Origin of the sequence: Streptomyces sp. NPDC093089, from assembly GCF_044754405.1 — a bacterium.
Classification (GTDB): Bacteria; Actinomycetota; Actinomycetes; order Streptomycetales; family Streptomycetaceae; genus Streptomyces.
Genome location: NZ_JBIVPA010000014.1, coordinates 1 through 56,444, shown reverse-complemented (window position 1 = coordinate 56,444; position 56,444 = coordinate 1). Strand labels below are relative to the sequence as shown.

Annotated in this window: 51 protein-coding genes and 1 pseudogene (1 of these 52 running past the window's edge); 18 read left to right on the top strand and 34 right to left on the bottom strand. The window is 72.9% G+C overall.

Annotated elements, in window-relative coordinates:
• A protein-coding gene (locus ACIQFX_RS29495) for a class F sortase (protein WP_402469482.1) crosses the window boundary here: on the top strand, positions 1-142 show its final stretch. 521 nt of this gene lie to the left of the window's left edge; the window shows 142 of its 663 coding nt (coding positions 522-663); its start codon lies beyond the left edge, outside the window; the stop codon is at positions 140-142.
• A gap of 80 nt (positions 143-222) precedes the next feature.
• Here ACIQFX_RS29495 and ACIQFX_RS29490 read toward each other — a convergent pair whose 3' ends face one another.
• On the bottom strand, positions 223-1,092 hold the full coding sequence (locus tag ACIQFX_RS29490) for a polysaccharide deacetylase family protein (RefSeq protein ID WP_402469480.1): 870 nt from the start codon (positions 1,090-1,092) through the stop codon (positions 223-225).
• 129 nt (positions 1,093-1,221) lie between these two features.
• A complete protein-coding gene (locus ACIQFX_RS29485) occupies positions 1,222-2,436 on the bottom strand; it encodes a CapA family protein (protein WP_402469478.1) in 1,215 nt (404 codons plus the stop codon).
• A gap of 260 nt (positions 2,437-2,696) precedes the next feature.
• Between ACIQFX_RS29485 and ACIQFX_RS29480 the strand changes: the two genes are divergently transcribed.
• The 3 genes from ACIQFX_RS29480 to ACIQFX_RS29470 all read left to right on the top strand — a co-directional run bounded on the left by ACIQFX_RS29480 (position 2,697) and on the right by ACIQFX_RS29470 (position 4,405).
• Positions 2,697-3,254, top strand: a complete 558-nt coding sequence (locus ACIQFX_RS29480; protein WP_402469476.1) for a sigma-70 family RNA polymerase sigma factor — start codon at positions 2,697-2,699, stop codon at positions 3,252-3,254.
• 4 nt (positions 3,255-3,258) lie between these two features.
• On the top strand, positions 3,259-3,678 hold the full coding sequence (locus tag ACIQFX_RS29475; protein WP_402469474.1) for a PaaI family thioesterase: 420 nt from the start codon (positions 3,259-3,261) through the stop codon (positions 3,676-3,678).
• A gap of 223 nt (positions 3,679-3,901) precedes the next feature.
• Positions 3,902-4,405 carry a hypothetical protein gene (locus ACIQFX_RS29470; RefSeq protein ID WP_402469472.1) on the top strand — a complete coding sequence of 168 codons (504 nt, stop codon included), beginning with the start codon at positions 3,902-3,904 and terminating at the stop codon, positions 4,403-4,405.
• A gap of 16 nt (positions 4,406-4,421) precedes the next feature.
• On the opposite strand, the gene ACIQFX_RS29465 is transcribed toward ACIQFX_RS29470, so the two are convergent.
• The 7 genes from ACIQFX_RS29465 to ACIQFX_RS29435 all read right to left on the bottom strand — a co-directional run bounded on the left by ACIQFX_RS29465 (position 4,422) and on the right by ACIQFX_RS29435 (position 13,992).
• Positions 4,422-5,630, bottom strand: a complete 1,209-nt coding sequence (locus tag ACIQFX_RS29465) for a histidine kinase (protein ID WP_402469469.1) — start codon at positions 5,628-5,630, stop codon at positions 4,422-4,424.
• Between the two features lie 31 nt (positions 5,631-5,661).
• Positions 5,662-7,413, bottom strand: coding sequence for a cation acetate symporter (locus ACIQFX_RS29460; protein ID WP_402469467.1), 1,752 nt, complete (start codon positions 7,411-7,413; stop codon positions 5,662-5,664).
• A 46-nt stretch (positions 7,414-7,459) separates the two neighbouring features.
• Positions 7,460-7,846, bottom strand: coding sequence for a hypothetical protein (locus ACIQFX_RS29455; RefSeq protein WP_402469464.1), 387 nt, complete (start codon positions 7,844-7,846; stop codon positions 7,460-7,462).
• Positions 7,847-7,964: 118 nt separating this feature from the next.
• A complete protein-coding gene (locus ACIQFX_RS29450; RefSeq protein ID WP_402469461.1) occupies positions 7,965-8,720 on the bottom strand; it encodes a LytR/AlgR family response regulator transcription factor in 756 nt (251 codons plus the stop codon).
• 204 nt (positions 8,721-8,924) lie between these two features.
• On the bottom strand, positions 8,925-10,334 hold the full coding sequence (locus ACIQFX_RS29445; RefSeq protein ID WP_402469966.1) for a wax ester/triacylglycerol synthase family O-acyltransferase: 1,410 nt from the start codon (positions 10,332-10,334) through the stop codon (positions 8,925-8,927).
• Positions 10,335-10,451: 117 nt separating this feature from the next.
• Positions 10,452-12,428 (bottom strand): SpoIIE family protein phosphatase, encoded by a 1,977-nt coding sequence (locus tag ACIQFX_RS29440; RefSeq protein ID WP_402469964.1) that lies wholly within the window; start codon positions 12,426-12,428, stop codon positions 10,452-10,454.
• A 157-nt stretch (positions 12,429-12,585) separates the two neighbouring features.
• On the bottom strand, positions 12,586-13,992 hold the full coding sequence (locus ACIQFX_RS29435; RefSeq protein WP_402469458.1) for a DUF6777 domain-containing protein: 1,407 nt from the start codon (positions 13,990-13,992) through the stop codon (positions 12,586-12,588).
• 327 nt (positions 13,993-14,319) lie between these two features.
• On the opposite strand from ACIQFX_RS29435, the gene ACIQFX_RS29430 reads away from it, so the two are divergent.
• From ACIQFX_RS29430 to ACIQFX_RS29420, 3 genes are read left to right on the top strand one after another with little or no spacing between them, the layout of a single operon-like run.
• Positions 14,320-15,240, top strand: coding sequence for a YndJ family protein (locus ACIQFX_RS29430; protein WP_402469961.1), 921 nt, complete (start codon positions 14,320-14,322; stop codon positions 15,238-15,240).
• A complete protein-coding gene (locus ACIQFX_RS29425) occupies positions 15,237-15,788 on the top strand; it encodes a DUF1990 family protein (RefSeq protein ID WP_402469456.1) in 552 nt (183 codons plus the stop codon). Before ACIQFX_RS29430 ends, ACIQFX_RS29425 begins: the two co-directional genes overlap by 4 nt.
• 22 nt (positions 15,789-15,810) lie before the next feature.
• The gene (locus ACIQFX_RS29420) at positions 15,811-17,235 is read left to right on the top strand and encodes a lipase maturation factor family protein (protein ID WP_402469453.1); all 1,425 of its coding nucleotides are present in this window, start codon (positions 15,811-15,813) and stop codon (positions 17,233-17,235) included.
• Between the two features lie 94 nt (positions 17,236-17,329).
• Here ACIQFX_RS29420 and ACIQFX_RS29415 read toward each other — a convergent pair whose 3' ends face one another.
• The 3 genes from ACIQFX_RS29415 to ACIQFX_RS29405 form a co-directional block, all read right to left on the bottom strand.
• Positions 17,330-17,500, bottom strand: a complete 171-nt coding sequence (locus tag ACIQFX_RS29415) for a hypothetical protein (RefSeq protein WP_384891649.1) — start codon at positions 17,498-17,500, stop codon at positions 17,330-17,332.
• Between the two features lie 285 nt (positions 17,501-17,785).
• Positions 17,786-19,270, bottom strand: a complete 1,485-nt coding sequence (locus ACIQFX_RS29410) for an SDR family NAD(P)-dependent oxidoreductase (RefSeq protein WP_402469450.1) — start codon at positions 19,268-19,270, stop codon at positions 17,786-17,788.
• Positions 19,271-19,331: 61 nt separating this feature from the next.
• On the bottom strand, positions 19,332-20,045 hold the full coding sequence (locus ACIQFX_RS29405) for an IucA/IucC family C-terminal-domain containing protein (RefSeq protein ID WP_402469447.1): 714 nt from the start codon (positions 20,043-20,045) through the stop codon (positions 19,332-19,334).
• A 287-nt stretch (positions 20,046-20,332) separates the two neighbouring features.
• Here ACIQFX_RS29405 and ACIQFX_RS29400 point away from each other — a divergent pair, with 287 nt between their 5' ends.
• Positions 20,333-21,394, top strand: a complete 1,062-nt coding sequence (locus tag ACIQFX_RS29400; RefSeq protein ID WP_402469444.1) for a DMT family transporter — start codon at positions 20,333-20,335, stop codon at positions 21,392-21,394.
• On the opposite strand, the gene ACIQFX_RS29395 is transcribed toward ACIQFX_RS29400, so the two are convergent.
• From ACIQFX_RS29395 to ACIQFX_RS29380, 4 genes and pseudogenes are all read right to left on the bottom strand, one after another.
• Positions 21,275-22,759, bottom strand: a complete 1,485-nt coding sequence (locus tag ACIQFX_RS29395) for a transglycosylase family protein (RefSeq protein WP_402469441.1) — start codon at positions 22,757-22,759, stop codon at positions 21,275-21,277. The two genes, ACIQFX_RS29400 and ACIQFX_RS29395, sit on opposite strands and share 120 nt — an antisense overlap.
• Before the next feature lie 607 nt (positions 22,760-23,366).
• Entirely contained in the window at positions 23,367-23,714 is a 348-nt protein-coding gene (locus ACIQFX_RS29390; protein WP_402469439.1) for a GNAT family N-acetyltransferase, read from the bottom strand.
• Positions 23,715-23,732: 18 nt separating this feature from the next.
• Positions 23,733-24,188, bottom strand: coding sequence for an aspartate 1-decarboxylase (gene panD, locus ACIQFX_RS29385; RefSeq protein ID WP_402469437.1), 456 nt, complete (start codon positions 24,186-24,188; stop codon positions 23,733-23,735).
• A 671-nt stretch (positions 24,189-24,859) separates the two neighbouring features.
• Positions 24,860-25,608: pseudogene (locus ACIQFX_RS29380) on the bottom strand (citrate/2-methylcitrate synthase); the annotation flags it as partial.
• 98 nt (positions 25,609-25,706) lie between these two features.
• Between ACIQFX_RS29380 and ACIQFX_RS29375 the strand changes: the two are divergent.
• Positions 25,707-26,735, top strand: coding sequence for an NAD-dependent epimerase/dehydratase family protein (locus ACIQFX_RS29375; RefSeq protein ID WP_402469435.1), 1,029 nt, complete (start codon positions 25,707-25,709; stop codon positions 26,733-26,735).
• A 31-nt stretch (positions 26,736-26,766) separates the two neighbouring features.
• On the opposite strand, the gene ACIQFX_RS29370 is transcribed toward ACIQFX_RS29375, so the two are convergent.
• Positions 26,767-27,879 carry a sensor histidine kinase gene (locus tag ACIQFX_RS29370; RefSeq protein ID WP_402469433.1) on the bottom strand — a complete coding sequence of 371 codons (1,113 nt, stop codon included), beginning with the start codon at positions 27,877-27,879 and terminating at the stop codon, positions 26,767-26,769.
• Positions 27,872-28,672 (bottom strand): response regulator transcription factor, encoded by an 801-nt coding sequence (locus tag ACIQFX_RS29365; protein ID WP_402469431.1) that lies wholly within the window; start codon positions 28,670-28,672, stop codon positions 27,872-27,874. The genes ACIQFX_RS29370 and ACIQFX_RS29365 overlap by 8 nt, the downstream gene beginning before the upstream one ends.
• A gap of 124 nt (positions 28,673-28,796) precedes the next feature.
• Here ACIQFX_RS29365 and ACIQFX_RS29360 point away from each other — a divergent pair, with 124 nt between their 5' ends.
• The 3 genes from ACIQFX_RS29360 to ACIQFX_RS29350 are packed head-to-tail and all read left to right on the top strand — an operon-like array spanning position 28,797 to position 30,786.
• Positions 28,797-29,516, top strand: a complete 720-nt coding sequence (locus ACIQFX_RS29360; RefSeq protein ID WP_402469429.1) for a glycosyltransferase family 2 protein — start codon at positions 28,797-28,799, stop codon at positions 29,514-29,516.
• Positions 29,513-30,133: a DUF2064 domain-containing protein gene (locus tag ACIQFX_RS29355; RefSeq protein ID WP_402469426.1), complete on the top strand. Its 621-nt coding sequence runs from the start codon at positions 29,513-29,515 to the stop codon at positions 30,131-30,133. The genes ACIQFX_RS29360 and ACIQFX_RS29355 overlap by 4 nt, the downstream gene beginning before the upstream one ends.
• Positions 30,130-30,786 carry a class I SAM-dependent methyltransferase gene (locus ACIQFX_RS29350; protein ID WP_402469424.1) on the top strand — a complete coding sequence of 219 codons (657 nt, stop codon included), beginning with the start codon at positions 30,130-30,132 and terminating at the stop codon, positions 30,784-30,786. The genes ACIQFX_RS29355 and ACIQFX_RS29350 overlap by 4 nt, the downstream gene beginning before the upstream one ends.
• Positions 30,787-30,850: 64 nt before the next feature.
• On the opposite strand, the gene ACIQFX_RS29345 is transcribed toward ACIQFX_RS29350, so the two are convergent.
• On the bottom strand, positions 30,851-31,255 hold the full coding sequence (locus ACIQFX_RS29345; protein WP_402469422.1) for a hypothetical protein: 405 nt from the start codon (positions 31,253-31,255) through the stop codon (positions 30,851-30,853).
• On the bottom strand, positions 31,255-32,397 hold the full coding sequence (locus ACIQFX_RS29340) for a molybdopterin-dependent oxidoreductase (protein WP_402469419.1): 1,143 nt from the start codon (positions 32,395-32,397) through the stop codon (positions 31,255-31,257). The genes ACIQFX_RS29345 and ACIQFX_RS29340 overlap by 1 nt, the downstream gene beginning before the upstream one ends.
• 112 nt (positions 32,398-32,509) lie before the next feature.
• On the opposite strand from ACIQFX_RS29340, the gene ACIQFX_RS29335 reads away from it, so the two are divergent.
• Entirely contained in the window at positions 32,510-33,958 is a 1,449-nt protein-coding gene (locus ACIQFX_RS29335; RefSeq protein ID WP_402469416.1) for a glycosyltransferase 87 family protein, read from the top strand.
• 248 nt (positions 33,959-34,206) lie between these two features.
• Here ACIQFX_RS29335 and ACIQFX_RS29330 read toward each other — a convergent pair whose 3' ends face one another.
• From ACIQFX_RS29330 to ACIQFX_RS29265, 14 genes are all read right to left on the bottom strand, one after another.
• A complete protein-coding gene (locus ACIQFX_RS29330) occupies positions 34,207-34,515 on the bottom strand; it encodes a TfoX/Sxy family protein (protein ID WP_402469413.1) in 309 nt (102 codons plus the stop codon).
• Positions 34,516-34,623: 108 nt separating this feature from the next.
• Positions 34,624-35,103, bottom strand: coding sequence for a hypothetical protein (locus ACIQFX_RS29325; RefSeq protein WP_402469958.1), 480 nt, complete (start codon positions 35,101-35,103; stop codon positions 34,624-34,626).
• 5 nt (positions 35,104-35,108) lie between these two features.
• Complete coding sequence (locus ACIQFX_RS29320) at positions 35,109-36,293, bottom strand: molybdopterin-dependent oxidoreductase (RefSeq protein WP_402469411.1); 1,185 nt, start codon at positions 36,291-36,293, stop codon at positions 35,109-35,111.
• A 648-nt stretch (positions 36,294-36,941) separates the two neighbouring features.
• Positions 36,942-38,240: a Na+/H+ antiporter NhaA gene (gene nhaA, locus ACIQFX_RS29315; RefSeq protein WP_402469409.1), complete on the bottom strand. Its 1,299-nt coding sequence runs from the start codon at positions 38,238-38,240 to the stop codon at positions 36,942-36,944.
• A 227-nt stretch (positions 38,241-38,467) separates the two neighbouring features.
• Positions 38,468-40,012 carry an alanine/glycine:cation symporter family protein gene (locus tag ACIQFX_RS29310; protein WP_402469407.1) on the bottom strand — a complete coding sequence of 515 codons (1,545 nt, stop codon included), beginning with the start codon at positions 40,010-40,012 and terminating at the stop codon, positions 38,468-38,470.
• Positions 40,013-40,406: 394 nt separating this feature from the next.
• The gene (locus tag ACIQFX_RS29305) at positions 40,407-40,586 is read right to left on the bottom strand and encodes a hypothetical protein (RefSeq protein ID WP_402469405.1); all 180 of its coding nucleotides are present in this window, start codon (positions 40,584-40,586) and stop codon (positions 40,407-40,409) included.
• Positions 40,587-40,657: 71 nt separating this feature from the next.
• On the bottom strand, positions 40,658-45,502 hold the full coding sequence (locus ACIQFX_RS29300; RefSeq protein WP_402469403.1) for a DNA repair ATPase: 4,845 nt from the start codon (positions 45,500-45,502) through the stop codon (positions 40,658-40,660).
• An 89-nt stretch (positions 45,503-45,591) separates the two neighbouring features.
• Positions 45,592-47,604: a flotillin family protein gene (locus tag ACIQFX_RS29295; protein ID WP_402469400.1), complete on the bottom strand. Its 2,013-nt coding sequence runs from the start codon at positions 47,602-47,604 to the stop codon at positions 45,592-45,594.
• 42 nt (positions 47,605-47,646) lie between these two features.
• A complete protein-coding gene (locus ACIQFX_RS29290) occupies positions 47,647-48,069 on the bottom strand; it encodes a hypothetical protein (protein ID WP_402469397.1) in 423 nt (140 codons plus the stop codon).
• Positions 48,070-48,247: 178 nt separating this feature from the next.
• Positions 48,248-49,300 carry a PucR family transcriptional regulator gene (locus ACIQFX_RS29285; protein ID WP_402469394.1) on the bottom strand — a complete coding sequence of 351 codons (1,053 nt, stop codon included), beginning with the start codon at positions 49,298-49,300 and terminating at the stop codon, positions 48,248-48,250.
• Positions 49,297-49,629, bottom strand: coding sequence for a hypothetical protein (locus tag ACIQFX_RS29280; RefSeq protein ID WP_402469391.1), 333 nt, complete (start codon positions 49,627-49,629; stop codon positions 49,297-49,299). Before ACIQFX_RS29280 ends, ACIQFX_RS29285 begins: the two co-directional genes overlap by 4 nt.
• Complete coding sequence (locus ACIQFX_RS29275) at positions 49,626-49,925, bottom strand: hypothetical protein (protein WP_402469388.1); 300 nt, start codon at positions 49,923-49,925, stop codon at positions 49,626-49,628. Before ACIQFX_RS29275 ends, ACIQFX_RS29280 begins: the two co-directional genes overlap by 4 nt.
• Before the next feature lie 74 nt (positions 49,926-49,999).
• Positions 50,000-50,722 carry a potassium channel family protein gene (locus tag ACIQFX_RS29270; RefSeq protein ID WP_402469385.1) on the bottom strand — a complete coding sequence of 241 codons (723 nt, stop codon included), beginning with the start codon at positions 50,720-50,722 and terminating at the stop codon, positions 50,000-50,002.
• Positions 50,715-52,106 carry a TrkH family potassium uptake protein gene (locus tag ACIQFX_RS29265; RefSeq protein WP_402469383.1) on the bottom strand — a complete coding sequence of 464 codons (1,392 nt, stop codon included), beginning with the start codon at positions 52,104-52,106 and terminating at the stop codon, positions 50,715-50,717. Before ACIQFX_RS29265 ends, ACIQFX_RS29270 begins: the two co-directional genes overlap by 8 nt.
• Positions 52,107-52,215: 109 nt before the next feature.
• On the opposite strand from ACIQFX_RS29265, the gene ACIQFX_RS29260 reads away from it, so the two are divergent.
• The 5 genes from ACIQFX_RS29260 (at position 52,216) to ACIQFX_RS29240 (ending at position 56,340) form a co-directional block, all read left to right on the top strand.
• Positions 52,216-53,109 carry an alpha/beta fold hydrolase gene (locus ACIQFX_RS29260; RefSeq protein WP_402469380.1) on the top strand — a complete coding sequence of 298 codons (894 nt, stop codon included), beginning with the start codon at positions 52,216-52,218 and terminating at the stop codon, positions 53,107-53,109.
• A gap of 93 nt (positions 53,110-53,202) precedes the next feature.
• Positions 53,203-53,709, top strand: coding sequence for a hypothetical protein (locus ACIQFX_RS29255; protein WP_402469376.1), 507 nt, complete (start codon positions 53,203-53,205; stop codon positions 53,707-53,709).
• Between the two features lie 54 nt (positions 53,710-53,763).
• Positions 53,764-55,194, top strand: a complete 1,431-nt coding sequence (locus tag ACIQFX_RS29250) for a flotillin family protein (RefSeq protein ID WP_402469374.1) — start codon at positions 53,764-53,766, stop codon at positions 55,192-55,194.
• 28 nt (positions 55,195-55,222) lie between these two features.
• Positions 55,223-55,486, top strand: a complete 264-nt coding sequence (locus tag ACIQFX_RS29245) for a hypothetical protein (protein ID WP_402469370.1) — start codon at positions 55,223-55,225, stop codon at positions 55,484-55,486.
• Between the two features lie 45 nt (positions 55,487-55,531).
• Positions 55,532-56,340, top strand: a protein-coding gene (locus ACIQFX_RS29240) for an IS5 family transposase (RefSeq protein WP_402469368.1) whose coding sequence is annotated in 2 segments (ribosomal slippage) — positions 55,532-55,871 and positions 55,871-56,340 — 810 coding nt in all. Because the reading frame shifts where the segments join, the coding sequence is not laid out codon by codon here.
• Positions 56,341-56,444: the final 104 nt, after the last annotated feature.

Genomic DNA, 56,444 nt, shown 5'->3' with positions numbered 1-56,444 from the left:
GGACAACTTCCCCGGCGTGCAGGTCTACGCCGACAACGGGGAGCCGGAACTCCGGGTGATCACCTGCGGCGGCGGCTACACGCGCGCGCGTGGCTACGACGGGAACGTCGTCGTGTACGCCCGCATGGTCGGCTCCCGCTGACCGACCGTCACACGAAGGGTCCCGCACGTGAAAGGGCCCCGGCGCCAGGAGGCTCCGGGGCCCTTTCACGTGACGGCCGGTCAGCGCTGCGGCACGGTGATCCGGTAGCCGGCGTCGAGGAGTTCGGGCAGGTAGCGCCGGAGCGCGGCGACGCTCTGGGAGCGGTCGCCGCCGGCGTCGTGGGAGAGCACGACGGCGCCGGGCGCGGCGCCGTCGAGGACGCGGCGGACGATGGGACCGGTGCCGGGTTCCTTCCAGTCGAGGGTGTCGACGGTCCAGGCGAGCGGCTCCATGCCGAGTTCGGCGCCGATCTCGAAGGAGTGCCGGTTCCAGGCCCCGTAGGGGGCCCGGTACCAGAGCGGCGCCGTGCCGAGCGTCCGCTCGACGACCTCGCTGGTGGAGCCGAGTTCGTCGCGGATGCGGGAGGGCCGGAGCTTGGGGATGAGGGGGTGGGACCAGGAGTGGTTGCCGACGACGTGTCCGTCCTCGGCCATCTCCCGCAGCAGGTCCGGGTTGTCGACGGCCATCTCGCCGCAGACGAAGAACATCGCCCGGCACGCGTGGCGGCGCAGGATCTCCAGGATGGCCGGGGTGTAGCGGGGGTCGGGTCCGTCGTCGAAGGTCAGCACCATCGAGCGGCCGACCCCCGACATGCTCAGGAACGGCCGCTGCCGCACCGGCGGCAGCGCGCGCCGGAACGCCGGCGGTGCGTAGGCGGTCATCGGCTGGAGCCGGTACGCCGTGGGGCTCAGCCTGGCGGCGGCCTGCGGTCCGGGGGCCGGCGCCGGGCTCGCTCCGCCGTGTCCCGCGCCGGGGGCGCCCTGGGGTGCGGGGGCGGCTCCGGGGGCCGGTTCGGGCGTGCCGAACCGGTCCGCCGCGAGGACGCCGACGGTGGCGGTGGCGCCGAAGGCGGCGGCGAGGCGCAGCACCGCCCGGCGCCCGCTATTCATCTCATCCTTTTTCATGACTAATGGTTCGTACGAGGGAGGCCCCGCGCACCCCATCGACACCGGCCACCCGTCCGAAAACACCCGTTGAGCGCATCGCCCCGGAGCGGGGGCGGGGCGGGCGCGGGCGGTCTACCTCCCCATCACCAGGCCGTCCTCGGCGGCGCCGCGGCCCAGCACCACCTGCCGGATCGTGTCGCGGATCTCGGCGTGCCGGGCGTTGCCGGGGTCGGCGGCGCCGAGGTTGACCACGCGCCCGCGTGCGGTGTCGAACCACTGGGGGACGAACTCGGCCTTGGTGACCTCCCACCGCGCGCCGGGGGTCCGGGGCGGGGCGAAGGTGAAGCGGCCGAGGGTGCCCTGGTTGCCGCGCGGGTCGTAGGCGCCCTCGTGGTTGATCATGTCGCCGGCGATCTGGTCGCCCATCCCGTAGACGATCCAGGTGCCGTTGACCTTCTCGTAGGCCTGGGGAACGTGGGCGTGCGTTCCGACCAGGAGATCGATGTCCGGGCGGCCGCCGGTCCGCGAGGCGGTGAGCGCGCGGCCGAGCGAGAGCTGCCGCTCGTCGGGCTCGGTCTGCCATTCGGTGCCCCAGTGCACGCTGACCACGACGACGTCCGCGCCGGCCGCCCGGGCGGCGCGCGCGTCGGCGACGACCTTCTTCTCGTCGAGCAGCTGGACCGCCCAGGGCTGCCCCTCGGGCAGCGGGTAGCCGTTGGTGTCGTAGGTGTAGGCGAGTTGGGCGACGGTGGCGCCGCCGGCCTTGAGCAGGGCGGGCCGTCCGGCCTCCGCGGCGGTGCGGGCCGAACCGGCGTGCCGGACGCCCGCCTCGTCGAGCGCGTCGAGGGTGCGGCCGAGGCCCGCGGCGCCGTCGTCGAGGGTGTGGTTGGAGGCCGTGGAGCAGGAGTCGTAGCCGGTGGCCTTCAGCGCCGCGGCGACCTCGGGCGGCGACTTGAAGGCGGGGTAGCCGGTGTAGGGCCCGCCCTCCTTCCCGTACACGGTCTCCATGTGGCAGAGGGCGATGTCGGCACGGGAGACGACGGGCTTCACGCCGGAGAGCATGGGGCCGAAGTCGTACCCCGCGCCGCCGGCGTCCTCGGCCGCGCGCCGGATGATCGAGTCGTGCGGGAGGACGTCACCGGAGGCCACGAGGGTGAATCCGGCGGACGCGGAGGCTCCGCCCGGTGCCGCGGACGGGGCCGCCGGGGAGCGGCCCGCGCCCGCCGAGGCCGCGGGCGCACGCCCGCCGGGGCCTTCGCCGCCGGTCCCGTCGGTGCAGCCGGTCGCCGCCGCGAGCAGGGCGGCGGCGAGCGCCACCGCTCCCGCGGGTCTGGTGCGTGAGGTCATGTGCGGCACTCCACCCAACTCATCTGATGAACATTTGTTCTGATGACTTGAGCGCGCGCAAAAGCCTCAGTCAAGGGTCAAGGCCGCGGAGCACCAGGAACCACACTGAAACGGACGCAACGACTCCGCCTGACCGTTCGCCGTACCATTCGTCGCTCGGTGCGACCGTTCGGCGCAGACCGCTGTCCGTTCCCTGTCCCCCGCCTTCCGCATGCGCTCGTATACGCCCCGGACGACGAGCCGCGGGAGAGGTGGGCGGGATGACGACGGCGACGACCGACGAACGGACCCTGGAGGAGTTGCAGCGGGACCACGGCCCCGCGCTGCTCTCCTTCCTGCTCGGGCTGACCTACGGGGACCGCCAGCGGGCCGAGGACCTCGCCCAGGAGACCCTGGTGCGCGCCTGGCTCCACCCCGAGGCCTTCGACGGCGCCTACGCCTCGATCCGGCCCTGGCTCTTCACCGTGGCCCGCCGCCTCGCCATCGACGCCCGGAGGTCCCGGCTCGCCCGGCCCGCCGAGATCGGCGACGGCGTCCTGGCCGTGACACCCGACCCGGCCGACGCCACCGCCTCCGCCGAGGCCGCGCTCGATGTCCGCGCGGCCGTACGGGAGTTGAGCCCGGAGCACCGCGCGGTGCTCGTACGGCTCTACTTCCACGGCCTCACCGTCAACGAGGCCGCCGTGGACCTCGGCATCCCCGCCGGGACCGTCAAGTCCCGCTCGCACTACGCGCTGCGCCAGCTCGGCCGGTCGCTGCCCGGGTACCGGCCGCGCCGCGCGGGCGTTGCCCGCCCCCGGGCCGGGGCCCCACAATGACGCCGTGACGCTGACACTCGCCGCCGCCGAAAAGGTCCTCGCCGACAACTTCGCCCCCTGGGTGCTCGACCTGGGGCTCACCGTCGAGTCGGTCTCCGCCGACGGTGCCGGGGCCGTGCTCCGGCTCCCCTGGTCCGACCGGCTCGCCCGGGAGGGCGGCGGTCTGTCCGGGCAGGCCCTGATGGCCGCCGCCGACACCGCGACGGTCATCGCGGTCGCCGCGGCCCGCGGCGGGTTCGTGCCGATGACCACCGTCCAGCAGTCCATCAGCTTCCAGCGCGCGGTCGTCGGCGCCGACGTCCTCGTGCACGCCCGGCTCACCAAGGCGGGCAAGCGGATGGCCTTCGCCGACATCGCCATGACGGCCGACGGCACGGAGGAGACCGCCGCCCACGCGACCGCGGTGTACGCGCTCCTCGGCTGAGCCCCGGCCCGACCCCGGCCGGACCTTCACCACACCCGCCTCTCCCACCCCTCGCGACCCGCCTGACACCAGGAACCCCACCGGCACCGATCCGGCCGGGAAACGTATCCGAAACCACACGGGCGAGTTGAGCAAAGCGGGACCCGCGGGCGCCCTTCTCGGAGGAGGCTCTCCCCCAGGCCCTGACGTCCGGGTCCCCGACGTCCGGGAGAAGGTGGGAGCGTTGCTGCCCGAGAGCACGAACGGCACCGGCGGCAGAGGAGGCGGCGACCTCGCCGTCCCGATGGCCTGGCTGTGCGCCGAGTACGTGGCCGGCGAGGTGCTGCGGGCCGCCGCCCTCGTCGCGCCCGGCTCACTGGAGTACCGGGCGGGCCTCCAGGCCCTGGCCCTCACCGTCCACCTCTCCGGGGAGCCGGACGGACCCGCGGTCGGGTGGGCCGCCGGCCCCGCCGACGCCTGGCTGCACCACACGGCGCACGACCGGCCCTGGCCGCCCTGGGTCGAGGAGCGGCTCGCCGCACGCCGCGCGGCCGGCGGCGACGGCCCCGACCTGGCGCTCGCGCACACCGCCTGGCGACGGCTGCGCGACACGTGGGTGCGCGCCACCGACCTCGACGGCCGCACAGCCGGGGACCCGGCCGTCCCGATCGACGAGGACGACCAGGTCTGGCTCCCCGCCTGGAAGCTCGGCCTGCCGCTCGCCCATCTCTCCCTGCACCTGCGCTGACGGTGCCGGCGCGCCTCTACGGCGCCGAACGGTGCACCCCGGGGCGGTACTTGGGGACCCGCACCGTCACCTTCATCCCCGCCCCGAGCCCGGTCTCGATGACGAGGCCGTACTCCGTCCCGTACACCTGGCGCAGCCGCTCGTCCACGTTGGAGAGGCCTATGCCGGAGCCGGCCGGGTGCTCGCCGCGCAGGACGGCGCGCAGCACCTCCGGGTCCATGCCGATGCCGTCGTCCTCGACCGTCACCACGGCCTCGGCGCCCGCGTCCCGGGCGGCGATGGTGACGCGGCAGCCCCGCTCGCGGTCCTGGAGCCCGTGCTTGACCGCGTTCTCCACCAGCGGCTGGAGGCACAGGAAGGGGAGGGTCACCGGCAGCACCTCGGGGGCGATCTGGAGCGTCACCTTGAGGCGGTCGCCGAAGCGCGCTCCGGCCAGCGCCAAATACTGCTCGACGGAACGCAGTTCGTCGGCCAGTTGGGCGAACTCGCCGTGCCTGCGGAACGAGTAGCGGGTGAAGTCGGCGAACTCCAGGAGGAGTTCCCTGGCCCTCTCGGGGTCGGTGCGGACGAAGGAGGCGATCGCTGCGAGGGAGTTGAAGATGAAGTGCGGTGAGATCTGGGCGCGCAGGGCCCTGATCTCGGCCTCCACGATCCGGGTGCGCGACCGGTCGAGCTCGGCCAGTTCCAGCTGTACGGAGGCCCAGCGGGCCACCTCCGTCGCGGCCCGCACCAGGACCGCCGACTCCCGCGAGCCGTAGGCGACGAGCGCGCCGAGGACCCCCTCCTCGCCCGTCAGCGGGGCGATCACCGCCCAGCGCAGCGGGCAGGCGGGATCGGCGCACCCGGTGGGCGCCGAGCGGCTGCGGCCGGAGTCCAGGGTCTCGGCCGCCTGCGCCGGCACGTGCGCGCGGTGGTGGTCCTCGCCGGGTCCGTCCCAGGCGAGGACCGCACCCCGGTCGGTGAGGCACAGCGCCTCGGTGCCGAGCAGCGAGCGGAGCGTGCCCGCCGCCTTGCGCGCGGTCTCCTCGGTGAGTCCGGCGCGGAGCGGGGGCGCGGCGAGGGAGGCGGTGTGCAGGGTGTGGAAGGTCGCCCGCTCGACCGGTGTGCCGAGGCCCGGGTCGGCCGCGCGGCCGCCGCGCCGGGCGGCGAACCGCCCGAGGACGAAACCCGCGGCGAGCAGCACGGCCCCGGCGGCGGCCGCGGCGGCGAGGGCGACGCCGCTCACCGGCGCGCCTCCCGGCGGTGCGGGGATCCGGTCATCGGCGGGCCTCCTGGGCGGGGACGGGTCCGGTGGCCTCCGGGCGGCCGGTGAACTCCTCGGGGAGGTGGAGCCGGGCGAGGATCGCCGGGGTGCCGGGCGGGACGCGGCGGGGCGTGGCGAGCGAGACGAGCACCATGCTGAGGAAGCCGAGGGGGACCGACCAGACGGCGGGCCAGGCCATCAGGGTGTGCGGCCAGCCCGCGGGGGCGAGTCCGGCCCGGGTCGCCATCACGGCGGCGAGGGCGGAGCCGCCGCCGAGCAGCAGTCCCGCCACGGCACCCGGCGGGGTGAGCCGCCGCCACCAGATGCCGAGGACGAGCAGCGGGCAGAAGGAGGAGGCGGACACCGCGAAGGCGAGACCGACGGCGTCGGCGACCGGCACCTTGGACGCGACCACCCCGACGGCCAGCGGGACGGCGGTGGCGAGCAGGGCCGCGAGCCGGAAGTGCCGTACGCCCCGGGAGGGCAGCACGTCCTGGGTGAGGACCCCGGCGACGGACATGGTGAGTCCGGAGGCGGTGGAGAGGAAGGCGGCGAACGCGCCGCCGGCGAGGAGCGCCCCCAGGAGGTCGCCGAGGAGTCCGCCGAGGATCCGGTCGGGCAGCACGAGGACGGCGGCGTCCGCGGAGCCGGTGAGCGCGAGTTCGGGGGCGTAGATCCGGCCCAGGGCGCCGTAGAGCGGGGGCAGCAGGTAGAAGGCGCCGACAAGGCCGAGCACGACGAGGGTGGTGCGGCGGGCGGCGCGCCCGTGCGGGCTGGTGTAGAAGCGGACGGCGACGTGGGGCAGGCCCATGGTGCCGAGGAAGGTCGCCAGGATCAGTCCGTACGTGGCGTAGAGCTGGTGCCCGTCGCGGCCGCCCGCCAGCGGCTGGGACCAGCCGAGCGGGTCGGATCCGGTGGCCGCCCGCTCGGGCAGCGGTGTGCCCGGGGCGAACGACAGGGTGGTGCCGCCGAGGACGTGGTGGGTGCCGGGGGCCAGGGTGACGGTCCGGTCGGCGTACGGGACGGAGTCGACGCGGCCGGTGACGGTGACCGTCAGCGGGTCGTCGAGCCCGATCCGTACGGTGTCGGCGACCCGGACGACGGTGTGGCCGCGCAGGACGGCCGGCGCGTCGAACCGGGCCCGGGGCGCCCCGTCCCCGTACCAGGCGGCGAGCAGGAAGAGCGCGGGGACGAGCAGGGCGGTGAGCTTGAGCCAGTACTGGAAGGCCTGGACGAAGGTGATGCTGCGCATGCCGCCCGCGGCGACGGTGCCGGTGACGACCAGGGCGACGAGCAGCCCGCCGACCCAGTCGGGGGCTCCGGTCAGGATCTCCAGGGTGAGTCCGGCGCCCTGGAGCTGGGGCAGCAGGTAGAGCCACCCGATGCCGACGACGAAGAGGCTGGCCAGCCTGCGGACCTGCGGGGATTCGAGCCGCGCCTCGGCGAAGTCGGACAGGGTGTACGCCCCTGAGCGGCGCAGCGGGGCGGCCACGAGGACGAGCAGCACGAGGTATCCGGCGGTGTAGCCGACCGGGTACCAGAGCATGGCCGGCCCCTGGACGAGGACGAGGCCGGCGATGCCGAGGAAGGAGGCGGCGGACAGGTACTCGCCGCTGATGGCGGCGGCGTTGAGCCCCGGCCCGACGGTCCGCGAGGCGACGTAGAAGTCGGAGGTGGTGCGGGAGATCCGCAGGCCGAGAGCGCCGATGAGGACGGTGGCGAGGACCACGGCGGTGACGGCGACGACGGCGTGGGTCTGGTTCACGCGGGCACCTCGCGCGTCCCGCCGGCGCGGGGGCGTCCGACCGTGCTCACCGTTCGACGAGGCCCGTGAAGTCGCGTTCGTTGCGCTCGGCCCGGCGCACGTACCAGTGGGCGATGGCCCAGACGACCGGGTACACGCCGACGCCCAGGGCGGCCCAGACGAGCGCCTCGGGCGCGGGCAGCGCGAGCAGCAGCGGCAGGGAGCCGACGAGCAGGGCGAGCGCGCCGAGGGCGGTGAGCGCGGCGCGCAGCTGGCTGCGCATCAGGGAGCGGACGTAGGTGTGGCCGAGGGTGGTCTGCTCGTCGATCTCGGAGCGGGCCGGCGGGTGGACGGGGCGCCGCCCCGCGGGCCCCGGAACGGGCCCGGCGCCGTGGGCGGAGGCGTAGGTGACGGTCTCGCGCCGGGGCCTGCGCGGGGGGTGGTGCTCGGACATGGGGGTCCGCTCCCGCCTCTCTCGACGACTTCCGACGGCTCGCGCGGGCGGCGGCACCGGCCCGGCGGACGCGTGGAGTCTACGCAGCGGGCTCCGGCCGCGGTAGACGTGCGGCCGGTCAGCCGCCGGCCCGGCGCATCAGGAGGTCCCGCAGGTGGCGGGCGTGCCGGCGGCTGACGGCGAGGTCGGTCGCGCCGACCCGGACGGAGGTGGCGCCGCCGTCGAGCCGGAGTTCGTCGATCCGGGCGAGGGCCACGAGGTGGCTGCGGTGGATGCGGACGAAGCCCCGGGCCGCCCACCGCTCCTCCAGGGTGGAGAGCGGGATGCGGACGAGGTGGCTGCCGTGGTCCGTGTGCAGGCGGGCGTAGTCGCCGTGGGCCTCGACGTAGGCGATGTCGTCGACGGCGAGGAAGCGGGTGACGCCGCCGAGTTCGACGGGGATCTGCTCGGGGGCCGCCGTGGCGGGGGCGGGGGCCGCGGTGGCGTGCACCAGGTCGTGGACGCGGCGGACGGCCTCGGCGAGGCGCTCGCGGCGGACCGGCTTCAGGACGTAGTCGACGGCCTTCAGGTCGAAGGCCTGGAGCGCGAAGCCCTCGTGGGCGGTGACGAAGACGACGAGCGGCGGGCGGGCGAAGCCGGCGAGCAGCCGGGCGACGTCGAGGCCGGTGAGGCCCGGCATGTGGATGTCGAGGAAGACGACGTCGATGCCCTCGTCCCCGTCGGGGCCCGTCTCCAGGGCCCGTCCGATGCGGCGCAGGGCCGCGGTCGCGTCGCCCGCGCCCTCGGCGGTCCGCACCCGCGGGTCGGCGCGCAGCAGGTAGAGCAGCTCCCCGAGGGCGGGTTCCTCGTCGTCGACGGCCAGTACGCGCAGCATGCGGCGGAGTGTAACGGCCGGTACCGAGGGGAGCGGGTCCTGCCGGCGGAGCCGGCCCGCGCGGGCGAGGTGGACGAGCAGGTGGAGTTCGCCCGCCGGCCCCGAAGTGCCGAGGTGCCGAGGTCGAGGAACTCGCGCAGCGCTTCCGCCTCGGGGAGTTCGGGCATGGTTCCACCCCTGCCGCACGGGTGACAGGGGCACGCGTCAGGCGTCGGCCGGGCCGCCCTCCGGAGGGTCGAGCAGGTCGAGTTCGGCGCCGAGCGCGGCGGCGAGCCCGTCGAGGTCGGGGACGGCCTCGCCGTCGGCGACGAGACCGACGTGGACCCGGCCGCCGTACGGGGACATGGCGACGGCGAGGGACTGGCCGCGGGCGAGCGGGGCCATCGGGAAGAGCGCGCGCAGCGGGGCGCCGCCGAGGGAGAGCGCGGCACGGGGCAGGGGTACCTGGGTGATCAGCACGTCGAAGAGGAGCCGGGCGGCGCCGGCGGCGAGCGGGGCGCCGAAGCGGTGGGCGAGCGGGTGCAGTTGGTCGGCGAGGAGGGCGACGGCGCCCGCTCCCCTGAAGGGGCCCGCGGCCTTGTTGCGGTCCATCGCCCGCCGGACGGCGGCGAGTCGGGCGGCCGGGTCGGCTTCGGTGACGGGCAGGTCGAGGAGGTAGCCGGAGAGGCTGTTGCCGGGGCCGGGCGGGGCGCCGGGGCGGCGGCGGGAGACGGGGACGAGGGCCCGGGGGTCGACGCCGGGGAGCGGCAGGCCGCGCCCGTCGAACCAGCGGCGCAGGGCTCCGGCGGTGACGGCGAGGAGGACGTCGTTGGAGGTGCCGCCGGTGGTGCGGCGGATCCGCTGGACGCGGTCGAGGTCGAGGGTGGCGGTGGCGATCCTGCGGGTGCCGCTGGAGTCGGCGGCGAACGCCTCGGCGGGGCGGGCGGCGCGGGCGACGGAGGAGCCGACGACCGAGGCGCCGACCTCGACGGCCCGGCCGAGGTCGCCGAGGCGGTCCCGGGCGATGCCGAGGAGGCGTCCGGGGCCGGGGAGCCAGGAGCGCGGGGGCACGGGCCGCCGGGGGCGGCCGGCGGGGCGGCGGGCGGCGGCGATCTCGTCGAAGATGCCGGCGCCGATGGCGACGGCCCGCATGCCGTCGGCGAGGGCGTGGTGGAGCTTGACGAGGACGGCGAACGAGCCGTCGGGGGCGCCGGTGAGGAGGTACATCTCCCACGGCGGCAGGCCGCGCTCGACGGGGCGTTCCATGAGTTCCGCGGCGAGCCGGGCGGTCTCGGCGGGGAAGTCGGCGCCGGGCAGGGCGATCTCGCGGACGTGGCGGTGGACGTCGAAGCCGGGGTCGGCGCTCCAGGCGGCGCCGCCGACGGGGATGAGGACGTCGCGGACGCGCATCCGGAGCCGGGGGACGGCGGCGGCGCGGCGGGCGAGCAGGTCCAGGACGTCGGGCGGCTCCTGGCCGGCGGGGACGGGCGGGGGGCCGAAGTGGGCGAGGGCGCCGAGGTGCAGGGGGTGGTCGGTGGATTCCAGGTGCCAGAAGGCCAGGTCGAGCGGGGCCAGGAGTTCGGGGGCGGTCGGTTCGGGGGCGGTAGGCCGGTCGGCCGGTCGCTCGGGGGCCAGTAGCTCACTGCTGCTCACGGGTGTCCTCACGTCCTGCGCGGAGGGGCGGGAGGAAGAAGTCAATCGCGTACCGACAGTTACGGTCAAGTACGATTGCTTCACGCTCAGTTAACAAACTCAACGCTCCAAGGTGAACTCGCACCACACGCACTTGCCGCCGCCCCGCGGTTCCACGCCCCACACGTCGGAGATCCGGTCGACGAGGAGCAGTCCGCGGCCGGACACCCCCGCCTCCCCCGCCTCCCGTCGCCGGGGCAGGGCGCTGGACCGGTCCTCCACCTCCACCCGCAGCCGCCGCACCGGACCGGCCAGGATCCGCAGCGTCACGATCGCCCCGCCGTCGGTGTGCATCAGCGCGTTGGTCATCAGCTCGTCGGCGACCAGCTCGATCTCGTCCGCGCGCTCCTCCGCGCCCCAGGCCCGCACCGCCGCCCTGACCATGTGCCGGGCCGAGCTCAGCGCCTCCGGGTCGCTCTGGGCCACGTGCTGCCGGAACCGTCCGGCCGGCACCGCGTACCCGCCGTCCCGGCGCAGCAGCAGGATCGCCACGTCGTCCTCGCCGCCGCGGTCGGCGACCACGTCGCACAGGTGGTCGGCGAGCTGCTGGAGGTCGGCGGGGCCGCGCTTGACCAGGGAGCCGAGCCACTGGAAGCCCTCGTCGAGGTCGGCGCCCGGCTTCTCCACCAGACCGTCGGTGTAGAGCATCAGGGTCTGCCCCGGGTCCAGCTCCAGGGTCGTCACGGGGTAGTCGAGGCGGCCGAACTCCGCCGAGAGCCCGAGCGGCAGCCCGCCCTCGACCGGGATCCTGCGGCAGCCGCCGTCGACCTCCCGCACCAGCGGGTCGACGTGACCGGCCCTGACCACCTGGACGACCCCGGTGGCGAGGTCGACCTCGGCGTACGTGCAGGTGGCGAAGCGCTCGGTGTCCAGCTCGTGCAGGAAGACGGAGGCCCGGGCCATCACCGTGGCCGGCGGGTGCCCTTCGGCGGCGTAGGCGCGCAGCACGATCCGCAGCTGGCCCATGACGGCCGCCGCGTGGGTGTCGTGGCCCTGCACGTCGCCGATGACGGCGCCGACCCGGCCGCCGGGCAGCGGGATGATGTCGTACCAGTCGCCGCCGATGTCCCGGCCGAGCCGGGCCGAGCGGTAGCGGACGGCGGTCTGGGCGCCGGACACCTCGGGGATCCGGCGCGGCAGCATCGCCTGCTGGAGCCCCTCGGCGAGGTCGTGCTCCTGCTCGTACAGCATGGCCCGCTGGAGGCTCTGGGCGATGCTGCTGCCGAGGGCGACGAGCAGGGTCCGCTCGTCCTCGCTGAAACCGGTCTTGTCGCTGTAGAGCAGCCCGAGCGCGCCGATGGGCCTCGCCTGGGCGATGAGCGGCAGATAGGCGGCGGCGGTGATGCCGAGCCCGCTGATGTGCGGCCAGAGCACCGGGAAGGAGTCGGCGAAGTCCCGGGGCGATTCGATGAACCGGGGCCGCAGGGTGCGGATCACCTCGCTCATCGGGTACGGCTCGTCCACCCGGGTGAACCGGGTGCCCGGCACGAAGGCGCCGGCGGGTCCCTCGGCGACGAGGTGGATGCGGCCCGCCTCCAGGAGGCCCATGACGAGGCTCGCGGCACCGAAGTGCTCCAGGGCGTGCGAGTCGTTGAGCAGGTCGATGACGTCCTGCACGGTCCGGGCGTAGGCGAGGGCCGCCGTGGTCCCCTCGACGACGCCGGCCCGCTGCCTGCGCCCCTCGTCGAGGCCGAGCCGGGCGGCGGACTCGGTGAGCTCGTGGGTGGCGTCGCGCAGGACGCCGACGATCCGCACCGGCCGCCCCGAGTCGTCGCGGTGGACGAGGCCCTGGGTGTGGGTCCACTGGTGGCTGCCGTCCCGGCGACGGATCCTGAAGTACGCCCCGTACTGGTCGGCGCCCTCCTTGAGGGCCTGCGCCACCATCGTGTCGAGGCGGCGGCCCTCGTCCGGCAGCACCCGCGAGCCGAGCGACTCGGGACGGTCGTCGTACTCCGCCCGGTCCATGTCGAAGACGTCGAGCGCCGCGTCATCCATGATCATCATGCCGCTGACCAGGTCCCAGTCGAACCCGCCCATCCGGAAGGCGGAGCCGAACTCGTACAGGATCCCGGCACCGCCGACCGACTCCTCCGGCGCACGGCGAAGCCGCTCGACCGCCTCCCCGCCCCCTCTGCCCGCGTTCATGGGGCCACGCTAGGCGCAGCTCCGCCCGTGCGCACCAGGAAGATCGGTTTCACCCCTCGAAGGTCTCGGGCCGGTCCGGCACCGCCCCCGCCGGGAAGACGTCCTCCTGCGGCATCTCCCCGTCCGGCACCGGCGCGGTGGGCGGTTCGAGGGGCGGGTCGGCGTGCGGCGCGTCCTGCGGGTCGGGGTAGGGGTCCGTGCGGGGATCGGCGTACGGGTCGGGGGAGGACTCCGTGCCGGGGTCGGTGTACGGATCGGGGTACGGCTCCGAGGGCGGGACCGGCGGCTCGCTGCCGGTGCCCGTGCCGCCGGTCCCCGAGGGGTCGGGGGCCGGGGTGGACGGGACGGGGCGGGGCGGGACGGGGGCCGGGGAGGCCGGGTCGGGCGAGGTGCGGCCGTCCGGGGAGCTCGGGTCGGGGGTGGCCGGGTCGGCCAGGGCGCAGGCGTCCGGGTCGCAGGCCGGTTCGACGTCGGGCTTGCGGTCCTCGGCCCCGTCGCTGCCGGTCAGCCGCTCGATCCAGCTGCTGTCGGCGGCGTTCACGATGACGAGGCTGGTGACGACGGTCGAGGTCGGCCGCACGACGATGACGCGGTCGGGGTCGAAGCCGTCCCAGGGGTCGCCCTGGTGGACGCCCTCCTTGACCGCGACCGGGCTGCGCAGCGGGTTGCCGCAGGCACAGCGGACGCGCGGGGAGCCGTACTGGTCGACGAGGACCGCCGTGCCGGTCTGCAGAACCGACTGGAACGCGGTCGCCCGGCCCTCGCGGTACCCGTGGTTCGTGACCCGGGCGTCGGCCCGCAGGACGACCGGGGTCAGCCCGCGCAGCCAGTCCCCGACGTTCGCCTCGGGGATGCCGGCGGCCTCGGCGAACGCACGGGTCTTGCCCTGGTCCGCGGCGAGGAACGCCGCCTGCTGCTCGACGTCGCAGCTGGCCTCCGCGCGCGTGCCGCCGTACAAGCCGGGCGTGGAGCCGGCGACCTCGCGGAGCCGCCCGGACCCGTCACCCGGTCCGCGGTCCGGTGCGGTCGCGAGCCGGGTGATCCGCGCGGTGGAGGCGGTGAACGGGTCGGGCCCGCCGGCCCCGACCGGCTGGAGCACGATGTCCTGCGAGAGGGCGGCCCGCGCCTGCTCGCCGGCCTCCCCCGCGTCCTCCGCGGCGGACGAGCAGCCCGCGAGCAGCAGCGCCGAGGCGAGCGCCGCGGCCGCGGAGCGCGCGGCGGCGGGCGGGGCCGCGCGACGGGCACGGACGACCGGGGCCGCACCGGGGGCGGGGGCGGTCGAGGCCGCGCCACTGGCGGCGGTGACCCGGTTCGCGTGGTCGGTGGCGGCCGGGGCCGTCCGGTCGGCGGCGGTCGGGTTCACGCAGTTGGTGGCGGTCGGGTTCGCACGGTCGGCGGAGGGCAGGGCCGTCCGGTCGGCGGCGGTGCGCCGCGTCCGGTGCAAGGGGGTGCGCACCTGGTTCTCCCGCTTTCTCTCCCCGAGGCCTGGCGGCCCGGTTCCGGCCAGTCCTCCATGTGTGGCCCAGCGCGCGGGGCCCCGCAAGCGGGGGGCGGCCGACCGGGTCCGCCGACACCCGGTCGGCCCGCACCGCCCGTCCCGCACCGCCGCTTCCCGCCCCCCCTTCCCACCCCTTCGCGTTCCTTCCCTTCCGCCACGACTTCCCCTCCGTCCCCGCGCGACCGGCCCACCACCCCACCTCCACTTGAACACGTTCAAGAAAAGTCCTACTCTCAACTCGCCAGTTGAACGCGTTCAAGTGGGGGGTGGTGACGCATGACCGCGCTGTCGGTCCTCGTGGCACCGGTCGTGATGCTCGGGATGTTCTGGGTCGTCCCGACGGGGCTGGGACTCCTCGACGGCCCCAGGCCGCCGGGGTGGGACGCGCTCCGCAGGGCCTGGCCGCTCCTGGCGGCGCCGGGCGCGCTCGCCCTCTGGTTGCCCCGCTCCGGGATCTCCACCGCGCTCGCCGCCGTCTACGCGCTCGCCACCCTGGCGCTCGCGCTCCAGGCCCCGGCCCGCCTGTTCCTGACCCGCTCCCTGGGAGCGCGGGAGACCGCCGTCCTCACGGCCCTCGTCGCGCCGTCCGTCGCAGGGCTGGCGCTGGTCGCCGAGCGGGCCGCGTACCCGCTGTTCGGCTTCGACCTGGAGCTGCTCGCGCTGACCGTCCCGCACTTCCACTTCGCGGGCTTCGCCGCGGCTCTGGTCGCGGGCCTCGCCTGCCGCGCCTCCGACGGCCCCACGGCCCGCTTCGCGGCGCTCAGCGTCCCCGCCGGAACCCTGCTCGTGCTCGTCGGCTACTTCGTCGACGACTGGGCCGAACTCGCCGGGGCGGTCGTCCTGACGGCCGGGATGGCGGCGGTCGCCGTCCTGACCCTGCGCGAGCGCCGGGAGCTCGCGGCGGACCCGCTCACCCGTGCGCTGCTCGCCGTGTCGGCGCTGGTCCTCGTCGCGACCATGGCGCTCGCGCTGAGCTGGGCCCTCGGCGAGGCGACCGGCCTGCCGCACCCGTCCCTGACCTGGATGGCCGCCACGCACGGCCTCGGCAACGCCCTCGGCTTCGCCGTCTGCGCCCTGCTCGCCCGCCGCCGCCTCCGGGCGGCGCGCACCGCACCGCGCCACCCCGACGCCCGGGCGACGCGGCCCGCACCGCGCCGCCCCCACCCGACCTCCCACCACCACCGGCGAACGGAGATCCCGGCATGACCCGCCTCACGAGCGGCCTCTCCCGGCCCGCCCACCCGCGTCCGACCCTCACCTACCGCGAGGTCGAGGCCACCCGTACTCCGGATGCCCTGCCCGGCGGGTACCACCAGCTGCGGCACAGCGTGGTCGTCGGCAGCGGGCGCGCCGCGTTCGAGACCGCCGGCACGGCCGTGACCACCTGGCGGATGCACCGCGCCTCGGGGGCCGCCGTCCGCAGCGCGGCGGCGCGTGCCGAGCCCGGCGCCTCCCTGGAGGTGTCGCTGGGTGTCGGCCGGTTCCGGCTCGCGGCGCCCTGCTCGGTGGTCTGGACGACGTACGAGCAGAACCGCGTGGGCTTCGCGTACGGGACCCTGACCGGGCATCCGGAGTGCGGCGAGGAGTCCTTCGTCGTCTCGCTGGAGCCCGGCGGCGCAGTCCGGTTCACGGTCACCGCGTTCAGCCGGCCCGCCGTCTGGTACACCCGGCTGGCCGGGCCCCTGGTCCCGCGGCTCCAGCTGGCGTACGCGCGACGGCTCGGCCGGACCCTCCGGCGCCTCGTCAGGACGTGATCCGGGGCCGATACTGGAAGCGATGGAGTGGTTCACCGCACCCGACCAGTGGCTGAGCCGGATCGTCTTCCAGCGGGGCCTCGCCGGGCTGTACTGCGTGGCGTTCCTTTCGGCCGCCCTCCAGTTCCGGGCGCTGATCGGCGAGCGCGGCATGCTCCCGGTGCCGGAGTACGTGCGCCGGACGCACCCGCGGCACACGCCCTCCCTCTTCCACTGGCGCTACTCCGACCGGCTGTTCGCGACGGTCGCCTGGTCCGGCGCCGCCCTGGCGCTCGCGCTGGTGGCGGGCGCCGGCGACGCGGTCCCGCTGGCCGTGTCGATGCTCCTGTGGTTCGTGCTCTGGGTGCTGTACCTGTCGATCGTGAACGTGGGGCAGACCTGGTACGCGTTCGGCTGGGAGTCACTGCTCCTGGAGACCGGCTTCCTCGCCGTCTTCCTCGGCAACGACGACACGGGCCCGCCCGTCCTGGTGCTCCTCCTGCTGCGCTGGCTGCTCTTCCGGGTCGAGTTCGGCGCCGGCCTCATCAAGATCCGCGGCGACCCCTGCTGGCGGAACCTGACCTGCCTCTACCACCATCACGAGACCCAGCCGATGCCCGGCCCGCTGAGCTGGTTCTTCCACCACCTCCCGCGCCCGCTGCACCGGGTGGAGGCCGGCGCCAACCACGTCGTCCAGCTGCTCGTGCCGTTCCTGCTGTTCACCCCGCAGCCGATCGCCACCGTCGCGGCCGGGCTGATGGTGGCGACCCAGCTGTGGCTGGTGCTCTCCGGCAACTTCGCCTGGCTCAACTGGATCACCATCGTGCTGGCCCTGTCCGTCGTGGACGCGTCACCGCTCACGGGCTCCCACCCCCAGCCCGATCCGCCGCTCTGGTACGTGGTGCTCGTCGCCCTGCTGACCGCCTTCGTCCTGGTACGCAGCTACCGCCCGGTGCGGAACCTGCTCTCCCGGCACCAGGCGATGAACCGCTCGTACGACCCGTACCACCTGGTCAACACCTACGGCGCGTTCGGCACCGTCGGCCGGATCAGGGACGAGATCGTCGTCGAGGGCACCGACGACCCGGCTCCGCACCCCGGCACGGTCTGGCGGGAGTACGGCTTCAAGGGCAAGCCGGGCGACCTTCGCCGGCTCCCCCGCCAGTTCGCCCCGTACCACCTGCGGCTCGACTGGCTGATGTGGTTCGCGGCGCTCTCCCCGGGGTACGCGCGCGAGTGGTTCGGCCCCTTCGTCGAGCGTCTGCTCGACGGCGACCGGGACACCCTGCGGCTGCTCGCGCACAACCCCTTCCCGGACGCGCCGCCGACGCACGTCCGCGCCCGGCTCTACCGCTACCGGTACACGACCTGGCGCGAGCTGCGCACGACCGGGGCCTGGTGGCACCGGACCCTGGTGCGGGAGTACCTGCCGCCGACCCGGCTGCGGGAGTGGGCGGGCGGGCGGTGAGCCCCCGGCGCGCGCCTGTGCCCCCGGCCGTCGGAACGCGCGTTCCGGCGATCGGGGGCACAGGGGTGGATCAGGGTCGTGTCAGGGCACCGGCTCAGTCGATGCCGGGCAGGATGTGGGGCTCGGCGAGGTCGTCCTCGTAGCCCGCGAGCCGGATGGGGGCCGAGCGGGCCCACACTTCGAGGCTTCCCAGCTCGCCCTTGCGGCGGGGCCGGTCGATGGGTTCGGCCGGTCGCGGATCCTGCTTCGTCAGTTCGGGTGTCACCGCGCACTCCTCTGTGTCGCGTACCTGTGGGACAAGTGCCGGTCGGTCGCGGTGGCGCCGTTCGTCGGGCGGGACCGCGGCCTTGGTGGCAGGCCAGTCCCAGGGCCGGCTGTGAGGAAGGTGTGTCTCCTCGGTGGCCGACCGTGGACATCAGATTAACCAAATGAGCGGATCCGCGCTCTACCGGGCTCCAAAGTGTGACGCGTTCGGGTGACACACGTCGAATGAGCGCCCTACCAGTCGGTAGAACGCTCATTCCAGACGTCTGCGGGCCCTGCGGCCGGATTACCAGTTGGCGGGGGCGTAGTCCTTCAGGAAGCAGCCGTACAGGTCCTCGCCGGCCTCGCCGCGCACGACCGGGTCGTACACCCGGGCCGCGCCGTCGACCAGGTCGAGCGGGGCGTGGAAGCCGGCCTCGGCCAGGCGCAGCTTGTCGAAGTGCGGACGCTCGTCGGTGATCCAGCCGGTGTCGACGGAGGTCATGAGGATGCCGTCCGTCTTGAACATCTCCTCGCCGCTGGTCCGCGTCACCATGTTCATCGCGGCCTTGGCGGCATTGGTGTTCGGGTGGCCGGCGCCCTTGTAGCCGCGGCTGAAGACGCCCTCCATCGCGGAGACGTTCACGACGTAGGAGCGACCGCTCGCGGCCTTCCTGGCCGCCTCGGCCATCACCGGACGCAGCTTGCTGATCAGGATGAACGGCGCCGTGTAGTTGCACAGCTGGGTCTCGAGCAGCTCCACCGGGGAGATCTGCTCGATGCTCTGCACCCACGTGTTGGACTCGACGACGTCCGGCACCAGGCCGCCCGCGTCGATGGCGGTGCCGTCGAGGTGCCGGGCGAGGGAGGCGTTGCCCGCGACCAGCGCGAGGTCGGCGACCTGCTGGGCCTCCAGGCCGCTCACGCCGACGGGCAGCGACGAGCCGCTCACGAGCTCGCCGACCGCGCCGGAGTTGAAGGCGCCGATGACGTGGTGGGCGGGCAGCTCACCGGTGGGCAGCGGGGCGTTCTCGCCGTCGACCAGGGCGGCGTACGCGGACGGCAGCCGGCGCACGGTCTGCGTCGCGTTGTTGATGAGGATGTCGAGCGGTCCGGCCTCGGTCATCTGGTCGGCGAGGGCCACGACCTGCGCCGGGTCGCGCAGGTCGATGCCGACGACCTCCAGCCGGTGCATCCAGTCCGCGGAGTCCTCCATCGCCTTGAAGCGGCGGATGGCGTCCTTGGGGAAGCGGGTGGTGACGGTGGTGTGGGCGCCGTCGCGCAGCAGCCTCAGCGCGATGTACATGCCGATCTTCGCCCGGCCGCCGGTGAGCAGCGCGCGCTTGCCGGTGAGGTCCGCGCGGGCGTCCCGCTTGGCCCGGTTCTCGGCGGCGCACTTCTGGCACAGCTGGTGGTAGAAGTAGTCGACCTCGACGAACCGCGTCTTGCAGACGTAGCAGGAGCGGGGGCGCTGGAGTATGCCGGCGATCCGGCCTTCCTCGGTGATCGAGGAGGGCAGGATGCCCTCGGTCTCGTCGTCGATGCGCTGCGCGGAGCCGGTGGCGGTGGCCTCGGTGACCGCCTTGTCGTTGGCGGTCTTGGACGCCCGGCGCTCCTGGCGGCGGCGCTGCTTCACGGTCCGGTAGATGCCGGCGGTGGCGCGCCGGACGCGGATCGCGTCCGGGTGGTCGACGTCCAGCGTGTCGAGCTCGTCGAGGACGCTCAGGCAGACGGCCAGGCGCTCGGGGTCGACGCCCGGCCCGTAGTCCTGGGTTTCTTCGGTCACCGTCATGGCCTTCGGGTTCCTCGTTCGCTCGTACGTCGTCGTTCACGGGGCTTTCGAATAAGCAACTTTACGGAGCGGGGGGCCGCCCCTCCAAACCCGTACGGGGAGCGTGGTCGAAGACACAGTCGCCGCACAGGCCGCCCCCGGTGCAGCGGTAGTACAGGCAGCAGCTGGCCCTGCGCAGTCGCGGCCCGCGGACCGTGCCGGCGAGGTCGGGATGGGCGAGGAGGCCCGAGACGAGCGCCGCGGCCCGCTCCGCCGCCTCCGGCCGCCGGTGGGCGGCCGCCCACCGGGTCAGCTCCCGCAGCGCGCCGGCGAGCGCCGAGCCCGCGTTGCCCCACAGCAGCCGGGGCGAGATGCCGCCGTCGCGCCGCAGCGCCGCGTGCAGCGGGACCAGGTGGGCCTCCACGACCACGGCGGCGAGGTCGTCCACGGTGGCGGGACGGGTCGCGGAGCCGGACCACCACAGGTCGTCGGGCGAAGCGAGGGCCCCGTCCCAGTGCAGCTCGCCGGGGGCCAGGTCGGGGAAGCGCCCGGACAGCGCGGCCGGCCCGAGGGCGGTCGACCAGAGGCGGGCGGCGAGTCCGAGGTGGGCGATCGACGCCGCGACGCGCCGCTCCGGGCCGCCGAGCCGGGCGGCGACCCGGTCCACGCGCGCGGTGAGGGGCCCGTCCTCCCCCGCGTACAGGCGCGCGAGCGGGCGGTGCGCCCCGTCGCTCTCCGGCGGGCTGGTCCGCAGGGCGAAGAAGCCGCCCACCGCTCCGCTCTCCGCGAGATCCACGCGTCTGCCCCCGGTCCGTCGCCGTGCGTTCCGCCCGGGCCCTGCCGCGGACGGAGCCCCTGCCCGGGGCTCGCCGCCCACCGTAGCCGGGGAACTTTCGAGCATGTGTTTTCATGTCGCACACATGATCGGCAAGAAGACCGGAAAAGCGGCTTTCCACCCGGTCCGACCTGCGAAGGCGTACATCCCGAGTCGTACGCGGGACGCGCGTACTGCGCCGGCGGTACGTGCGAAGACGTCCCCTGGTACGACGACGCGATCGGCCGGGAAGAGAGATCGTGGAAGGTATGAGTCCTCTCATGCTGTCCGTCCTCCTGGCCCTGGTCTCGGCGGTCGCCTACGCGTCCGCGGCGATCGTGCAGGAGCGGGTCGCGGCCTCCGCCACGGGCCGGGGCTACGCACCGCTGCGGAGTCCCGCCTGGTGGGGCTCCGTCCTGCTCAACGGCATCGGCGCGGCACTGCACGTCGCCGCCCTCGCCTACGGGCCGCTCAGCCTGGTCCAGCCGCTCGGCGCGCTCACGATCGTGTTCGCGCTGCCCCTGGCGGCCCTCTTCGTCGGCCGCCCGGCCGGACGGCGGGCCTGGCGCGGGGCCGTCATGGCCACCGCGGGCCTCGCCGGACTGCTGAGCCTGACCAGCGGCGCCGAGGCGCAGTCCCTGGCCGACGACGAGCGCTGGCTGCTCGCGGCCGCGACGTTCGGCGCGGTCGCGGTCCTCTTCACGGTGGCCCGCCTGGTGGGCCGGTCGGTGCTGCGCAGCATCGCCCTGGCCACCGCGGCCGGCGTCTCCTTCGGCATCGCCTCGGTCTTCACCAAGGCGGTCGCCGAGGAGTGGACGTCCGGTTCGCCGCTCGCCGAGTGGACGGCCCTCCTCGTCCTCTCGGCCCTCGCCGTGACCGGGCTGCTCCTCTCCCAGGCCTCGTACCGGGGCGCCGGACTCGCCGCCCCGCTGGCCACCGTCACCGTGGTCAATCCGGTGGTCGCCGCGGCCGTGGGCCTCACCCTGTTCGGCGAGAGCTTCCGCTACGGCACGGCCGGCACCGTCGCCGCCCTGAGCTGCGGCGCGGTGGCCGCGGGCGGGCTCGTCCTGCTCATGCTGGACCGGATGACAGCGGCCCCGGACGCGCCGCCAGGGCCGTCCCCGGCGCCCCGTCCGTCGTCCGGGACCCCGGTCCGGGGCACGGGCGTCCGGGGTCAGGTGCCCGGCCGGGAGCGGGTCGCCCGGGAGTCGTCAGAGGGTGACGCCCCGGGCCCTGAGGTAGGCCAGCGGGTCGATGTCGGACCCGTACCCGGGACCCGTCCGCACCTCGAAGTGGAGATGCGGTCCCGTGCTGTTGCCGGTCGATCCTGAGCGTGCGATGCGCTGACCGGCGCTCACCCGTTGGCCTTCGCGGACACTGAGCGCGGACAGGTGCGCGTACTGGCTGTAGCGGCCGTCGTCGTGCCTCAGGACGATCTGGTAGCCGTACGAACCCGCCCACCCGGCGGACACGATCCGCCCGCCCGCCACGGCCTTCACCGAGGTCCCGGTGGGCACGGGGAAGTCCACGCCGGTGTGGTAGCCGCTGGACCAGGAGCTGCCGGGCTTGCCGTACCGGGTGCCGATGCCCGCGGACACGGGGGCCGAGTAGCGGTCCGTCTCGGGCTCGGCGGCCGGCCGGGGCCTGGGGGTCTGCTTCGGGGCGGGCTTCTTCGCCGCCGGTTTGGCCGCCGCCGGCTTCGAGACCGGCTTGACCGCGGGTTTCGGCACCGGCTTGTGCACCGGCTTCGGGGCGGGCTTCGTCGAGGCGGACGGCGCGGGGCGGGGTGCCGCGGGCCGCGTGACGGGAGGCTTGGCCGGCCTGGTCCCGGGGCGTGCCGCCCCGGCCGGCTGGGCGGTCCCGGCCGGTGGCGTGGCCGTGGCGGGTTGCGTGGTCGTGGTGGGCCGGGTGGCCTTGCCGGGTGTCTTCGCCGGGGCCGCGGTCCTCGCCGGAGCGGCGGCCTTCGCCGTCGGGGCCGTCTTCGCCCCGTCCGCCTTCCGGGGCGCGGCGATGCGGAGGGTGAGGCGCTGGCCCGGGTGGATGAGGTCGGGGTCGTCGCCGACGACCGACCTGTTCGCCTCGTAGAGGCCCTTCCAGCCGCCCTGGACGTGTTCGTCGCGGGCGATGGCCGACAGCGAGTCACCGGGGGTCACGGTGTACATCTCGCGGACGGTCGGCACGGCGGTGGGGCCGACGTTCCTCGCGGGCCGCTCGGGTAACGCGCGCTGCCCGGGCAGCGAGGCGGTCCGGGGCGCGTTCCCGCCGCGGGACGACTTCACCTCCGCCCCCCGCTCGGGCGTGATGCCGGGCGCCTGCCCGCCGCGCGTCAGACCCGCGTCCGGACCGCAGGACGGCCAGGCACCGGGCCCCTGGCCCTTGAGCACGCGTTCGGCGACGGCGATCTGCTGGTCCTTGGAGGCGAGGTCGGCCCGCGGCGCGTAGTGCGTGCCGCCGTACCGCTCCCAAGTGGACTGGCTGAACTGGAGGCCGCCGAAGTAGCCGTTCCCCGTGTTGATGCGCCAGTTGGAGGAGGACTCGCAGGACGCGACCTTCTCCCACACGTCGAGCGACGCCGCCTGCACCGCGCCCGCCCCGATGAGCGGCAGCGCCATCCCGGCGCTTCCCGCGGTCACGGTGAACGAAGCGCGGTTGATCCGGCTCGGCTGGTGGCGGCGATGACGTCCGCGTACGGCCATGGGCCCCCCCTTGAACACAGCAACAGCCGTCCAAGTTAGGGGTGGCGCACACTCCGTGACAAGGCCCTCGCCCCACCTCAAGCCCCCGGCGTCAGCCCTCTGTTGACGCCACCCCCTGCCCGGCCGGCCCCGGCTGCGGCTGAGGCTCCGGCTCCGGTACGGGCCCACCGGGCTGCGGCGGGGGCGCCGGCACGGGCTCCGGCGGCACCGGCACCGGGTTCGGCGGCGGCACCGGCGGAGGCCCCGGCGGCGGGACCGGCGAAGGCGGCAGCGGATCGGGGTACGGCGGTTGCGTCATCACGGACCTCTCCCTCTACGGGTCCCCCTTCCAGAGTGGCCCGCCACACGCAGCGGCGCCCTCCGGACCCCGCCGCACGGGTGCCGCGCGCCGGGCGAGGCCGGTTCGGGTCCAGCGCTTCGGGGCCGCCCGTTCGGGAGCCGCGCCTCGGGCCGTCCGTTCGGGAGCCGCGCCTCGGGCCGTCCGTTCGGGTACCGCGTACCCGGCAGGTCAGGCCCGAAGGACCGCCCGGCTCACCACCGACCCGGAGCGGCCTTGAGGACCGCCCGGCTCACCACCGACCCGGAGCGGCCTTGAGGCCCGTCCGGCTCACCACAGCCCCGGAGTGGCCTTGAGCTGGAGCTTCGCCGCGCGGGCCACCTCCGACGCGGGCACGGGTGCCTCGTCGGGATGCCGCTCGGCCCACTTGGCGGCGTACGGGCACAGGGGCACGACGGGCACGCCCTCCGCGGCGGCGATCCCGTAGAACTCGCGCACCAGCGCCCCGGCGATCCCCTGCCCCTCGTGCCCGTCCTCGACGACGGTGTGGACGGCGACCAGGGCGTGGGGCTCGGCGTCGAGCACGAAGTAGACGATGACGCCCACGAAGGTCTCGCCCTCGAACGCCTCGAGACGCCCGTTCGCCCGATCGTCACGCATCCTCAGCCCTGCTGCCATGCGGCGCTCTCCCTCGGCTCAGACCTGCACGGGTACGGCGGCCGGCACCGCCCCCGCGCCGGGCACGGCGTGCGGGGCGCGCACCGTGTCGCTCCCGGGAACCGGCGCGGACGCGTCGGCCCCCAGCTCCACGATGCGGTTGTCCGCGTCGACGTGCACGACGGTCGGCACGAACGTCCGCGCCTCCGCGTCGTCCACCTGCGCGTAGCTGATCAGGATCACCAGGTCCCCCGGGTGCACCAGATGCGCGGCCGCCCCGTTGATCCCGATGACACCGGACCCGCGCTCGCCCTCGATGACGTACGTCTCCAGGCGCGCCCCGTTGTCGATGTCGACGATGTGCACCAACTCACCCGGCAGCAGGTCGGCCGCCTCCATCAGATCCCCGTCGACGGTGACCGACCCCACGTAGTGCAGGTCCGCCTGGGTCACGGTCGCCCGGTGGATCTTGGACTTGAACAGAGTACGCAGCACTTTGGACTCCTCTGAGACGGCTCCCTGCCTGCTTCGTGCAGGTCAAGGGCGGCCTCGACTGTACACCGGCACGCGCCGGACGATGTTTGTGAGGAACATCGCTCCGGTCGGGCGGGGCAGCTTCCCGCCTGGGCTTTCGCGCCGTCACCGACGCCAGTTCAGGCAATTCTCCGGCACGCCCGGTTACTCATGCTGACCTAATGCCGACTTGCCTGATGTGCCGTCAACCATGCCGTGAACCACTCCACACCCCGGCCCCGCTCTGCCGCTTCGGCTGCGGTACGCCCGCAAACCTTCCAGGACCCGAAGGGCTGCTGGAACGCTGCTCGTGCCGCAGGAAGCATGGGGCGTGATCCATCGGCCACCGCGAACCGTCCCTCGCTGCGCCACCTGGTACCAGAGCCCCCTGCCCGATTCGGGTGACGGGTGTCCCCGCGCGAGCGGAGGTGCCGCATCAGTCGTGATGTCCACGGCCGATGCGCCGGAGTACAGGAGACCCCGCTCAAGGATCGCGACGCACTCCACGTCGTGTGTCACAAGAATCAGGTCTATGCAAGAAGGTCAACGAGAACCGCAGGTCGGCACCACACCTCACCCACATGGGGCGCGAGATCAATGAGCGTGACAAGCGGTACGGGTCCTACGCGCGCGCTCTTGACACGGCGGGGTCGGCTGCCGGGCAGCGGGCGCTGGTCGGGATCGTTGTAGGCGCCGAGGGGGTGGATCAGGGCGTTGTGTTCGAGCTGCTCGGTGATGTGGGCGGTCCAGCCGGTGACGCGGCTCATGACGAAGAGAGGGGTGAACGTCGGGATGTCGAAGCCCATGAGGTGATAGGCGAGACCTGCCGGGTTGTCGAGGTTCGGGTGGATGCCCTTGCGGCTGATCATGGAGTGCCGGAGAGCGGCGTGGAGGGTGGTCAGGCGTGTGACGTCCGGGTCGGCGGCGCGGGCGACGAGGCGGTCGGTGGCCTCCTGCGTGATCGGTACGCGGGAGTCCCCGTGCTTGTAGACACGGTGTCCGAAGCCCACGATCTTGCGCTTGAAGACGAGCGCCTCGTCCAGCCACTCCTCCGCCCGGTCCGGGTCGCCGATCTCGTTGAGCATGCGTATCACCGCCTCGTTGGCGCCGCCGTGGAGGGGTCCTTGAGTGCTGCGATCGCCGCGGTGACGGCGCTGTAGAGGTCGGAGAGAGTGGACGTGACGACGCGGGCGGTGAACGTCGAGGCGTTGAAGCTGTGTTCGGTGTACAGGATCAGGAAGACCTCGAAGCAGCGGACGGCTTCGGGGGCCGGGACGGTGCCGAAGCACATCTGGAAGATGTTCTCGGCGTAGCCGAGCGCGGGGTCGGGCTGGACGGGATCGAGCCCCCGCCAGCGAGGGTGGTCCGCCGCCACGACTACGGGATGTTTCGCCAGCAGGGATGGCTTCTCGCTTGTAGCCCTCCACATCCTTCTTACGGATCCGTGACGCCCGACCTGTCGGACGCCTCTCCGAGACCGAGGCGACGTAGCTTCGGGGCATGCGCGTACTTGTGACTGGAGGAGCGGGCTTCATCGGCTCGCACATCGTCGCCGAGCTGATCGGACGCGGGCACGACCCGGTGGTCTTCGACATGGCGGAGGACGGACGGGACGTACGGGATCCGGCCGCCGTGCGGAGAGCCCTGGCAGGGGTCGACGCGGTCTGTCACCAGGCGGCCAAGGTCGGTCTCGGCAAGGGATTCGAGGACGCACCCGGATACGTGTCGGTCAACGACCTCGGCACGGCGGTGCTGCTGGCTCAGATGGCGGAGGCGGGCGTGCGGGGGCTGCTGCTCGCCGGGTCGATGGTCGTCTACGGCGAGGGGCGGTACGAGTGTGCCGCGCACGGCGTGATCCGGCCCGGTCCGCGGGCCGAGGCCGACCTGAGGGCCGGCCGCTTCGAGCCGCGCTGCCCGGACTGCGGTGCCGACCTGACACCCGGCCTGGTCGCCGAGGACGCGCCGATGGACCCGCGGAACGTCTACGCCACCACCAAGCTCGCTCAGGAGCACCTCGCGTCCTCGTGGGCCCGGGCGATCGACGGCCGCGTGATGTCGCTGCGCTACCACAACGTCTACGGGCCGGGAATGCCCCGCGACACCCCGTACGCGGGTGTGGCCGCCCTGTTCCGTTCCGCGCTCGCGCGCGGCGAGTCGCCGCGCGTCTTCGAGGACGGCGGACAGCGGCGGGACTTCGTCCACGTCCGGGACGTGGCCTCGGCCAACGCGGTGGCGCTGGAGGCCCTGGCGGACGGGCCGGGCTTCACCGCGTACAACGTCGGCAGCGGCGGTCCGAGGACCGTCGGCGACATGGCCCGGGCGCTGGCCTCCGCGTGCGGCGGCCCGGCCCCGGTCGTCACCGGTGAGTACCGGCTGGGCGACGTGCGGCACATCACCGCCGACTCCGCGCGGCTGCGCCGCGAGCTGGGCTGGTGCCCGACGGTGCCGTTCGCCGAGGGGATGGCCGAGCTCACGGGCGGCGCGGAAGGCCAGGCCCTGCGGGAGGCCGGACTCGCCCGGCACCCGTAGGGCAGCAGTGGGCCGGCACCGGCGGGAACGGCTACCCCGCCGGTGCCGGCAGGGTCAGTTCGAAGCAGCAGCCGCCGGAGACGTTGCGGACGTCGGCCCGGCCCTCGTGGGCCTCGACGATGCCCCGGACGATCGCCAGGCCGAGGCCCGCCCCCGAAGGAGGGGTACGTGCCGGGGCACCGCGCCAGCCGGTGTCGAAGACGCGCGGGAGGTCCTCCTCGGGGATGCCTCCACAGGCGTCGGTGACCGAGAGCACCACGGCGTCCGCGCGGCGTTCGGCGGCGATCGCGACGGTGCCGTCGGCGGGGGTGTGACGGATGGCGTTCACGAGCAGGTTGGAGAGCACCCGGGTCATCTCCTTGCCGTCCACCTCCACTGGCAGCGGTGCGACGTTCTCGCCCGCCAGGCGGACGCCGTGTTCCCGGGCAAGGGCGTCGGCGCCGGCCAGGACGTCTGCGACCAGGTCGTAGAGGGACATCCGGGTGGGACTGAGGGACAGCGCGCCGGCGTGGATGCGGGAGAGCTCGAAGAGGTCGCCGACCATGGAGTTGAGGCGGTCGACCTCCGTGCGCATCTGGCGGTGGTAGCGGGCGGGATCGGCCGCCACGCCGTCCTCCAGCGCCTCCGACATGGCGCGCAGCCCGGCCAGCGGGGTGCGCAGGTCGTGGGAGATCCAGGCCACGAGCTCGCGCCGCGAGGTCTCCAGGGCGCGCTCGCGTTCACGGGAGGCGGCCAGCCGCTTGCTGGTGAGGGCGAGTTCGCGACTCAGGGCCGCGAACTCGGCGGGGGCGGCCCCGACCGGGGGCGTGAACGAGCCCCGCTCCCCGAAACCGCGGGCCGCACGGACGAGTTCCCGGCATCGTCGTACGACCTGGCGGCCGAGGAGCAGCGCGGTGGCCAGCGACACGGCGGCCGCCATCGCGACGACCGTGGTCACCACGGCCAGGTCGTGGGAGGACAGGAACATCGCCCACGCGACCGCGAGCGTCCCGGCGAGCATCGCGGACACGGCGACGGCCGCGACGACGGCGAGGGACACCGCGAGGCTCCGGTGCCTGAGGACACGCAGCGCCACGGCTCCCAGAAGCCCGGCGGTGCCTGCGCCGAGGAGGGCGTACAGGGCGATCAGCAGCAGGTCACGCACGGCCGGCCGCCGTCTCGGCAGGCCACGCGGCCGGGCTCGCCTCGAAGCGGTAGCCGACGCCCCAGACGGTCTGGATCAGGCGCGGGCTCGCCGGGTCGTCCTCGATCTTTCCGCGGAGCCGGCGGACGTGGACGGTCACGGTGGACAGGTCGCCGAAGTCCCAGCCCCAGACCTCGCGCATCAGCCGCTCCCTGCCGCAGACCTGCCCCGGGTGTCGCAAGAAATAGGCGAGGAGATCGAACTCCCTCAGGGTGAGGGCGACTTCCCCTCCGTTCTTGGTGACCCGCCGCGCAGCCGGGTCCAGGGACAGACCAGCTGCGGCGAGGCAGGGCTCACCTGCCGGAGCGGCGGTCGTCGCCCGGCGCAGGACGGACCGTACGCGCAGGACGAGCTCTCGCGGGCTGAAGGGCTTGGTCACGTAGTCGTCCGCGCCCACCTCCAGGCCGAGGATCCGGTCGTCTTCGTCGCCGCGCGCGGTCAGCATGATGACCGGGACCGGCGAGGAGCCGCTCTCCTGTACTCGCAGCCGGCGGCAGACCTCCAGCCCGTCCATGCCGGGCAGCATCAGGTCGAGCACCATGAGGTCGGGCCGGCGCTCTTCGGCTGCGCGCAGCGCCGCCGGCCCGTCGGCCGCCAGGCGGACCGCGAACCCGGCCCGCTCCAGATAGCCGGCCACGACCTCCGAGACGGTCGGATCATCGTCCACGACGAGAACCCCGCCCGGCGCACCGACCTCATCGGTGCCGTCGGGACGGTGCCCTTCGTACGTGCTCGCGCCATCGCTCACTGCCATGGCTCCAGGTTGTCACCCGGCTGGGCCCGGGGGTGGCGTGGATTCCCCTCCTCCGGGATGGCGTCCGCGTTTCGTAAGGACTGGAAGGCCTTTTTCGCGCTCCTCGGTTCCTACGGTGTGGAGGGTGACTACATCTGCTTGCGCACCGCCCCGCGCGGACCTCGTACTGCCGTGCCTCGACGAGGCCGAAGCACTCCCCTGGGTGCTGGAGCGCGTGCCCGCCGGATGGCGGGCCATCGTCGTCGACAACGGGTCGACCGACGGCTCCGCGGAGATCGCCCGCAGCCTCGGGGCGACCGTCGTGCACGAGAGCCGGCGTGGTTTCGGTGCGGCCTGCCACGCCGGGCTGCTCGCGGCGCGGGCCGACCTGGTCTGCTTCTGCGACTGCGACGCCTCCATGGATCCGGGGCTGCTCGCCCCGATGGCCGCACGGGTGGCATCGGGCGAGGCCGACCTGCTGCTCGGCCGCCGCCGCCCGCAGGGGTTCGGGGCCTGGCCCGCTCATGCCCGCGCCGGGAACCTGGCCCTCGCGCGCATGCTGCGGCACCGCACCGGCCTGCGACTCCACGACCTCGGACCGATGCGGGTGGCGCGCCGGGAGGCCCTGCTCGGCCTGGGGCTGACCGACCGGCGCAGCGGCTACCCGCTCCAGATGGTGGTGCGCGCCGCGGACGCGGGCTGGCGGGTCGCCGAGACGGACGTCCCGTACCTTCCCCGCACCGGAAAGTCGAAGGTCACCGGGACTTGGCGGGGCACCTGGAACGCCGTACGCGACATGCGACGGGTCCTGTCGGAGCCGCCCGGCGTCGCATCGTCCGAACCGGCCGGGAAGGTCTCCGTATGAGCACCCTCCTCGTCATCGCCAAGGCTCCCGTGGCGGGTCGGGTCAAGACGCGTCTCACGCCGCACTTCACGCCGCAGCAGGCGGCCGAGCTGGCACTCGCCGCGCTCGAGGACACCCTTGCGGCCGTGCTCGCCACTCCGGCCGGGCGCCGCGTCCTGGTGCTCGACGGACGGCCGGGGCCCTGGGTGCCCGCGGGCATCGACGTCGTTCCGCAGACCGCGGGCGGCCTCGACGTCCGGCTGGCCGCGGCCTTCTCCCACGTCGACGGACCCGCCCTGCTCATCGGCATGGACACCCCCCAGGTCACCCCGGATCTCCTCGCCCGGGGACTCGACTTCAGCAAGACCGACGCCTGGTTCGGCCCGGCCGACGACGGCGGGTTCTGGGCGCTCGGCCTGTCCGAGCCCGACCCGGCGCTGCTCCTCGGTGTCCCCATGTCGGTCGCTGGGACCGGGCGGGAGCAGCGCCGACGGCTGACCGCGTCCGGGCGGGCGGTACGGGACCTGCCCGAGCTGTGCGACGTCGACACCCCGGCCGACGCGGCCCTGGTCGCGGCCACCGAACCCGGCACCCGCTTCGCGACCCTCCACGCCGGCCTGTGCGCGGTGACGCGGTGACCGCGCAGCTGGCCGAACCCGCCCTCGCCTGGCGGGCCGACCCGTATGCCGAGGCGCTCCGCTCGGGCCGTGGACCGCTCTACCTTCGCCGCGACGACGGCTGGCTGCTGCCTCTGGAGGTCGAGCGGTGGTGCGCCGAACCCGACGCGGCCGACGCCACCGTGCTCGACCGCTGCCACGGTCCCGTCCTGGACATCGGCTGCGGACCCGGCCGGCTCGTGACCGCCCTCGCCGCACGCGGACACCGGGCTCTGGGCGTGGATGTCACCCCGGAGGCGGTGGCCCGCACGGTCCGCGCGGGAGGCAGCGCCCTGTGCAGATCGGTCTTCGATCCCCTGCCTCGTGAGGGCCGCTGGGACACCGTGCTCCTCATCGACGGCAACATCGGCATCGGAGGCGATCCGGTCGCCCTGCTCCGCCGCGCCGCCAGGCTGGCCTCACCGACCGGCTCCCTGCTGGTCGAGGTGGCCACAGCCGAGGTCGACGAACGCGTCGAGGTCCACGTCGACAACGGCCGCGGCGGCCGCGGGACGCCCTTCCGGTGGGCCCGGCTCGGCACGCGGGCCCTGTGCGCCGAGGCCCCGGAGGCCGGCTGGACCCGCGCCCTCACCTGGCGGGCCGCGGGCCGGAGCTTCGTGGGCCTGCGCCGCTGACGATGCCTGTGGAGTGGGGGCCGACGCCGGACACGCGTCGGCCCCCTTCCACAGCGGCCCCGGCTCACCGCCGCCGAGCCGCCCGTCGCAGGCACGCGCGCGCCGCGACGTACGCAACCGAAGCCAGGGCGACGACCGCCATCGCGAGAAGCCAGTTCCGCGCGTAGTCCAGCGGCAGGACCGTCGCATTGGCCACGCCCTCGGGGCGCAGCAGCGGTGGCAGGGCGACCGCCGTCAGCGCGCCCGCGACGACCAGCGCGGCGCGTGGCACTCCACGCAGGCGCAGACCCGCCGCCGCGGCGAGCGCGCCGATCGCGAGGACGAGCGGTGCGATCAGCCCGTCGTGCACGAGGAGCCCACCCGCGAGCCACACGCCGACGCGCCACGGCTCCGGCTGGTCCAGTACCAGGGCACCGCCGAAGGCCATCAGGACGAGTCCACTGCCGCCCAGCACGTACCGGAACACCATCACAGCACCTCCAGTCGGCCGACCCACTTGGTCTGGAGCACTCCGGGCCGGTTCGGGGCGATGATCCGCGCCGGATAGCCGTGATCCAGGGAAAGGACCTCTCCGTTCAGGCCCAACGCCAAGAGGGTGAGCGGGTCCTGGGCGTACGTACGGCCCATCTCCGTCATGCGGTACGCGCCCGCCGCCTCCAGTGACACCACACGGCACCGCGCTCGGGGGCCGCCGCCTGCCCGGTCCAGCAGATCGCGCACCCGTACCCCCTTCCACGAGGCGGCTTTGCTCCAGCCCTCGACGCATGCGAGGGGCAGGCTCACCTCGTACTGCGGCATCGCGCGCAGTTCCTCCAGGGTGAGGCTGTACGGGCGTGGTCCGGCGACGGTCAACCGCCAGTCGGCCAGGGACGCCTCGGTGACGCGGGCCGCGGCAGCTGTGCGGTTGATCGGCAGTCCCTGCGGCCCGTGGCCGGGACTGCGCGGGCCGAACAGCTCCAGGGGTCCGAGCGCAGTGACGGACTGGCCGACCGTCGTCAGCGTCACGGCACCGACCCCTGCCCCGATGGCCGCCAGCAGCTGACGACGGTCCGGTCCGTCGGCGGCCGGCAGGGAAAGGGTCCCCGGGGAGCGGCGGGTGAAGTGGTCGCGGATCCTGGGCCATTGCACGGCGACGTGGAGCAGCAGGGATCCCAGCAGCAGCCAGCCGACAGCGTAGTGGACCGGTACGAAGGAGAACGGCCAGGGGTACCACTGGTACGTGTTCAGCAGCCCGGTGACCAGCTCGAAGATCCCCGCGGAGACGAGTACCGCCACCGAGAGGCGTTCCAGCGCGTGCCGGACCGACCGGACCGGCGGCCACGCGAAGAGCCTGGGGTAGACCGCCCACAACTTGGCCGCCAGCAGCGGGATCGCGGCGATTCCCGAGGCCACGTGCAGCCCCTGGGTGAGCCGGTAGCCCCAGTACGGGCGGCTGGGCAGCCGGTCGGCGAGCAGGCCGGGCGGGTGCTGGAGGTAGTGGCTGAGCACACCGGTCGCGAAGCAGACGACGACGGCGAGCCCGAGCCCGCGACCGATCGCGGTCGCGGTACGGCCATCGTGCAGACGCGCCGTGAAGGTGATCGGCGGTCCGGGAGGCGGAGTGAGGCGCATGAGCCCATGACACCCCCGGCAGGGCCCCCGTAGGTGATCGGAACACCTTACGAAACACGGACGCGCGGGGCGCCCGACCGTGTTCGAGGGCCCTTCCTGGAACGCTGCGGAGGTGAATCCACGCACCGCTCTCACCGCAACGGTCCTCGCCGCACTCACCACCGTCCTCGTCCTCACCCTCCGGTACGACGGCTACTTCGCCGACCCGGGCGGGCTGTTCCGGTGGTACGCGGCGTGCTGGGTGCTGTTCGCCGGCGCTCTGGTCGCGCTGCGCCGGGTTCCGTCCTCGCATGTCGTACCCCTGCTCGTGGCCGGCGCGCTCGCCGTCACGGTGACCGGTCTTGTGGCGCCGCCCCGGACCAGCACCGACGCGTACCGGTACGCCTGGGACGGCCGCGTCCAGTCGGCCGGGATCTCCCCGTACGACCATGCCCCTCAGGACCCGGAGCTGGTTCGGCTGCGCGACGCTTGGCTCTTTCCCACCGGGGCGGCCTGCGGCGGCCCGGACCGGGCCCGCATCCCCCATGCCGGCCCGGTACCGCACTGCACGCGACTCAACCGGCCCGCCGTGCGTACCATCTACCCGCCCGTCGCCGAGACGTACTTCCTCACCGTCGACCGACTCTCTCCGGCGGGTGCCCGGCACAAGCCGCTCCAGATCGGCTCGGGCCTGATCTCCCTGGGCGTCACCGGAGCGGTCCTGCTGATCCTGCGCCGCAGGGGCACGGATCTGCGGCGGGCCGCCTACTGGGCCTGGTGCCCCGTCGTCCCCATCGAAGCGGTCAACAACGCGCATGTGGACGTCCTCGGGGCGCTGCTGGCCGTGATCGGCCTCGGGCTCGTCGCCGTCCTTCCCGACCGCAGATCGGCCGGCGGGCTGGTCATCGGCGCCGCCATCGCCGCCAAACTCATGCCCGCCGTCGTCCTGCCGGGGGCACTGTCCGGAGTCCGCCGGGTCCGCAACGCGGCCGCCGTGCTGCTGCCCGCCGCCGCTTTCGTCGCGCTCGCCTACACGCCCTACGTCCTCGTCTCGGACGGGTCCGTCTTCGGCTACCTCGGTGGCTACGTGGAGGAGGAAGGCTACGACGACCCCGCCGCCGGATCCCGGTACGCGCTGCTCCGCCTGGTCCTGCCCGACAGCTGGGCACTCCCGGTGGTCCTGGTCAGCATGGCGGGCGTGTCCCTGTACGTGATGCGACGCGGCGACCCGCGCCGCCCGTGGAGCGGCGCGCTGCTGGTCACGGGCTGGGCGTTCGCCCTCCTCACGCCGGGCTATTCCTGGTACGCGTTGCTCCTGGTCGCCCTCGTCGCGCTGGACGGACAGTGGGAATGGCTCGGCTTCGCCCTGGCCGGGCCGGCCGTCTACGTATTCGGCGGGGTCTTCGACCACCGGCAGCCGACGGCCGCGATCGCGTACGGCCTTGCGGCCCTCCTCGTCCTCGCGGCCGCTGCGGTGCGACGGCGCCACGGAACCGGAACGCGTCAGCCCGAGGGCGTCTCCCTCCAGGCATCGGGGCCGGAGACGCCCTCCTCGGCCCGGACGGTGAGCCGGCCGACGTAGTGCTGCCGGCCCTCGGCGTGCGCGGTGCATGCCTCCGGGGAGGGGAGTCCGCTGTGTACCAGGCGCAGCGAGGTGCCCTCGGCCGTGGGCTCCAGGGTGATCCCACCGGGGCACCCCAGCGGCTTCGCCGCACTCGCCGCCCCCGTGATGGCGTCCGCGATGTGGCGAGCCCAGAGGAAGGACCTGGCGCGCCTCATCGGCGCCCCGGAGCGCCAGGGTCCGAGCAGCGGAAACCGTCCGCGGCCCTGTCACTTGGGCGGAAGCGTGCTCGCGAAACCCACGGCCGTCGTGATCCAGTGGTCGAGGACCCGGTCCTCCGCGAGCGCGGGGCCGCCGACGGTCGCCCAGCCGCGCCTCGGCCTGCCGGTGAAGTCCATCGGGTGGGCCAGGGCCGCCTCGGCCCGCCCGGGGCCCACCAGCTCGTCGCCGACCACGCCCACGGTCATGTTCCCGCTCAGCAGGAAGGCCAGGCCGCCGAAGATCCGCTTCTCGGTGAGGTCCGGCCGCTCACCGCGGCCCTCCCTGATCCGCTGGGCCAGCCCTTCGCCGTACGTCATGGAACCCACTCTTCCGCGCGCCCCGACAACGCGCCCTGCGGGCGTGGCCGTCAGCGGGCCGGTCCCGAGCCACCGGCCTCGCCGTCACCGCACGGCTTCGCGTGCCCGTCACTCGCGGGGCGCCGCTCGTCCTCGGAGGGCCGATTCACGCCACCTGCGGACGACGAGGATCGCTGCGGAGGCGACGAAGAGCGCAGCCGTGATCAGCAGCCAGCGCTCCAGGAACCCGTCGGCCGGGAGCCCCGTGTACGCGGTGTAGTGGTCGACCCTGCCCAGGATCAACGGCCACCAGACCAGCAGCAGAAGGCCCGAGACGAAGAGGGGAACACGCACGTGGTTGACGCCCGGCCTCGGCAGATCCTGCCCCGGGATCTCCGGAAACAGATGCTGCACGGCACGGTCGGTCACCGCGTACAACGGGAGCAGCACGAGGTCGTGCAGAAGTGCTGCCCCGACGAACCACAGGGCCACGCCCAAGGTGTCTCCCTCCAGCAGTCGCACACCGGCATAGGCGGCGAGGGCGAAGGAGGCCAGTACGAGGAGCAGGTGGAGCGGGGAGGCTCCGTAGCGGCGGCGGAGGGCGGCCATGAGGCTCATGCCGGCTCTCCGAAAGTGATCCGGGTGACCCATTTGGTGTTGTGGACGCCGGGGGCTCCGGGGACGATCACCCGGGCCGGGTAACCGTGGTCCTCCGAGAGGACGGCCCCGTTGACGCGTACGGCCAGCAGTGAACGGTGATCGCGTACCTGGTTGTCCCTCAGCACGACGGAGCGGAACGCCCCTCCCCGCTGTACCGATTCCACCAGAGCCCGTGGCGTGTCCGTACCGTGTCCGACCAGTGCGGCCAGGTCGGTCAGCCGTACGCCGCTCCACAGCTGGTCGGGGGTCGACCAGCCCTCGACACAGGCGATGGGCAACGCCGCTTCGTGTTGCTCCATGGCCAGGAGCGCGTCTCGGGTCAGCACGACCTGGCGGCCCGCGCTGCGCACGGTCAGCCGCCAGGCGGGGCCGATGTCGGTGGGCCGGATCCCGACGGATGCCGCGGTCTTGTTGATCTGGAAGCCGTTCGGTCCTGAACCGGGATCCCGGCCGTGCGGGGCGAGCAGCGCCGTCTGGCGCCACCAGCCGCCCACGCTCTGCCCGGCCGTCACCACGAACAGCGCCAGGGAGCCGAGTCCGACCATGCCCAGGGCGCCGCGCCGGGAGATGGTCGGCGGCGCCGGCCGGGGCGACATGAGTCCGGCCGCCTCCTCCGTACCGGCTTCCGGCAGCTCGCGTCCGTACCTCACCGCGCGGAGGGCACGCGGCAGCCGGAAGGCCACGTGGACGACGAAGGCTCCGATCAACACCCACGCCCCGTAGAAGTGCAGGACGTAGAAGGAGCCCGGGAAGACGTAGTGCAGCTGCACGTTGAGGATGCCGGTGGCGAACTCGAAGCCGGCACCGCCCACCAGCAGGAGCAAGGACAGACGCTCGATGCCGTGGCCGACCGACCGCACGGGCGGCCACTGGAACAGCTTCGGGATGACCGACCACAACTTCGCCAGCAGGACCGGCACGAGGACGACACCCAGGACCACGTGCACGCCCTGGTTCACCCGGTAGAGCCAGTACGGCGAGGTCGGCCAGGAGAACAGGTAGAAGCCGAGCCACCCCTTGTCCGGTGTCTGGTCGTTGACCGGCGACAGATCCGGGTTGTACGCGGCGTACGACACCAGACCCGTCACGAACAGCAGCGTGATGCCGACCAGTAGCACGAGCCCGAGCACGGCGGTCATCCACAGCCCCCGCAGCGGGCTGCGCCAGAACTCCGGACGCGACGGCCCCGGCGGCGGCCCCGACACGACAGCGCGCAGACGCGTCAGTGGAGCCGTCCGCTCCGGGGGCTCCGACAGCGCGCGGGACGGGGGCTCGGGCCGATTCCCCTTGCCGTCGCCTGCCTCCACCGGGACACCTCCGCACACGCACAGTCGCCGGGACGAACATCCCGCACCGGAGACCGCGCCGGGTCCATGACACGCCCACACGAGGCCCCCTTGCCCTCCCATGGGCGCCGGGATCGCGCGCCCGGCGCGGGGCCCATCCGCGCAGGGAGGTGAAGATCCCGGTGGGGACCAGACCTGTCGTGCACAGCCGATCCGCACGACCCGCAACATCATCAGTCACTTTCGCTGCTGAAGATCCGGGCTGCCAGGAGCCCGGCGAGGACGGCCCACGGGACGGCTGCCCGTCCGGAACACTCCCAGCCCACTGTGCCGAGGACCAGGGCCGTGGCGGCGGCGACGGCCAGGAACCGCCGCCGTCGGACGCGGACCACTCGCGTCGGGCACTCCCGGGCTCCCTCATCTCGCGGATGGCTGTGCGGATGACGAGGATGGCCACGACGACAGCCGTGCCGAGAAGAGCCGGTCCCTCGTCCTCCATGGTCACCGGCTGCCGCGCGCTGACCCGGTCTGATAGATGTCCGGGATGCCGTCCGCGTCCTCGTCGCGCTCTTCGTCTTCCCAGAGACGCTTGTAGAGGCGGTTGCGGCGGCGCAGGAGTACGGCGGCGAGGGCGGCGGCCGTGAGGGAGCCGATCAGGACGGCGGCCTTGATGTGCTCGGCCTCGGTGGCGTTCGGGAAGGCGAGTTCGCCGATGAGGAGGGCGACGGTGAAGCCGATGCCCGCCAACGTGGCGAGTCCGAAGACGTCGGCCCAGGCGAGGTCGGGGTTGAGCTGGGCCCGTGTGAAGCGGGCGGCCAGGTAGGTGCCGAGGAAGATGCCGAGGATCTTGCCGACGACCAGGCCCGCGAAGACTCCGAGGGGTTCCGGGTCGGTGAAGACGTGGGTGAGCGCGGCGCCCGAGATGCCGACGCCGGCGGCGAAGAGGGCGAAGAGGGGGACGGCGACGCCCGCGGAGAAGGGGTGGACGAGGTGGGAGACGCGGGCGCCCGGGGAGGCTTCCTCGCCCTTGTCGCGGGTGGTGCGCAGGATCAGGCCCATGGCGACGCCGGCGACGGTGGCGTGGACGCCGGAGTTGTACATCAGCGCCCAGACGGCGACGCCGAGCGGCACGTACCACCACCAGCCGCGGACCCGGAAGCGCTGGAGTGCGTAGAAGAGGACGAGTCCGGCGAACGCGCCGCCCAGGGCCCAGAAGCTGAGGTCGCTGGTGAAGAAGATCGCGATGATGAGGATGGCGCCGAGGTCGTCCACGACGGCGAGGGTGAGCAGGAACGCCCTGAGAGCAGAGGGCAGATGCGTGCTGATCACCGCGAGGACGGCGAGGGCGAAGGCGATGTCGGTGGCCATCGGGACGGCCCAGCCGTCCAGGCTTCCGCCGCCGGACGCGGCGACGAGGGTGTAGACGGCCGCCGGTACCGCCATGCCGCACAGCGCGGCGATCACGGGCAGGGCAGCCGTGGCGGGGGTGCGCAGTTCGCCGACGACGAGCTCGCGCTTCAGTTCGATGCCCGCGACGAGGAAGAAGACGGCGAGGAGGCCGTCGGCGGTCCAGTGGGCGACCGACAGGTCCAGGCCGAGGGCGGAGATGCCGAAGTGGAAGTCGCGTACGGACTCGTACGCCTCGCTGCACGGGCTGTTCGCCCAGACGAGCGCGACGACAGCCGCCGTGAGGAGGACCAGACCGCCGACCGTCTCGGTCCGCAGAGCCTCGGCCACCGCCTGGCGTTCGGGCCAGGGAAGGAGCCCGAAGACGGTCTTGCGGGGACGTGACTGCGTCATGGGGCGGGCCTCCGGGGATGTCGACAAAAGGGCACGCGGACCCTCGGACGCCGACCAGACTTCCCGGCACACCAGCGTCATCCCTTGACGCGTTGTTTACACCCTATCGGGCGCGCGGGAGCCTCACCAGGCGTCTCTCACCTGCTGGAACAAGGGTGAAAGGCCCTGCCCCACCAAGGCGCGAGGTGGGGGCAGGGCCCTTCGGGAGCCGGTCCGCCGGGGGGCGGTCAGACGGTGGTCCTCACCGGCTCCTGGTCGGCGTCCTCGCCGGAGTCCGTGTCGAGGCCGGCGTCGCGGCGCTTGACGAAGGCGAGGAAGGAGTTCAGCTCCCGCTTGACGACGGGGGCGAGGAGGTACAGGCCGATGATGTTGATGACGGCGAGCATGAAGAGCACCGCGTCGGCCATGTCGATGAGGGTCTGCAGGGTCAGCAGGGAGCCGGCCACCGCGAACAGGGTGTAGGAGATCTTGAAGGTCACCTCGCTGACCTTGCTGCGGCCGAAGAGGTGGGTCCACGCCTTCATGCAGTAGTAGCCCCAGGTCAGCACCGTGGAGATCGCGAACAGCATGACCGCGATGGTCAGGATGTACGGGAACCAGGGCAGCACGGTGGCGAAAGCGTCGGAGGTGATGGTGACGCCGCCGACGGACTCGCCGCCCTGACGGATCTCGACGTAGCTGGCCGGGTTGGCGATGACGATGGTCAGGGCAGTCATCGTGCAGATGACGACCGTGTCGATGAACGGCTCAAGCAGGGCGACCAGACCCTCGCTCGCGGGGTGCTTGGTCTTGACCGCCGAGTGCGCGATCGGGGCGGAGCCGAGGCCGGCCTCGTTGGAGAACGCGGCCCGCTTGAAGCCGATGATCAGCGCGCCGAGGACACCGCCGGCGACGCCCTGCGGGTTGAACGCACCCTCGATGATCGTGGAGATCGCGGCCGGGACGGCGGTGACGTGGACGGCGATGACGACGAGGCAGGCGGCAATGTAGATGCCGGCCATCGCCGGGACGAGCTTGCTGGTGACGGAGGCGATCGAACGGATGCCACCGAGGAGCACGATGCCGACCAGGGCCGCGATCAGGATGCCGAAGAACAGCGCACCGCCGGAGCCGCCCATCAGTCCGCTCTCCCCGCCGGTGACGGAGACCAGCTGCGCGTAGGACTGGTTGACCTGGAAGAGGTTGCCGCCGAACAGGCCGAAGAACAGCACGAAGAACGAGGCAAGCACCGCGAGGACCTTACCGAGGGTCTTGCCGTTCTTGCCGAAGCGCTCGGCGAGACCCTTGGGCAGGTAGTGCATCGGACCGCCGGAGACGGTGCCGTCGGCGTGCACCTCGCGGTACTTCACACCGAGGGTGACCTCGACGAACTTCGTCGCCATGCCCAGCAGGCCACAGAGGATCATCCAGAACGTGGCGCCCGGGCCACCGATGGAGACCGCGACGGCCACACCGGCGATGTTGCCGAGACCGACGGTGCCGGAGACGGCGGCGGTCAGCGCCTGGAAGTGGTTGACCTCACCGGCCGACCCCTTCTCGTCGTACTTGCCCCGCACCACGTTCACGGCGAGCTTGAACTTGCGCAGCTGGACGAAGCCGAACCAGCCGGTGAAGACCAGACCGGCGACGACGAGCCAGGCCACGATGAGGGGAAGCTCCGTACCCCCGACAGGGACGGAGTAGAAGACGACCTCGCCCAGCCACGTGGCTATGGGCTCGAAGAATCCGCTGACAGCCTCGTCGACGGACTGGGTGAAGGAATCGAGTGACACGGTGGGGACCTCAGTAACGCAGGGGCCGACGCGTGGGAGGACACGCCGGTGTATGTGCGGGCTTTGAGCGAACGCCGTTGTCCGATCGGCGACCCGAGGGGTCGACGTCCACAAACTCGGACAGTGATCACCGGGGTCGAGCAGGCCGGAGCTGAACCGGCCGTCCGCGAGGCGGCGAGGGGTGGTGCCACCTGCGGAGTTGCGCATTCCTACCACGAGACCCGGCAGACGCCACGTGACTCGGATCACATAACGGAAGGTGATCTTCCAAAAGCCCAGCACTCGTGACCCGCCCGTTATCCGGACAGCCACGTCCGTTCATCGTGCATTTATCTCTGCAGGTCAGGAGCCTACAAAGGAATGGTCCTGTCCTCCCGAGGGCAGCGTCCTCCCCTCAGTCCTCACGCCGCCGCCCGTAGAACCTCAGGTCGCGGTTGACGAAGAGGTGGACGTAGCCGCATGACAGACAGATCAGGCCGGTCGCCGACTCGTTGGCCCATGCCAGGTCGAAGAGCTCCATCCCCGTGCTGTTCAGCTTCACCTCCCGCGCGCGGAACGTGTCGTTGTCACACATCAAGCAAAGGATCGGGTGCTCCCCGATCGCCGCGTGCAAGGGCTTGGCCATGGGGTGTCTCCCTTCCATGGTCAGTGCGCCGCCTGGCGTCCGGCGGGCTGCGTGAGGAGACGGCGAGGATCAGTCGCCCGGGTGATGGCGGTCTCCACGGCCGTGAGCCGGTCCGCCAACAGCGCGAGGGCGGCGACCGCCCGGCCGGTCGAGTCGTCGCCCGACCCGGCGAAGGCCCGCGTTCGGGTGTAGGCGGCGGTGATCTCGGTCCAGCGGGTGACCTGCTCGGGGGTGAGGGTTCCGCGCAGCGTGGCAAGTTTGAGGAGGTTGGCCTCGGCGTCGGCGGTGAGGGTCTGGGCCTCCGCCGTGTAGTGGTCGTCGATCACGGCGGCGAGCTCGGCGTCGTTCATGGCGGGCGAGATGCGGGCTGCGATCTTGTTCATGTTGCGGTAGGAGCCCTGGAGACGGAACGGCGGCTCGGTGCGGGCTTCGTCGGCCTGGGCGGCGGAGGCGATGTACGCCTCGTTCACCGCGAGCACGGTGGTACGGGCGGTCAGCAGGTGACGCAGGACGGCGAGGATCCGGTCGAGCTCGGCCGGCATGTACGGGTGGGTGAGGCGGTCGCGGCTCGCGGTGGGGTCCGAGCCGGCGAGCCTGGTGAGCAGGTCCAGGTCCACGCGGTCCCGGCCGGCCAGCGGGGCGAGGTCGGGGTGGGAGGTGAGGGCGTTCTCGACGAAGCTGAAGGCGAAGGCGTCCTCCTTGCCGGTGAGGACGTCGCCGAGGTTCCACACGTCGGCGCGGTTGGCGAGCATGTCGGGGACACGGAATCGCTGCCCTGACTCGGTGTAGGGGTTGCCGGCCATGCAGACGGCGAAGCGCTTGCCGCGCAGGTCGTGCCCGGCGAGGCTGCGGGTGGCATCGCAGAGGGGGATGAACTTCTGCAGGAACGCGGGCGAGCAGTGCTGGATGTCGTCCAGGTAGAGCATGACGTTGTTGCCGGCTGCGAGCGCGAACGCGATCTTCTCCAGTTCACGCCGGGCCCCGGCGTCGGGGGCCTCGGCGGGGTCGAGGGAGATCGTGTCCTGGCCGAGGGCGGGGCCGTCGACCTTGACCAGGAGCAGGCCGAGGCGTTCGGCGACGTACTCGACGAGCGTCGTCTTGCCGTAGCCGGGCGGTGACAGCAGCAGGAGCAGGCCATGGCTGTCGACGCGCATGGTGTCGCCCGCCACGCCGAGCTGCTTGGCGAGGTTGTCGCCGATCAGCGGTAGGTAGACCTCGTCGACCAGCCGGTTGCGGACGAACGAGGACATGACCCGCGGGCGATACTCCTCCACCCGCAGGCGGGTGCGTTCGGCGGCGACGAGCTCCGCCCTGCGCCCCTGATAGGCCAGGAAGGCCGGCACCTCGCGGGCGCCGAACTCGGCGGTGCGGTGGAGGAATTCGTCGATGCGCAGCTCCAGACAGCCGCCGCGCAGCCGCGGGTGGCTGCCAATCAGGCTGGCGACGGTGGATCCGGTGGGGGATTCGACGTCGTACCGGTCGAGCGCGGGGCACAGCTCGACGGCGACCGCCTCGGCCAGGACTCCCGCTCCCGCCTGCTCGCCGGATGCGGCCGCGTAGGCGTGCAGCCAGCCCTCGACGAGCTGCCGGCGGGCGGCGAGGTCCGGGAGAGCGGCGAGGTCGTCGTCGTACGCGCCGGTTCCCACCGCCCTGCGGAATTTGTCCAGCAGGGTGTGCGCCTCCGCCGAAACCGCGAACCCGGCTGGCCCCGTGGCCAGTTCCTCGACGAGGTAAGCGGCGGCGGCCGGGGCGCCCATCTCCTCGGCCAGTTCGTGGCGGAGCAGGTCGAGGGCCGGTGCGGCACCGAAGAGATCGCGGGCGCGAGTGAGGGAGACGGCGCGCCGGGACCAGGCGGCGCGGGCCTCGTCGGTGGCCGTGTGCGCCCAGAACAGCTGGGCGTGTGCCCGAGCAGCCGCCGGGTGACGGAGTAGTCCGGCGCCGTCGCGGAGCCAGAGCACCACGGTGAGGATCGCGGCCGCGTCGTGGTCGTGGACCCCGCGCTCGTACCCCTCGTCGTACGCGGCTTCCGCGGCCTGCCGTGCGAGAGCAGGCAGATCGGCGCCGGCCAGGGCGTCGGCACCGTGCTCGGCGAGGAGCCGGGCGGCCAGGTATTCGGAGCGGTAGACCTCCGGGGACTCCGACGGCAGGGTCCGCGCCCAGTAGGGGCGGGTGGTCTCGAAGGCAGGGTCGGTGACGGGGCGGCGGTAGTCGGTGCCGGTGAGGGCGAAGGCGAGGGTGTCGCCGTGCGGGACCAGGGTGAGCTCGGGCGTTTGGCGCTGGACGGCGAAGCGGTGCCGGCCGAGGCGGAGGGTGTCGCCGCCGTCGGCGTACAGTTCGGTGCGGTCGCGCAGGGCCCGGCCGGCCTCCTGGCGGGCGGCGGTGAGTCGGCCCTCCAGTTCCTCGGCCCGCACCTGGTCGCCCAGGTCCCGCAGTTCGGCGGCGGTGCGGCGGATCTTGGCGACCATGGGGTCAGAGGCGAAGTACGCGTGGACGTCGTCGTTGCTGTCGAGGGTCGCGGCTCGCCGCGTGACCGCTTCGAGGATCCGGCCGGCGGACTCGGCGAGGCGCTCGGCGCGGCGGGCGCGGGTGTCGGCGAGGGTCTGTCGTCGCGCGGTGAAGGCGTCGTGGATCTCGGTCCGCTTCTCGGCAACCTCTCCGAGGAAGCCGTCGTGGTCGGCGAACCGGGATTCGAGGTTCTCCAGCTGGAGCAGGAGCCTGCCGAGCTGTGTGTCGCAGTCCTCGGGCGTGGCCGTGGCGGCGAGCGCGCCGGTGACCGCCTCGGCGAGCAGAGCGAACTCGGCGGTGAACTCCGCTCGGCCTTCGCGGTCGAGGAGTTCGGTGCGCCGGGCGGTGAGGACGGCTCGGGCGCGGTTGAGGCCGCCCAGGACGTCGGCGACGCGCTCGAGGATGGAGGTGCGGACGGTGACGTCGGCGATGTCGAGGCCGGCGACGACCTCGCTGAGCGTGCGCAGTCCGATGGCATGCTCGTCGAGCCGGTCGGCGAGGTCGCGGGTCGTGGCGACGCTGTCCGCTTCGGCCGCGGCGGCGGTGAGCCGTTCGACTTCGGCAGCATGGGTGGTGAAGGCGTCCTCGCGCTGGACGAAGGCAACCGCCCGCTGAGCGGCAGAGGCGATGTCGTCGTCGACCTGGCGGGCCAGGGCGTCGACGGCGTCGGTGTCCGCGTACCGGAGCTTCTTCACCGTGAGGAGGTGGCCTTGGGCGCGGCGCAGTTCGGTGAGGCGGGAGATCCACTCCTCGGCCGTGGCCGGTGACTCCCCACGGGCCTGCCGGACGAGCCGGGTGAGGCGTCGCTCCGCGTCCGCGAGGGCCTCGGCGGCCCGGCCGGTGAGGGCCGCCACGGTCTCGAACTCGGCGAGCACCTGCTCGGCGGTCGTCCGCAGGTCGGCGAGCGGGGTGCCCAGGTCACCGGCCCCGGGGGCGTCGAGCCAGTGGTGGGTGTCGGCGGCACGGACGCAGGCGGCGAGCAGCGCTTCGTACACCTCGCCGGTCGGTTCTGTCTCGGTGGCCTGCCGGGCGATGGCGAAGCAGTCGGAGATGCCGCGGACGAGGTCGGCGTTGCCGATCCGCGCCAGGGGCCCCTTACCGACAGGAGGCAGATGGGTGTCGGCGGCGAACGGGGTGCGCCAGAACTGCACGGGATGGACGCGGCCCGGCTCGGTGCCGGTCCCGCGCAGCACGACCGTCGTCCCGTCGTCGAGCAGCGCGTGCGCACGGCCGGTGACGGGCCGGACGATCTCCTCACGGACCCGGTTGTACGGGAGCAGGACGGACCGTCCGCCGCCCGGGTCGCGGAAGACGTACAGGACGTCCTCGCCATGCGGCGAGGTGACGGACCCGTCGTAGGCGAGTCCGGTGGTGTCCGTCTCGAAGGTCCTCACCGTGCCGTCGGCGAGGCAGTACCCGCCCGGGAACACGACGCCCCGGTCCTCCGGGAGCCGCAGGCAGGCCCGGCCGAGTCCGTCGAGACGGACGACGGCGCCGGTGAGGGAGTTGAAGACCAGGTGGCGGGTGGTCTCCTCCCGGTACGGCAGGACCCGGACGAGGACGAGCGGGCCGACGACGGCGTGGGCGACCTCGGCGTCGGCGAGGGACTGCAGGGGCTCGTCGACCGGTTCGGCGTACACGCCCTCGGCGGTCTCCGTGTCGTTGTCGGTCTTGACCGTGAGGGCGCCGCCGACGGTGGAGACGTACAGCCGCCCGCCGAGCGAGATGTGCGGGTGCCTGCCCGGCACGTGGTCGTCCCGGACGGCGGCGATCCAGTCGACGTCCTGGCCGGGAGGCGTGACGAGATCCCGGTTGCCCCGGGCGTCCAGGAACCGGCACGCGCCCGACGGAGCGACCGCCCAGCGCAGGACGCGCAGGTCGTCGGCCTTCTCGCCGGTACGGAAGACGGCGAGCAGACGTCCCTCGGTACGGTGCAGCCGGACGAGGCGCACACCGCGGAAGTAGCGGTGCAGCGCGGCGAACTCCCGGACGAAGGCCGGGTCGTCGAGCAGCCCGGGCACCGTGTTCCCGGGCAGGGCGGTGAGCTCTCGGTCGTACAGGGCGAAGACGTCGGCGACCGACGGCTCCGTGTCCTCGGCGGCGGGCTGCCGGGTGCGGCCGAGGAGCAGCAGGCCGCCGACGGACACCGCGTCCGTCAGGACGCAGGGGTCCTCGGTCCGTGCCTGGCCGGTCCCGGTGAGCTCCAGCTCGCCCGAGCCGAACGCGCGGGTCCGTTCCTCGTTCAACGCCTTTGCTCGTGCGGCCAGTTCGGCCGCCTGCGCCGCGAGCCGGTCCCGCAGCACCGCGTACGCGTCCTCGTCGGCACCGTGCGACTCGGTGTTCGCGCTCTTCGTGTTCATCCCGCCGTACCTCTCCACGATTCCTCCAGGAGGGCCGGTGGCCGGAACCCCCGTACCCCGCCACCGGCCCTCCTGACCCCCGTCGTCCGTCAGCTCGCGGCCGTGCCGTTCAGCGCACCGGCGGCCGGCTCCTTCACCGTTGCCGCCGGGTCGAGGACACCGGACTTCATGACCTTCGCGAGCAGCGCGGACACGCTGAGGTTCTGGACGTCGGCCGTGGACAGGGAGCCGAGCACCTTGGTCAGGTCCTCGGTGAAGGAGCCCTCGCCGTTCAGCCAAGGGCCGGCCAGCGCCTGCGCGGTCTGCGAGTGGTCCATGAAGCCGTCGACGGACCTGCCGAGCGATACGGACTGCACGAGCCGGTCGAGGAAGACGGACTCCCCGCCCACGATGTTGATGTCGGCGTGCTCCAGGCCCGTGGCCAGAACCGTGGCCTGTGCTTCGGCCACCTGTCGCTGCACGTCGAGCCCGGCGAGCCGGATGTCCTTCTCCGCCTCCAGACGCAGCCGGTACTCCTCGTGGGCGCGGGAGGCCTCGTCGAGCGCGGCCATGGCGGCGGCCTTCTCCGTGAGGCCCGCGGCCTCGGACTTGAGCTTCTCGCCGATCGCCTCGGCCTCGGCGAGTGCCGTGGCCCGCAGGCCCTCCGCCTCCGCGCGCAGCCGGGCCTCGGTGGCCTCTGCCTCGGCGCGACCGGTCTTCTCAATGGCGTCGGCTTCCCTCTCCCGTACCTGCGCGGCGGCGAGACCTTCCGCCGCGGCCTCGGCCTGGATGCCCTCGGCGAGGCGGATCTTGGCGCGGGCGTCGAGGTCCGCGGCCTTGTGGCGGGCCTCGGCGAGGGTCAGCTCCTCCGCCGCCCGGTGCACGGCGGCCTGCTCGGCGGCCTCGGCCGCCTTGATGTCCTTGACCAGCTTCTCCTGGGCCTCGGCCTCGGCGGCGATGACGACGGCCTGCCGCTCGCGCTCCGCCTCCTCGACGGTCCGCAGCCGCTTGATCGACTCCTCCTGCTCGGCGACCGTACGGTCCACCGCCACGCGCTCGCGGATCACCTCGGCGATCTCCCTACGCTCGGCCTCGACCTCCTTGTCGGCGGCGATCCGGGTCAGTTCGGTCTCCCGGTCACGCGCGATGACCTCCAGGAGCCGGTCCTTCTCGATCCGCTCGTTCTCGATGGCGATGACCCGCTCACGGTTCTTCTGCGCGACCGCCACCTCACGGGCCTGGTTCTCCCGCTGGACGCCGAGCTGCTCCTCGGTGCGCAGGAAGGCACTCTGCGCCCGCAGCCGCTCCTCCTCCACGACCTTCGCCGTCTCGGCCTCCTCCTTGGCCCGGACAGTCTCGATCTCTCGCTTCTGCCTGATCTCGGCGTCCGCCTGACGCCGTTCCAGCTCCAGGATGGCCTCGCGGGCATCGACGTTCTGGCGGGTGATCTCCTTCTGCTCGTGCTGACGCAGCTCGTTGGTACGGACGTTCTCGACGGCCGTGAGCTCGGTGATCTTGCGGATGCCCTGGGCGTCCAGGATGTTGCCGGCGTCGAGCTGGGTGAGCGGAGTCTGCTCCAGGTAGTCGATGGCCGCGTCCTCCAGGCTGTAGCCGTTGAGGTCGATGCCGATCACCTCGATGATCCGGAAGCGCAGCTCCTCGCGCTTGGTGTAAAGGTCGGTGAAGTCCATCTGCTTGCCGACCGACTTGAGCGCCTCGGAGAACTTCGCGTTGAACAGCTCCTGGAGCGTCGCCTTGTCGCTCGCCCGCGCGGTGCCGATCGCCTGGGCGACCTTGATGACGTCCTCGGCCGTCTTGTTCACCCGGACGAAGAACGAAATCCGGATGTCCGCGCGGATGTTGTCCCGGCAGATCAGCCCGTCCCGGCCCGTCCGGGAGATCTCGATGGTCTTCACCGAGATGTCCATGACCTCGGCCTTGTGCAGGACGGGCAGGACCACCTGCCCGGTGAAGGTGACGTCGACCTTGCGCATCTTGGAGACGATCAGCGCCTTGCCCTGCTCCACCTTGCGGAACAACCGGCTGAGTGCGAAGACGACGGCTACGACGAAGAGCAGGACCACGGCGACGAGCACGCCGATGCCCACGGTGATGGCATCCATGAGAGAACCCCGTGTCGGTGAAAGGAGAAGGAGCGCAGCAGCTCAGGCTGCGGGGCGCGCGGAGCGCGGGCCCGATGCGGCGCGAAGGCGCGACGCCCGCCGGCGGACGGCTGAGCGTTTCCTCGCCCGGCCGGCCAGCCGCCTCGTCAGCCGCCATGACAAGGCCAGAGCCCCCGCGAGCAGCACGACGGAGAGAAGGAAGGACAACAGTCCGGGCAGGTCGGCGCTGCCGAGCAGCACCATGCCGGAAAGGTCGAGCACCCATCCGACCGCGATGAACACCGTTCCGGCCACCGCCACGGGCCAACCGGAGGAGCCCAGGACTTCGGCGTCCACGTCCGCGTCGAAGACGTCGTGCGCGACCACACGGCACAACACGAGCAACCAGAAACCGACGACCGCGGCGAGCGCAGCGGTAAGGATCATGGCGGGAAAGCCGAACGCCGCGTCGAAGAGCTCCGACATGTCTGCCCCCCGCCCTCGTCTATTCCGGAACTCGGCATTGGGCGCACAGGGCGCGCCGCCGCCAGAGCCATTCTGAAGCTCCGGAGGCTGCGGCCGCATTGCCGGTTCCCGGCAGTCTTGACGCCCTCTTGATGCCGAGGCCGCGCCCCTTCCGGACGGTGACAGAGCGGTGGGCCGCTCAGAGTGCCTTTCCAGGCCAACCGAGGAGGCGGGCGCCGATCACGGCGGTCTGGAGGGTGTAGCGGCTGGCCGGGTCGGCGGGGTCGACGCCGGTGAGGCGGTGGATGCGGTCGAGTCGGTACGTGACCGCCCGTACCGACAGGTTGAGGTGGCGGGCGGCCTGGGTGGTGACGCATCCGGAGTCGAAGAAAGCGGTCAACGTGTCCAGCAGGGGTTCCGCTCCGCCGCGCGCCGACGTCAGGGGGCCGAGGGCGCTGCCGACGAGGTCCTCCATGGCCTGCCGGTCCCGGGTGAGGACCGGATAGACGAGGAGGTCGGCTGCGTGCAGGAGGGGCGCGTCGAGGTCGAGGCGGTCGGCGAGGTCGAGGGCGCCGAGAGCCTCCTCGTAGGAGTGGACGACACCGCGCGGGCCGGGCTGGGGCCGGCCGATCGCCACCTGGCCGCCGCCCGTGGCGGCGAACGCCTGCTTCGCGAAGTACGTCAGGACGTCGGCCTGGTCGCCCGGGGCGACGCACACGATCCGGCCGCCCTTGGTGGTGAGCAGGATGTGCCGGTCGCCGAACCTCCCGATCAGTGACCGCTCGACCTGCTGCGGGACCGGGTCGGCCTCGCTGTACGCCTGCGGCCCGCGGGCGACGGCGACCGCGTGCGCCTGCGACAGGCGCAGACCGAAGCGTTCCGCACGTTCGGCTATGCGACCGATGTCGCTGCGGCCGTACAGCAGGTCGTCGATGAACTCCCGTCGTTCCGCCTCCTCCTGGCGTACCGCCAGGCGCTGGGCGCGCTCGAAGCCGCCGGCGAAGGCGTCGACGGACTGCTCGACGACCGTGAGCAGGTCGAGGGCCGTCCGCCGGGACAGTGGCTGTTCGGGCCAGGCGGCGCGGACCGCCGCCAGATGCCGGCCGATCAGGGCACGCAGCGCGAGCCCCTCGCCTGCGGCCCGCTCCCCCGCTTCCCGGCTACGTTCGAGCTCCTCCCGGTTCAGCCGCCGCCCGCTCGCCGCGACGTCCGCGAGCAGCTCCTCGTACTCCTCCACGTTTCCGTCCTTCATGTCCCCGTCCCGGGTGGTTGCTGTCGGCCTCGCCGGGAGCGGCCGGCGAGAAGGTCGTAGAGGATGACGAGCGCCACGGTCAGGCCGGCCAGCCCCAGCCCGACGTGTGCGCACGTCGCACGCGCCCCGCTCGACGCGCCTGCCAAGCGCGGCACCTCGTTGGCCAGGACGAGCCCGTACAAGGCGAGGGCGGAACCTCCGAGGAGCCGAACCGGAGCTTGGGCGTGACGGAAGCTTCCCGGCAGCCATCCGGCGAGGACGACGAGGCCGGGTGCCAAGAGGAGGACAGCCCCGCCTGCGATGAGGGTCCAGCTGCCCCAGGTGCTCACGGCGAGATCTCAGCCTGTTCCAGGGCGGCTGACCTCCGTGAGCGCTGTCGGTCGAGCTCGAACATCCCGAGGAGCGCGGTGGCCGCGTTCAAGGGGAAGGCGACGGCTTCGGCTACGGCGGTGATTCCCCAGGCGCGGCCTATGCTCGCCGCCAGGGCCAGGCACAGCAGCAGCGTAGGCAGGATCCGGCGCCACAGGGGCAGCTCGGTCATCCACCACACGCGTACGCACAGCACGATGCTGAAGAGGAGGAAGGCGAGCGCGAAGAGGGCGATCAGGATCAAGGTGAGGGGCATGGCCGGGTCCTTCGGGGCAGGCGGAAGACTGCGCCGACCAGACTTCCCGGATCACCGCCGCACGATCCTACTGGTCAGGGAAGTTCTGTGAAGGCCTCGACGGCGCGGGTCTTGCCGGTGACGACGATGATGTCGCCCTTCTCCACGACCGTCTCGGCGGTCGCGTAGGTGAAGTCCTCGCCAGGGCGCTTGATGCCGACGACGGTCACGCCGTAGCGGCTGCGCACCTGCGACTGGCCCAGGGGCCTGCCGGTCGCCACGTTCGGGGCAACGGTCTTGACCAGCGCATAGTCATCGTCGAACTCGATGAAGTCGAGCATCCGCCCGGTGACCAGATGGGCCACCCGCTCGCCCATCTCGTGCTCGGGAAGCACGATGTGGTGGACACCGAGCCGCTCCAGGATCTGCCCGTGCTGACGGCTGATCGCCTTCGCCCAGATGTTGGGGACGCCGGCGTCGAGGAGATTGGAGCTGATGAGGATGCTCGCCTCGATGTCGCTGCCGATACCGACCACGGCACTCGTGAACTCGTGCACGCCGAGCTGGTTCAGCACCTCGGGGTCGGTCGCATCCGCGACGGCGGCGTGGGTGAGCTGGTCGCTGTACTTCTGGACGAGGCGGGCGTCGCCGTCGATGCCGAGGACGTCCCAGCCACGGCGCATCAGCTCGTTGGCGAGGGAGCTGCCGAAGCGTCCGAGACCGATGACGGCGACCCGCTGGTCCTGCTGTTTCCGGTGCTCTTCAGCCGTCCGGCGGAGCCGACGCCGATTGCGCAGGTTGTGCAGATGGCTAGCCAATGACGGGTCGCTCCTCAGGGAGTTCGTAGCGGCGTGTGCGCTCGCGCAGGGCAAGCGCGGAGACCAGGGTGATGGGGCCGATACGGCCGATGAACATCAATGCGACGAGGACGAGCTGCCCGCTGCCCGGAAGGTCGGCGGTGATCCCCGTCGAGAGGCCCACGGTCGCAAAGGCGGAGACGACCTCGAAGAGCACCGCCTCGAACGACGCCTTGCTCACCGAGAGCAGCACGAGCGTTGCGGACATGACCATCCCCACCCCGAGCAGAGCCACGGTCAGCGCCTGCCGCAGCACGTGGGGGGCGAGTCGGCGGCCGAGAACGGCCGAAGTCGGCTCACCGCGGACCTCGGCGAGGATCGCGGCGGCGAGGACGGCGAAGGTGGTGACCTTGATGCCGCCCGCCGTACCGGCGCTGCCGCCTCCGATGAACATCAGCATGCAGGTCATCAGCAGGGTCGAAGCCTCAAGGGCTCCGATATCCAGCGAGTTGAAGCCGGCCGTGCGACTCATCGCCGAATAGAAGAAGCTGTTGAGGAGCTTGCCCCAGACGTCATGGGCACCGAGCGTGGCCGGGTTGGTCCACTCCAGCAGCGCCGTGAGCACGGTTCCGACAGCGAGGAGCGCGAGCGTGGTGATGACGGTGAGCTTGGTGTGCAGGGTCCAGTTCTTCCGGCCGGTGGCACGAGCGCGGTTGCGGTGCCGCAGCATCTCCAGCAGGACCGGGAAGCCGATGCCGCCGAGGATCACCGCGGCGGCGATGGGCAGGGTGACCCAGGCGTCCCGGGCGTAGCGGGTGAGGCTGTCGGCGTGGAGGCCGAAGCCCGCGTTGTTGAACGCGGAGACGGCGTGGAAGAAGCCGAGGTAAGCCGAGTCACCGATGCCGTATCCGTAGCCGAACCGGAAGCGCAGGGCGAGGAACGCGCCGACCGCGAGCTCGACCATCAGGGTCGTACCGGCGACTCCCAGCAGAACTCTGCGTACGTCTCCAAAGCCGAGGCTCTTCGTCTCGGCCTGCACGGTCAGCTGCATCCGCAGGCGCAGCCGGCCCGAGACCAGAAGGGCAAGGAGCGAGGCCATGGTCATGATGCCGAATCCGCCGACCTGGACCAGCGCCAGGATCACGCCCTCGCCGAAGCCGCTCCAGTACGTACCGGTGTCCACGACGGCCAGTCCGGTGACGCAGACCGCGGACGTCGACGTGAACAGCGCCGTCAGTGGATCGGTGGCTCCGCCGTCCTCGGCGGCCGTCGGCAGCATCAGCAGCCCGGTCCCGATCAGGACGGCGGTGGCGAAGGCGAGGACGACGGTCCGGGCAGGGTGAGCGGAGAAGAACGAACGAGCCCGTCGGCGCACGGCGGTCACCACGGTGACAGGCCCCTTCATCCAGTGTGTACACGCGCGGTTGCGGCAGCGCGTATGCGATACGTCAAGAACGGCCGTCACCTTACCCGGGGGCCTGCCGCACACCCAGCAGGCTCCCTACGATGCGCCCATGCCGTCCTCGATCTACCGCAGCCAGGCCGCGCAGGACCGGATTCGCTCCTGGTGCGCGCAGCGTCTCTCCGCCTGGCCGGTCGCCCACGAGCGGCGGCGGATCGACACGGCGGCCGGGCCGACCGGCGTGGTCGTCGTCGAGGCGTTCCCCGGGGTACGAGCGGCAACGGTGGTCCTGATCCCCGGGACGAACATGAACGCGGCCGTGTCGACCAGCCTCATGGAGGCGCTCGCCGAGGTCGGCCGACTGGTCGTCCTCGACGTGCCCGGGCAGCCCGGTCTCAGCTCCGGCCGGCGACCCCGTTCCCGTTCCCGCATGGACTGGTACGCCGGGTGGCCGGCGGAGGCCCTGCCCCAGGTCACACGGGAACCGGCTGTCGTCGTAGGCCACTCGCTCGGTGCCGCCATCGCGCTCGCCTGCCCGTCGGACCTCATCGCCGGCCGCGTCCTCGTGTCGCCCGGCGGCCTCATGCGGCTGCGCCTCGGCGCGTCCGCGCTGGGGGCGACCCTGCCGTGGCTGCTCCGCCCCTCGGCTTCGAGCACCCGGAAACTGCTGGGGTGCATGACAGGCCCCGAGGGGAGTGTGCAGCCGGAACTCGCCGCGTGGATGCAGCTGGTGGGCCGCTCGTGTCGCAGCAGCCTGGCCCCCTCACCGCTTCCTGCCGCCGCTCTCGACAGGGCGAGGTCGACGCCGTGCCTGGTGATGGTGGGCTCCCGGGACACGTTCCTGCCCCACCCCGCGCTCGGCCCCACCGTGGAACGGCGGCTCGGAGTCCCCTTGCACGTCATCCCGGGTATGGGGCACCTCGTCCCGGAGGAGGCGCCCGCGCGCATGGCCGCTCTCGTCGCCGAGTTCCTCCCTCCGCGCGATCACGGCATTAAGAGCGCGTAAAGACTGCCGAGGTCCGGCAGTGAACGCATGTGCGCTTCGCTGCCACGATGGCCCGGACGGCAGAACAAACCCGGCAGCCGAAGGAGCGGGGACATGGTCTGGTTTCTCGGTCTCGGCATCGGGGGTCTGGTGCTGCTGGTCCTGTCCCTGGTCTTCGACGGGGTGTCGGAGGGGGTCCTCGACGGGTTCGACGGGGGGCTGGACGGGTTTCTGTCGTTGCCGGTGATCGCCGGGTTCGTGTCGGCCCTCGGATTCACGGGGGCGCTCGTGCTCGGCACCACCGGTACGGGGGCGGGGGCCGCCACCGGTGCGGGCGTGGTCACGGGGGTCGGCGTGGCCTGGCTGACATGGAGGTTCAGCCGGGCGTTGATGCGCGACGGTTCCGCGCCCGCACCGAGGGGCGAGGACCTGACCGGGTCGAGCGGCTCGGTGGTGACGGCGATCCCCGCCGGCGGTTACGGCGAGGTGCTGCTGCATCTCGCGGGCCAGCCCGTGAAGTACGCGGCGAAGGCCGATGTGCCCGTCGCACGCGGCACCGAGGTGTGGGTCGAGTCCGTGCTCTCGCCGACGTCCGTGACCGTCCGTCCCGTCGAACGCTGACCGCTCGCCGGCTGCTGTTCTTCATCGTTCGTACTGATCGAAGGGGGTTTCGTCATGAGCCCTGTCCTCACCTCCGTGGTGGGCATCGTCGTCCTGGTCGTCCTGCTCGGCCTCGTCGTCATCACGCGCTACAAAGTCGCCGGTCCCAGCGAGGCGTTCATCATCACCGGCCGGCGCGGCAAGAAAACCACCGACCCGGCCACCGGCCGGGAGTACACGGACAACAGCGGCCAGAAGGTCGTGGTCGGCGGCGGGGTCTTCGTCGTGCCGTTCGTGCAGCAGAAGTTCAGCCTCGACCTGTCCAGCCGGCACATCCCCGTCGCCGTACGCGGCGCAGTCACCCTGCGCGGGGTCAAGGCCAACCTCGAAGGCGTCGCGATCGTCAAGGTCGGTGGCACCGAGGACTCCATCCGGGCCGCCGCCCAGCGGTTCCTCATGCAGCAGAACGGCATCGTCGGCTTCACCCAGGAGGTGCTCTCCGGTGCGCTGCGCTCGATCGTGGGGCGGATGTCGGTGGAGGACATCATCCGTGACCGGGCCGCGTTCGCCGGGCAGGTTGCCGAGGAGGCCGAGGCGAGCCTCTCCGGGCAGGGCCTGGTGCTCGACGCCTTCCAGATCCAGGACATCACCACCGAAGGCTCCTATCTGGAGGACCTCGGCCGCCCGGAGGCCGCCCGCGCCAAGCAGGAGGCCGACATCGCCGAGGCCGTCGCCCGTCGCGCCGCCGAGCAGGCCCGCCTCAAGGCGGAGGAGGAGATCGCGATCGCCCAGCGGACCCTCTACCTGAAGCAGGCCGAGATCAAGGCCCAGACGGACGAGGCCGCCGCCCAGGCCAACGCGGCGGGACCGCTCGCCGAGGCCGCCCGACAGCAGGACATCCTCTCCGAGCAGGAGAAGGTGGCCGCCCGTCAGGCCGCCCTGACCGACCGTCAGCTCGACACCCAGGTCCGCAAGCCCGCCGACGCCGCCCGCTACCAGGCCGAGCAGGAGGCGGAGGCCCGCCGCATCGCCCTGGTGAAGGAGGCCGAGGCCGCCGCCGAGCGGGCCCGGCTGACCGGTGAGGGCGAGAAGGCCCAGCGCGCCGCGCTCGCCGAGGCCGTACGCATCGAGGGCGAGGCCGAGGCCGCCGCCATCGGCGCCAAGGGCGCGGCGGAGGCCGAGGCCATGCGGAAGAAGGCAGACGCCTTCGCACAGTACGGTGACGCCGCCGTCCTGCAGATGCTCGTCGAGGTCCTGCCCCAGGTCGTCGCCAAGGCCGCCGAACCGCTCGCCGCCGTCGACAAGATGACCGTCATCTCCACCGACGGAGCGAGTCGGCTGACCCGCACCGTCACGGACAACGTCACCCAGGGCATGGAACTGCTCTCCTCCACGACGGGCATGGACCTCGCCTCGCTCCTCCAGGGCATCACCCAGAAGAAGCCGACGCCCGAAGCTGCGGTGCCTCCCACAGCTGCCGGCACTCCGGTCGAGATCACCGACTGAGACACCAGTCCGACGGAGGGGGGACGGCATGCGAAAGAGCTTTACGGTGCACGCGGGGCTGCAATTGACCCTGGGCGCTGCGGCGTTGTCCGCGTCCGCCTACACCGTCGCCCCCCGGCTTCCCCCTTTCGCGCCCGAGGGAATGCTGCTCGGCATGGGCTTCGCGTTGCTCTTCCCACTCCACGCCGCGACGATCTTCCGCAGCATCGCTCTGGAGTTCCGCGTCAGGGGCTACGCGAGCAGCAAGACGAATCAGTGGCGTGCTCTAACTGATCGTTTCAGAATGGGCTGAGCTGCGGGCCTTGCGCTCGACGATCTTGGTCGGCAGGGTGTCCGGGTGCGTGCTGATCTTGTTCCTGACGACCTGTGGGAGCGGGTAGCTTCGCTGCTGCCGCCCGCTCCCGAACGCCGCCGCCGTCATCCCGGGCGGCTTCGCGTTCCGGACCGGGCGGCTCTCGCCGGCATCATGTACGTCCTGCGGACCGGCGTCGCCTGGCGCGATGTCCCGGCCGAGACCGTGGGCTGCTCCGGAGTCACGGCCTGGCGCCGACTGCGGGACTGGACCGAGGCCGGCGTCTGGCCGCGCCTGCACGCCGCCCTGCTGGCCGAGCTGCGCCGCGCGGACTTGTTGGACCTGGACGACTGCGCCGTGGACGGCTCGCACGTCCGGGCGCTCAAAGGGGGGACCATGTCGGCCCCTCGCCCGTCGACCGTGCCCGTCCCGGCTCCAAGCACCATCTGATCGTCGACCGCCATGGAACCCCGCTCGCCGTCACGCTCACCGGCGGCAACCGGCACGACGTCACCCAGCTCCTGCCGCTGCTGAACGCCGTCCCGCCGATCCGGGGCCTGCGTGGACGTCCCCGCCGCAAGCCCCGGCGCCTGTACGCCGACCGGGGCTACGACTTCGACAAGTACCGCCGCCTGCTGTGGAAGCGCGGTGTCAAACCCCTGATCGCCCGGCGCGGCGTCGCCCACGGCTCCGGGCTGGGCAAGGTGCGCTGGGTCGTAGAGCGCGCATTCGCCTGGCTGCACCAGTTCAAACGACTCCGCATCCGCTACGAGCGACGCGCCGATCTCCATCAGGGCCTGCTCGAACTGGCCTGCAGCCTCATATGTCTCCGCCGCCTCCGAACCTCATTCTGAAACGATCAGTAAGAGGTCCTAACAGAAGCCGTTGATCATGTGACTGTCGGTTTGGTTGCTCGTTGGGCCGTTCGTGGCGAAGAGGAACTCCCGGCCGTGGATCG

Coding starts and splice junctions, on each gene's coding strand:
- ACIQFX_RS29340 (WP_402469419.1), bottom strand. CDS start 32,397: ATGCGCCTCACTCCGCCTCCCGGACCGCCGATCACCTTCACGGCGCGT.
- ACIQFX_RS29290 (WP_402469397.1), bottom strand. CDS start 48,069: ATGTCGGAGCTCTTCGACGCGGCGTTCGGCTTTCCCGCCATGATCCTT.
- ACIQFX_RS29440 (WP_402469964.1), bottom strand. CDS start 12,428: ATGGGCGGGTTCGACTGGGACCTGGTCAGCGGCATGATGATCATGGAT.
- ACIQFX_RS29400 (WP_402469444.1), top strand. CDS start 20,333: ATGAGTCCTCTCATGCTGTCCGTCCTCCTGGCCCTGGTCTCGGCGGTC.
- ACIQFX_RS29305 (WP_402469405.1), bottom strand. CDS start 40,586: ATGTGTGACAACGACACGTTCCGCGCGCGGGAGGTGAAGCTGAACAGC.
- nhaA (WP_402469409.1), bottom strand. CDS start 38,240: ATGACGCAGTCACGTCCCCGCAAGACCGTCTTCGGGCTCCTTCCCTGG.
- ACIQFX_RS29345 (WP_402469422.1), bottom strand. CDS start 31,255: ATGGTGTTCCGGTACGTGCTGGGCGGCAGTGGACTCGTCCTGATGGCC.
- ACIQFX_RS29355 (WP_402469426.1), top strand. CDS start 29,513: ATGAGCACCCTCCTCGTCATCGCCAAGGCTCCCGTGGCGGGTCGGGTC.
- ACIQFX_RS29395 (WP_402469441.1), bottom strand. CDS start 22,759: ATGGCCGTACGCGGACGTCATCGCCGCCACCAGCCGAGCCGGATCAAC.
- ACIQFX_RS29450 (WP_402469461.1), bottom strand. CDS start 8,720: ATGCTGCGCGTACTGGCCGTCGACGACGAGGAACCCGCCCTCGGGGAG.
- ACIQFX_RS29490 (WP_402469480.1), bottom strand. CDS start 1,092: ATGAATAGCGGGCGCCGGGCGGTGCTGCGCCTCGCCGCCGCCTTCGGC.
- ACIQFX_RS29275 (WP_402469388.1), bottom strand. CDS start 49,925: ATGCCCCTCACCTTGATCCTGATCGCCCTCTTCGCGCTCGCCTTCCTC.
- ACIQFX_RS29320 (WP_402469411.1), bottom strand. CDS start 36,293: ATGACCGCCGTGCTCGGGCTCGTGCTACTGGTCGGCATCACGCTGCTG.
- ACIQFX_RS29285 (WP_402469394.1), bottom strand. CDS start 49,300: ATGAAGGACGGAAACGTGGAGGAGTACGAGGAGCTGCTCGCGGACGTC.
- ACIQFX_RS29410 (WP_402469450.1), bottom strand. CDS start 19,270: ATGACGGTGACCGAAGAAACCCAGGACTACGGGCCGGGCGTCGACCCC.
- ACIQFX_RS29480 (WP_402469476.1), top strand. CDS start 2,697: ATGACGACGGCGACGACCGACGAACGGACCCTGGAGGAGTTGCAGCGG.
- ACIQFX_RS29245 (WP_402469370.1), top strand. CDS start 55,223: ATGCGAAAGAGCTTTACGGTGCACGCGGGGCTGCAATTGACCCTGGGC.
- ACIQFX_RS29375 (WP_402469435.1), top strand. CDS start 25,707: ATGCGCGTACTTGTGACTGGAGGAGCGGGCTTCATCGGCTCGCACATC.
- ACIQFX_RS29295 (WP_402469400.1), bottom strand. CDS start 47,604: ATGGATGCCATCACCGTGGGCATCGGCGTGCTCGTCGCCGTGGTCCTG.
- ACIQFX_RS29260 (WP_402469380.1), top strand. CDS start 52,216: ATGCCGTCCTCGATCTACCGCAGCCAGGCCGCGCAGGACCGGATTCGC.
- ACIQFX_RS29390 (WP_402469439.1), bottom strand. CDS start 23,714: ATGGCAGCAGGGCTGAGGATGCGTGACGATCGGGCGAACGGGCGTCTC.
- ACIQFX_RS29425 (WP_402469456.1), top strand. CDS start 15,237: ATGACCCGCCTCACGAGCGGCCTCTCCCGGCCCGCCCACCCGCGTCCG.
- ACIQFX_RS29330 (WP_402469413.1), bottom strand. CDS start 34,515: ATGACGTACGGCGAAGGGCTGGCCCAGCGGATCAGGGAGGGCCGCGGT.
- ACIQFX_RS29265 (WP_402469383.1), bottom strand. CDS start 52,106: ATGAAGGGGCCTGTCACCGTGGTGACCGCCGTGCGCCGACGGGCTCGT.
- ACIQFX_RS29255 (WP_402469376.1), top strand. CDS start 53,203: ATGGTCTGGTTTCTCGGTCTCGGCATCGGGGGTCTGGTGCTGCTGGTC.
- ACIQFX_RS29365 (WP_402469431.1), bottom strand. CDS start 28,672: ATGGCAGTGAGCGATGGCGCGAGCACGTACGAAGGGCACCGTCCCGAC.
- ACIQFX_RS29325 (WP_402469958.1), bottom strand. CDS start 35,103: ATGGCCGCCCTCCGCCGCCGCTACGGAGCCTCCCCGCTCCACCTGCTC.
- ACIQFX_RS29485 (WP_402469478.1), bottom strand. CDS start 2,436: ATGACCTCACGCACCAGACCCGCGGGAGCGGTGGCGCTCGCCGCCGCC.
- ACIQFX_RS29250 (WP_402469374.1), top strand. CDS start 53,764: ATGAGCCCTGTCCTCACCTCCGTGGTGGGCATCGTCGTCCTGGTCGTC.
- ACIQFX_RS29420 (WP_402469453.1), top strand. CDS start 15,811: ATGGAGTGGTTCACCGCACCCGACCAGTGGCTGAGCCGGATCGTCTTC.
- ACIQFX_RS29455 (WP_402469464.1), bottom strand. CDS start 7,846: ATGTCCGAGCACCACCCCCCGCGCAGGCCCCGGCGCGAGACCGTCACC.
- ACIQFX_RS29300 (WP_402469403.1), bottom strand. CDS start 45,502: ATGAACACGAAGAGCGCGAACACCGAGTCGCACGGTGCCGACGAGGAC.